The 57,671-nt window shown below is 44.4% G+C and carries 48 protein-coding genes and 1 pseudogene (2 of these 49 cut by a window edge); 25 read left to right on the top strand and 24 right to left on the bottom strand.

What is annotated here, in order from left to right; translation table 11 throughout:
• A protein-coding gene (locus DWZ47_RS10110) for a sensor histidine kinase (RefSeq protein WP_004318085.1) crosses the window boundary here: on the bottom strand, positions 1-304 show its 5' portion. The gene continues 1,028 nt to the left of window position 1, outside the view; the window shows 304 of its 1,332 coding nt (coding positions 1-304); the start codon lies at positions 302-304; its stop codon lies off the left edge, out of view.
• 23 nt (positions 305-327) lie between these two features.
• Positions 328-1,002, bottom strand: coding sequence for a response regulator transcription factor (locus tag DWZ47_RS10105; protein WP_004295726.1), 675 nt, complete (start codon positions 1,000-1,002; stop codon positions 328-330).
• Positions 1,003-1,120: 118 nt separating this feature from the next.
• Here DWZ47_RS10105 and DWZ47_RS10100 point away from each other — a divergent pair, with 118 nt between their 5' ends.
• Complete coding sequence (locus DWZ47_RS10100; RefSeq protein ID WP_004295727.1) at positions 1,121-3,130, top strand: glycoside hydrolase family 97 protein; 2,010 nt, start codon at positions 1,121-1,123, stop codon at positions 3,128-3,130.
• A 240-nt stretch (positions 3,131-3,370) separates the two neighbouring features.
• Here DWZ47_RS10100 and DWZ47_RS10095 read toward each other — a convergent pair whose 3' ends face one another.
• Both DWZ47_RS10095 and DWZ47_RS10090 read right to left on the bottom strand, forming a co-directional pair.
• On the bottom strand, positions 3,371-5,035 hold the full coding sequence (locus tag DWZ47_RS10095; protein ID WP_004295728.1) for a long-chain fatty acid--CoA ligase: 1,665 nt from the start codon (positions 5,033-5,035) through the stop codon (positions 3,371-3,373).
• Positions 5,036-5,316: 281 nt separating this feature from the next.
• Positions 5,317-6,783 carry a potassium/proton antiporter gene (locus DWZ47_RS10090; RefSeq protein WP_004295729.1) on the bottom strand — a complete coding sequence of 489 codons (1,467 nt, stop codon included), beginning with the start codon at positions 6,781-6,783 and terminating at the stop codon, positions 5,317-5,319.
• Between the two features lie 166 nt (positions 6,784-6,949).
• Between DWZ47_RS10090 and DWZ47_RS10085 the strand changes: the two genes are divergently transcribed.
• Positions 6,950-8,134, top strand: a complete 1,185-nt coding sequence (locus DWZ47_RS10085) for a uracil-xanthine permease family protein (RefSeq protein ID WP_008777334.1) — start codon at positions 6,950-6,952, stop codon at positions 8,132-8,134.
• Between the two features lie 192 nt (positions 8,135-8,326).
• Here the strand turns inward: DWZ47_RS10085 and hcp are convergent, their stop codons facing one another.
• The 6 genes from hcp to DWZ47_RS10055 all read right to left on the bottom strand — a co-directional run bounded on the left by hcp (position 8,327) and on the right by DWZ47_RS10055 (position 15,126).
• Positions 8,327-9,958, bottom strand: coding sequence for a hydroxylamine reductase (hcp, locus tag DWZ47_RS10080; protein ID WP_004295731.1), 1,632 nt, complete (start codon positions 9,956-9,958; stop codon positions 8,327-8,329).
• Positions 9,959-10,111: 153 nt separating this feature from the next.
• Entirely contained in the window at positions 10,112-10,780 is a 669-nt protein-coding gene (locus DWZ47_RS10075; RefSeq protein WP_004325775.1) for a Crp/Fnr family transcriptional regulator, read from the bottom strand.
• Between the two features lie 10 nt (positions 10,781-10,790).
• On the bottom strand, positions 10,791-12,104 hold the full coding sequence (locus DWZ47_RS10070; RefSeq protein ID WP_004318090.1) for a sensor histidine kinase: 1,314 nt from the start codon (positions 12,102-12,104) through the stop codon (positions 10,791-10,793).
• Positions 12,101-13,441 carry a sigma-54-dependent transcriptional regulator gene (locus DWZ47_RS10065; protein ID WP_008998441.1) on the bottom strand — a complete coding sequence of 447 codons (1,341 nt, stop codon included), beginning with the start codon at positions 13,439-13,441 and terminating at the stop codon, positions 12,101-12,103. Before DWZ47_RS10065 ends, DWZ47_RS10070 begins: the two co-directional genes overlap by 4 nt.
• Before the next feature lie 97 nt (positions 13,442-13,538).
• A complete protein-coding gene (locus DWZ47_RS10060; protein ID WP_004295735.1) occupies positions 13,539-14,342 on the bottom strand; it encodes a hypothetical protein in 804 nt (267 codons plus the stop codon).
• A complete protein-coding gene (locus tag DWZ47_RS10055; RefSeq protein WP_052587814.1) occupies positions 14,323-15,126 on the bottom strand; it encodes a metallophosphoesterase family protein in 804 nt (267 codons plus the stop codon). The genes DWZ47_RS10060 and DWZ47_RS10055 overlap by 20 nt, the downstream gene beginning before the upstream one ends.
• A gap of 268 nt (positions 15,127-15,394) precedes the next feature.
• Between DWZ47_RS10055 and DWZ47_RS10050 the strand changes: the two genes are divergently transcribed.
• Genes DWZ47_RS10050 through DWZ47_RS10040 form a run of 3 tightly spaced genes read left to right on the top strand, consistent with a single transcriptional unit; the run spans position 15,395 to position 20,739 of the window.
• Positions 15,395-17,704 (top strand): ABC transporter permease, encoded by a 2,310-nt coding sequence (locus tag DWZ47_RS10050; RefSeq protein ID WP_004318093.1) that lies wholly within the window; start codon positions 15,395-15,397, stop codon positions 17,702-17,704.
• A 23-nt stretch (positions 17,705-17,727) separates the two neighbouring features.
• Entirely contained in the window at positions 17,728-18,402 is a 675-nt protein-coding gene (locus DWZ47_RS10045) for an ABC transporter ATP-binding protein (RefSeq protein ID WP_004303508.1), read from the top strand.
• 18 nt (positions 18,403-18,420) lie between these two features.
• On the top strand, positions 18,421-20,739 hold the full coding sequence (locus tag DWZ47_RS10040; protein WP_004295739.1) for an ABC transporter permease: 2,319 nt from the start codon (positions 18,421-18,423) through the stop codon (positions 20,737-20,739).
• 39 nt (positions 20,740-20,778) lie between these two features.
• On the opposite strand, the gene DWZ47_RS10035 is transcribed toward DWZ47_RS10040, so the two are convergent.
• The gene (locus DWZ47_RS10035) at positions 20,779-22,143 is read right to left on the bottom strand and encodes an MATE family efflux transporter (RefSeq protein WP_004295740.1); all 1,365 of its coding nucleotides are present in this window, start codon (positions 22,141-22,143) and stop codon (positions 20,779-20,781) included.
• A 150-nt stretch (positions 22,144-22,293) separates the two neighbouring features.
• Between DWZ47_RS10035 and DWZ47_RS10030 the strand changes: the two genes are divergently transcribed.
• The 3 genes from DWZ47_RS10030 (at position 22,294) to DWZ47_RS10020 (ending at position 25,175) form a co-directional block, all read left to right on the top strand.
• The gene (locus DWZ47_RS10030; protein WP_004295741.1) at positions 22,294-22,941 is read left to right on the top strand and encodes an HAD family hydrolase; all 648 of its coding nucleotides are present in this window, start codon (positions 22,294-22,296) and stop codon (positions 22,939-22,941) included.
• 245 nt (positions 22,942-23,186) lie between these two features.
• Complete coding sequence (gene panB, locus DWZ47_RS10025; protein WP_004295743.1) at positions 23,187-24,008, top strand: 3-methyl-2-oxobutanoate hydroxymethyltransferase; 822 nt, start codon at positions 23,187-23,189, stop codon at positions 24,006-24,008.
• Between the two features lie 9 nt (positions 24,009-24,017).
• A complete protein-coding gene (locus DWZ47_RS10020; RefSeq protein WP_004308817.1) occupies positions 24,018-25,175 on the top strand; it encodes an MFS transporter in 1,158 nt (385 codons plus the stop codon).
• 14 nt (positions 25,176-25,189) lie between these two features.
• On the opposite strand, the gene DWZ47_RS10015 is transcribed toward DWZ47_RS10020, so the two are convergent.
• Positions 25,190-27,409: a RelA/SpoT family protein gene (locus tag DWZ47_RS10015; protein ID WP_004308819.1), complete on the bottom strand. Its 2,220-nt coding sequence runs from the start codon at positions 27,407-27,409 to the stop codon at positions 25,190-25,192.
• 106 nt (positions 27,410-27,515) lie between these two features.
• Between DWZ47_RS10015 and DWZ47_RS10010 the strand changes: the two genes are divergently transcribed.
• From DWZ47_RS10010 to DWZ47_RS09990, 5 genes are all read left to right on the top strand, one after another.
• Positions 27,516-29,033 carry a DUF4301 family protein gene (locus DWZ47_RS10010; RefSeq protein ID WP_004295746.1) on the top strand — a complete coding sequence of 506 codons (1,518 nt, stop codon included), beginning with the start codon at positions 27,516-27,518 and terminating at the stop codon, positions 29,031-29,033.
• Positions 29,034-29,134: 101 nt separating this feature from the next.
• On the top strand, positions 29,135-29,758 hold the full coding sequence (locus DWZ47_RS10005) for a chloramphenicol acetyltransferase (protein WP_004303471.1): 624 nt from the start codon (positions 29,135-29,137) through the stop codon (positions 29,756-29,758).
• A gap of 33 nt (positions 29,759-29,791) precedes the next feature.
• Positions 29,792-31,186, top strand: a complete 1,395-nt coding sequence (locus DWZ47_RS10000) for an acyloxyacyl hydrolase (protein WP_117512992.1) — start codon at positions 29,792-29,794, stop codon at positions 31,184-31,186.
• 24 nt (positions 31,187-31,210) lie between these two features.
• Positions 31,211-31,774, top strand: coding sequence for a Crp/Fnr family transcriptional regulator (locus tag DWZ47_RS09995; protein WP_004308858.1), 564 nt, complete (start codon positions 31,211-31,213; stop codon positions 31,772-31,774).
• Between the two features lie 97 nt (positions 31,775-31,871).
• The gene (locus tag DWZ47_RS09990) at positions 31,872-33,023 is read left to right on the top strand and encodes an acyltransferase family protein (RefSeq protein ID WP_004303469.1); all 1,152 of its coding nucleotides are present in this window, start codon (positions 31,872-31,874) and stop codon (positions 33,021-33,023) included.
• Between the two features lie 152 nt (positions 33,024-33,175).
• Here DWZ47_RS09990 and DWZ47_RS09985 read toward each other — a convergent pair whose 3' ends face one another.
• Positions 33,176-33,646, bottom strand: a complete 471-nt coding sequence (locus tag DWZ47_RS09985; protein ID WP_004295751.1) for a GNAT family N-acetyltransferase — start codon at positions 33,644-33,646, stop codon at positions 33,176-33,178.
• A gap of 21 nt (positions 33,647-33,667) precedes the next feature.
• Positions 33,668-34,834 carry a formate-dependent phosphoribosylglycinamide formyltransferase gene (gene purT / locus DWZ47_RS09980; RefSeq protein ID WP_117513012.1) on the bottom strand — a complete coding sequence of 389 codons (1,167 nt, stop codon included), beginning with the start codon at positions 34,832-34,834 and terminating at the stop codon, positions 33,668-33,670.
• Between the two features lie 678 nt (positions 34,835-35,512).
• Here purT and atpD point away from each other — a divergent pair.
• The 10 genes from atpD to DWZ47_RS09930 all read left to right on the top strand — a co-directional run bounded on the left by atpD (position 35,513) and on the right by DWZ47_RS09930 (position 46,389).
• A complete protein-coding gene (gene atpD / locus DWZ47_RS09975) occupies positions 35,513-37,033 on the top strand; it encodes a F0F1 ATP synthase subunit beta (RefSeq protein WP_004295754.1) in 1,521 nt (506 codons plus the stop codon).
• 12 nt (positions 37,034-37,045) lie between these two features.
• Positions 37,046-37,291 (top strand): ATP synthase F1 subunit epsilon, encoded by a 246-nt coding sequence (gene atpC / locus DWZ47_RS09970; RefSeq protein ID WP_004303467.1) that lies wholly within the window; start codon positions 37,046-37,048, stop codon positions 37,289-37,291.
• Positions 37,292-37,374: 83 nt separating this feature from the next.
• Positions 37,375-37,809 carry a hypothetical protein gene (locus DWZ47_RS09965; RefSeq protein ID WP_004303466.1) on the top strand — a complete coding sequence of 145 codons (435 nt, stop codon included), beginning with the start codon at positions 37,375-37,377 and terminating at the stop codon, positions 37,807-37,809.
• Complete coding sequence (gene atpB / locus DWZ47_RS09960) at positions 37,793-38,935, top strand: F0F1 ATP synthase subunit A (RefSeq protein ID WP_004303465.1); 1,143 nt, start codon at positions 37,793-37,795, stop codon at positions 38,933-38,935. Before DWZ47_RS09965 ends, atpB begins: the two co-directional genes overlap by 17 nt.
• Positions 38,936-39,043: 108 nt before the next feature.
• Positions 39,044-39,301, top strand: coding sequence for an ATP synthase F0 subunit C (gene atpE / locus DWZ47_RS09955; protein ID WP_004308863.1), 258 nt, complete (start codon positions 39,044-39,046; stop codon positions 39,299-39,301).
• Positions 39,302-39,357: 56 nt separating this feature from the next.
• A complete protein-coding gene (atpF, locus tag DWZ47_RS09950; RefSeq protein ID WP_004295759.1) occupies positions 39,358-39,861 on the top strand; it encodes a F0F1 ATP synthase subunit B in 504 nt (167 codons plus the stop codon).
• A gap of 5 nt (positions 39,862-39,866) precedes the next feature.
• Positions 39,867-40,427, top strand: a complete 561-nt coding sequence (locus tag DWZ47_RS09945; RefSeq protein ID WP_004295760.1) for a F0F1 ATP synthase subunit delta — start codon at positions 39,867-39,869, stop codon at positions 40,425-40,427.
• A complete protein-coding gene (atpA, locus tag DWZ47_RS09940; protein ID WP_004308864.1) occupies positions 40,427-42,010 on the top strand; it encodes a F0F1 ATP synthase subunit alpha in 1,584 nt (527 codons plus the stop codon). The genes DWZ47_RS09945 and atpA overlap by 1 nt, the downstream gene beginning before the upstream one ends.
• Before the next feature lie 123 nt (positions 42,011-42,133).
• The gene (locus tag DWZ47_RS09935; RefSeq protein WP_004308865.1) at positions 42,134-43,030 is read left to right on the top strand and encodes a F0F1 ATP synthase subunit gamma; all 897 of its coding nucleotides are present in this window, start codon (positions 42,134-42,136) and stop codon (positions 43,028-43,030) included.
• A 761-nt stretch (positions 43,031-43,791) separates the two neighbouring features.
• The gene (locus DWZ47_RS09930; RefSeq protein WP_117513010.1) at positions 43,792-46,389 is read left to right on the top strand and encodes a helix-turn-helix domain-containing protein; all 2,598 of its coding nucleotides are present in this window, start codon (positions 43,792-43,794) and stop codon (positions 46,387-46,389) included.
• A 28-nt stretch (positions 46,390-46,417) separates the two neighbouring features.
• Here DWZ47_RS09930 and DWZ47_RS09925 read toward each other — a convergent pair whose 3' ends face one another.
• The 3 genes from DWZ47_RS09925 to DWZ47_RS09915 all read right to left on the bottom strand — a co-directional run bounded on the left by DWZ47_RS09925 (position 46,418) and on the right by DWZ47_RS09915 (position 48,627).
• Positions 46,418-47,038, bottom strand: coding sequence for a lysine exporter LysO family protein (locus DWZ47_RS09925; RefSeq protein WP_004295766.1), 621 nt, complete (start codon positions 47,036-47,038; stop codon positions 46,418-46,420).
• A complete protein-coding gene (locus tag DWZ47_RS09920; RefSeq protein ID WP_004303461.1) occupies positions 47,035-47,313 on the bottom strand; it encodes a LysO family transporter in 279 nt (92 codons plus the stop codon). Before DWZ47_RS09920 ends, DWZ47_RS09925 begins: the two co-directional genes overlap by 4 nt.
• Before the next feature lie 402 nt (positions 47,314-47,715).
• Entirely contained in the window at positions 47,716-48,627 is a 912-nt protein-coding gene (locus tag DWZ47_RS09915; RefSeq protein WP_032843541.1) for an SDR family oxidoreductase, read from the bottom strand.
• Between the two features lie 138 nt (positions 48,628-48,765).
• Here DWZ47_RS09915 and DWZ47_RS09910 point away from each other — a divergent pair, with 138 nt between their 5' ends.
• Positions 48,766-49,935, top strand: a complete 1,170-nt coding sequence (locus tag DWZ47_RS09910; RefSeq protein WP_117512990.1) for an RtcB family protein — start codon at positions 48,766-48,768, stop codon at positions 49,933-49,935.
• Between the two features lie 272 nt (positions 49,936-50,207).
• Here DWZ47_RS09910 and DWZ47_RS09905 read toward each other — a convergent pair whose 3' ends face one another.
• The 3 genes from DWZ47_RS09905 to DWZ47_RS09890 all read right to left on the bottom strand — a co-directional run bounded on the left by DWZ47_RS09905 (position 50,208) and on the right by DWZ47_RS09890 (position 53,709).
• Complete coding sequence (locus DWZ47_RS09905; protein WP_004295772.1) at positions 50,208-51,491, bottom strand: clostripain-related cysteine peptidase; 1,284 nt, start codon at positions 51,489-51,491, stop codon at positions 50,208-50,210.
• A 385-nt stretch (positions 51,492-51,876) separates the two neighbouring features.
• On the bottom strand, positions 51,877-52,776 hold the full coding sequence (locus tag DWZ47_RS09895; RefSeq protein WP_117512989.1) for a helix-turn-helix domain-containing protein: 900 nt from the start codon (positions 52,774-52,776) through the stop codon (positions 51,877-51,879).
• A gap of 30 nt (positions 52,777-52,806) precedes the next feature.
• Complete coding sequence (locus DWZ47_RS09890) at positions 52,807-53,709, bottom strand: helix-turn-helix domain-containing protein (RefSeq protein ID WP_117512987.1); 903 nt, start codon at positions 53,707-53,709, stop codon at positions 52,807-52,809.
• Between the two features lie 204 nt (positions 53,710-53,913).
• Here DWZ47_RS09890 and DWZ47_RS09885 point away from each other — a divergent pair, with 204 nt between their 5' ends.
• Positions 53,914-54,921, top strand: coding sequence for an SDR family oxidoreductase (locus DWZ47_RS09885; protein ID WP_004295777.1), 1,008 nt, complete (start codon positions 53,914-53,916; stop codon positions 54,919-54,921).
• A 139-nt stretch (positions 54,922-55,060) separates the two neighbouring features.
• On the opposite strand, the gene DWZ47_RS09880 is transcribed toward DWZ47_RS09885, so the two are convergent.
• From DWZ47_RS09880 to DWZ47_RS09865, 4 genes and pseudogenes are all read right to left on the bottom strand, one after another.
• Complete coding sequence (locus DWZ47_RS09880; RefSeq protein WP_117512985.1) at positions 55,061-55,609, bottom strand: occludin; 549 nt, start codon at positions 55,607-55,609, stop codon at positions 55,061-55,063.
• A gap of 81 nt (positions 55,610-55,690) precedes the next feature.
• Positions 55,691-56,329: a hypothetical protein gene (locus DWZ47_RS09875; RefSeq protein WP_233525031.1), complete on the bottom strand. Its 639-nt coding sequence runs from the start codon at positions 56,327-56,329 to the stop codon at positions 55,691-55,693.
• A 159-nt stretch (positions 56,330-56,488) separates the two neighbouring features.
• Positions 56,489-57,184, bottom strand: a complete 696-nt coding sequence (locus DWZ47_RS09870; protein WP_117512983.1) for a response regulator transcription factor — start codon at positions 57,182-57,184, stop codon at positions 56,489-56,491.
• Positions 57,185-57,196: 12 nt separating this feature from the next.
• Positions 57,197-57,671: pseudogene (locus DWZ47_RS09865) on the bottom strand (sensor histidine kinase); it runs 1,045 nt beyond the window's last position.

Raw genomic sequence — 57,671 nt, 5'->3', positions numbered from 1 at the left:
GTTGCGTGAGGTATTTATTCAGTGTATCACGTACTTCGGAAAGACTGTCCATATTTAAAAGAATCTCATGGGCTTCAGGCAGGAGTTCGTCATATTTGCGCTGGATAATCTGGTAGCTCTGTTCGTCTACTTCATCTTTTTCCCAATGCTTCTGTGCGGTCAGGTAGGCTTTTTCACGCAGGTAAGAAGCATAGAGCTTATTGATGTACTGCGTACTGAAAATATAAAATACAGCAATGATAATGACAGTAGTCAACACACTGATTAACGTATAGAAAAGAGCTATTTTGGAACCTATTTTCATAGCCGGGATTAGTGTTGGTGAGTTTAAGTATTCATGATATATCCTAATCCTACGACTGTATGGATCAGCTTTTTATCAAAGTCACGATCAATCTTTACCCGGAGATAGTTTACGTAAACATCTACGATATTGGTATTGGTATCAAAATTCTTGTCCCATACATCTTTGAGCAGAGTGATACGTGAGAGGGCAACCCCTTGATGAGTCATGAAATATTCGAGCAGGCGGTATTCTTTAACAGTAAGGTCGATGTCTATGTCACCCCTTTTGGCTTTTCGGGTATTGCAGTCCAATATCAGGTTATCGCAAGTCAATAGATTGGAAGGGACTTCTTTGTTGCGTCTCAACAGGGCTTTGATGCGTGCTTCCAGTTCCTGGAAACTAAAAGGTTTGACGAGATAATCATCTGCTCCCGCATCCAGTCCTTTGACGATGTCTTCGGTTGTTCCTAAAGCTGTCAGCATGATTACCGGGATTTGATACCCGAACATTTGGCGATAAAGTCGGCAAAGCTCCAAACCATTTATTTTAGGCATGATAATGTCCAGTATTAAAAGGTCGAAAGGTTCGTCCTGAAGGATTTTCCAACCCGTATTCCCGTCATGGCAGACGGTTACCGAATGCCCGAATTCTTTTAATCCCCGTTCGATGAAAGAGGCGATATTAATTTCATCTTCAACCAATAGTATCTTTGCCATAATTCAGATTGTTTATGTGCAAAGATACTTTTTTCCTGGCATCCGGAGAAAGAAATCCGCCCTACATTTAAGTGTTTCTTCTTTTTGAGTTGTACTATATACAAACAATAGATATGCTATGAAAATAAATTATGTCATTGGAGCTTTTCTGTGTGTGCTGGGATGTTACGGGTGTAGCAGTCCGAAAACAGAAGTGAAATCGCCGGACGGTCATATCAAAATGGCTTTAACAGTAGACGACAACGGCAAACCGCTGTATAACGTTTTAGTAGGTGACTCATTGTTGATTGAAAATTCGACATTGGGATTTACGGAGAAAAACGGTATCGATCTGGGCGGAGGATTTCAGATAAAAAACACGACTTTCGACAGTAAAGATGAAACATGGACGCAACCATGGGGTGAAAATAAAACCAATAGAAATCATTATAATGAGATGGCGGTAAATTTGGTCAATAAAGATCAGGTGGAGTTAACTCTCCGTTTCCGTGTGTTTGATGATGGGGTAGGGTTCCGTTATGAATATAATGTGCCCGCAGCGGATTCCCTATTGATTACGGATGAACTGACAACTTTCCGTTTTCGCCAAGACGGTACATCATGGTCCATTCCTGCCAGTGCCGAAACTTATGAATTGCTTTATGCGCAACGTCCCATTTCCGAGGTGGAGACAGCCAATACTCCTTTCACTTTTAAAACTGCCGATGGTGTCTACGGAAGTATTCATGAAGCGGCATTGTACGATTTCTCGGAAATGACTTTGAAGCAGGCAGGAAACTATACGTTGAAAGCTGAACTTGCTCCATGGCCTGATGGTGTGAAAGTGCGTAAAGGTAATCATTTCACTACTTCCTGGCGTACTATTCAGATTGTTCCGGATGCCGTTAGTCTGATTAATTCGGCTATGATTTTAAATCTGAATGAACCAAGTAAAATAGAAACGACCGATTGGATTCGTCCGATGAAATATGTAGGTGTATGGTGGGGGATGCATCTCGGCGTAGAAACCTGGAAGATGGATGAACGTCATGGAGCCACTACTGTCAATGCCAAGAAATACATTGATTTTGCCGCTGCCAATCAGATTGAAGGCGTTTTGTTTGAAGGTTGGAATGAAGGCTGGGAAAGCTGGGGTGGTATGCAAAACTTTGACTTTACGAAACCGTATGCTGACTTTGACATTGATGAAGTGGTTCGTTATGCAAAGGAAAAAGGAGTTGAAGTTATCGGCCATCACGAGACCGGAGGGAATATTCCCAACTATGAGCGCCAGATGGATCATGCTATGCAATGGTACACAGACCACGGTATCCATGTCCTTAAGACAGGATATGCGGGAGCTTTCCCGAATGGTTATCTTCATCACAGCCAATATGGGGTCAACCACTATCAGAAAGTGGTGGAAACAGCTGCCCGTCACAAAATGACGCTGGATGCGCACGAACCTATTAAAGATACCGGTATCCGTCGTACATGGCCTAATATGATGACACGTGAAGGAGTGAGAGGGATGGAATGGAATGCATGGAGCGAAGGAAATCCTCCGTCTCATCATGTCATGTTGCCGTTCACCCGTATGCTGTCCGGTCCGCTGGATTATACACCGGGTACGTTTGATATTTTGTTTCTGAACACCAAAGATTCTCCCCGTCGCCAGAAATGGAACGATCAGGATAAAGGAAACAGCCGTGTGAATACAACATTGGCGAAACAGCTTGCTAACTGGGTGATTTTGTATTCTCCCTTGCAGATGGCATCTGATATGATTGAAAATTATGAAGGCCATCCGGCTTTCCAGTTCTTCCGCGATTTCGATCCGGATTGTGACGAATCGAAAGCATTGGCAGGAGAACCGGGGGAATTTGTAGCCATCGTGCGTAAAGCAAAAGGCAACTATTTCTTGGGAGCGGCAACGAACGAGAAACCCCGTACACTGGAAATAAAACTGGATTTCCTGGAACCGGGCAAACAGTATAAAGCTGTCATCTATGCGGATGGAGAGAATGCGGATTGGAAATCAAATCCTACGGATTACCGGATAACGGAACAAACGGTTACTTCTGAAAATACGTTGAACATACGAATGGCTGCCGGAGGCGGACAGGCTATTTCATTTATGGCACTTTAAAAAGATCGATTGATTATAAAGTTAGACTGTTAATAATGGAAATAGGATTCGTTTTTAGGTAGGAAGATAGAAAAATAGGTAGTATAAATAAAGTTAGTTAGAGGTTAGAAAAAACGGTGGACAGTGTTGAGGCTGTTCACCGTTTTTATTATTAAGCATGTTCTCATTATCAGTTTATATAATCCGTGCCTAATACTATGAGAATTATTGCAAGGATACTCATTGTGTTATCCGGGATAATTATCCCTTCGCTTCCTGATACATAAAGCGCTTGATTGACTTTTTCGCAGTCTTTTCAAATTCTTCAAAATGGATTTTAATCTTGCTTATTTGAGAATAGTTAGGAAGCTGTTGATTCAATTCGATACGGTTTTGCTCCATTACTTTCTGAATATCCGTCTGCTGCAATCCATGAGCGAAAGCATCGTCGAAATCCGGGTAGATCAGGGCTACCAGTTTTTCGTGCTGTAAGACGATCAGTGACTCCGAAACATACGGCATGTTGTTCAGCTTGCTTTCAATTTCTTCGGGATAGATATTCTGTCCGCTAGAGGTGAGAAGCAGGTTCTTACTACGTCCGCGGACTGTCACATAACCCTCTTCATCCAACGTACCGAGGTCACCGGTATGCAGCCAACCGTTAGCATCAATAATTTGCGCCGTAGCTTCCGGATTTTTATAATATCCCAGCATCATATTCATTCCTCTGCATACGATTTCTCCGGCATGTGTTTTCGGGTCCGGTGAGTCAATACGGACTTCCATTCGGCTGGTTGCCTTTCCGCAGGAAGCAAGTTTCAGTGTTTCCCAACGGCTGGAACAAATAATCGGACCACATTCCGTCATACCGTAAGCGATGGTGTAGGGGAACCCTATCTTTTTAAGGAAAGCCTCTACTTCCGCATTGAAAGGAGCACCTCCGATAATAATCTCGTCAAAGTTTCCACCGAAGATTTCCATGGCAGCCTGTCGTGCCAGCGATTTGATTTTATCGTTCACAATAGGCACTTTCAGCAATAACTTGCCGATTTTGCTGTCTACTTTAGGAAGAATATCTTTCTTGATAATCTTTTCCACAATCAACGGTACACAAGAAATCACTTTGGGTTTGATTTCGGAGAAAGATTGGGAAATGATTTTTGGAGACGGCATACGCGTCAGGAAATAGATGTGTGCACCTGCAGAGAATCCGTAAAGGAAATCATATACCATACCGAACACGTGTCCCATAGGCAACATGGAAACGATATGATCTCCCGGTTTAACGGGAAGCATTTCGAAGCAATAAGCCACGTTTGACCAAAGACTGCGATAGGGGAGCATCACTCCTTTAGAGTAACCCGTGGTACCGGAAGTATAGTTGATGATAGCCAGTTCTTCCGGACGATCTTTCCGGTAACAAATATGTTCCGGTCGAAAGTTCTTGGGATACTGTTGACCGTAAATAGCGTTCCGGTGTTCAAAAGCGTAAGTGAGTTTTTCGTTCCGGGACACTAATGCCGAGAAATCAGCCAGCGAAGCGATGCCCTCTAACAAAGGCATGGCATCTTCATTCAGGTTCTCCCATGCCTGGTCGCCGACGAAAAGTAATTTGGCTTCGGAATGGTTGACGATATTATGAATATTATCTGCCTTGAATTCATGCAAAATGGGAACAATAACAGCTCCGTAAGTGATAGTCGCCAGGAAAGTAACTGCCCAGTGAGCACTGTTACGTCCGCAAACGGCTATTTTATCTCCCGGCTGGATGCCGGCACTCTCCAAGACGATGTGAAATTTAGCGATTTTACGCGCTACATCCTTATATTGGAGGGTAATTCCTTTATAGTCAGTTAAGGCATCTTTGTCCCAGTTTTTGATGATGCTTTGCTCAATATAATCAATGAACTGATGTTCTTGTTCCATTCGATTTTTGCACATTTAGTTTAAAACTGCGCAAAATTAATACTTCGTAGATGTAAACCGAATTTTAAATTCAAGTTTTACGGTTAATTAACGGAGGGGGAGCGAACAATTTTATCAGCCGGATAAAGGTCATTCGTGTTTCTTCCTTAGAACTAGTTCATTGGCCTATATAAAACATTTCGTCTCCACGCATGAAGATGAAACGAATGTCTTGCCAAGGCAAGAGGTTCCATGCGTGGAGACGAATCAGTTATAGTGTACTGAATAACTCTTTTCAGATGTTATTCTGAATCAGTATCTTCTTCTTTGGATTTTTCGGAAATAAGTAATAGTTTATCTCCTTCGTGCAGTTTCAGTGTTCCGTTGGGAATCAGGAACTCATCTCCGCGCTTCACGATCATTACCAGCGTGCCTTTCGGAAGATTCATATCTTTCAATGTGTCTGCTTCTTCCAGCATACTTTTGGTGATAGTCATGTCACTAAGATCAGAGTCTATTTCTTCCGGAAGTTCCACTCCGAAGTCGTTACCGGTTTTTTCCAGCGGTTTGGAAAGATTCAAAATCCGGGCGACGAAAGAAATGGTTGTTCCCTGTACGACCAATGAGACAATGGTAATAAAGAATACAATGTTGAAAATGAGGTTCGAACCTTCTACGCCCGCCACTACCGGATAGGTAGCAAAGATGATAGGAACTGCACCGCGTAATCCTACCCAAGATACGAAAATACGTGATTTCATCGTGATTTTCCGGAATGGAAGCAGACAAAGGAACACGCTTAACGGGCGCCCGATAATAATCATGAAAACACCAATCAACAATGCCACGGCAGCTACTTCGAGCATTTCGTGCGGGTTGACAAGCAATCCCAGGCAAAGGAACATGATGATTTGCGACAACCAGGTCAGTCCGTCCATAAAGGTGTAGATATCCTTACGGTGCATGATTTTATTGTTTCCCACCATGATACCGGCGATATATACGGCAAGGTATCCGTTACCTTTCAGTAAGTCGGTGATGGAGAAAGTGAAAAACACAAATGCCAGTAATAAGATGGGATACAAGGCTTGATTATCAATATTGAGCTTATTTAACATCCGGATAGCTAGCTTTCCAAGTACATATCCGGCAGCCGCGCCGACGATAAACTGGATGACGAAAGAGCCTACGATAGCTCCGACTCCCATACCTGACGATTGAATAAACTGTATCAGGACAATGGTAAGCATATAGGCCATCGGGTCATTACTTCCGCTCTCCAGTTCCAGCATGGGACGAAGGTTGTGTTTCAAGTTCATCTTCTGTGAACGGAGAATGGCGAACACCGAAGCCGAATCCGTAGATGACATGGTGGAGGCCAAAAGCAGGGAAGTAGTGATAGGTAAATAAATATTTGACCAGCTCATACCTGATATCCACCAGATAAAGAGTCCGGTGAAAAGAGCTGTAAGTAGTACTCCGACAGTGGAAAGCACGATACCGGGACCTAGAATAGGTTTGATTTCTCTGAATTTCGTATCCATACCTCCCGAGAAAAGGATAATACTAAGGGCCACCATACCGATAAATTGGGCGTCTTTCGCGTCGTGGAACTGCAGGCCGAGGCCGTCACTTCCAAACAACATTCCTACTACGAGGAACAATAATAAGGTAGGTACTCCAAAGCGGTATCCGGTTTTTCCAACAACGATGCTGACGAAAAGTAAGATAGAACCGATAAGTAGGGTGTTTTCTGCTGTAAATATCATAGGCAATATATTATAAAGTTATAAAATTGTCGTATTAATTCTCACCGTGCGAAGTTACACATTATTAACAACAAATAAAAACTCTTTTTGGATGTATTTTTGTGAAAAAAGGGAGTTAAATTGTCTAAAAAGACTAATTTTGCAAAGAATAATCTACATTATACTTATGGATTCAAATAATCTTACACCTTTGAGGAAAGGGGTGGTGGGGGTACAATTCTTGTTTGTAGCTTTCGGTGCTACGGTACTCGTACCGTTATTGGTAGGGCTTGACCCTTCTACAGCTCTGTTTACAGCAGGTATTGGTACGCTTATCTTTCATGCGGTTACGCGTGGAAAGGTTCCTGTCTTTCTGGGGAGTAGTTTCGCATTTATTGCGCCTATCATTAAAGCGACAGAACTTTATGGGTTGCCCGGCACCTTATCCGGCATGGTTGGAGTAGCATTAGTTTACTTTGTGATGAGTGCGCTTGTCAAATGGCAGGGAGTGAGGGTGATTGAGCGGCTGTTTCCTCCTGTTGTCATAGGACCTGTCATCATTCTGATAGGTTTGTCACTGGCGGGAACAGGAGTGAATATGGCAAAAGAGAACTGGGTACTGGCACTGCTTTCGTTGGTTACCGCAGTCGTTGTTTCAATGAAAGCCAAAGGGCTTTTGAAACTGATTCCTATCTTCTGTGGAATTGTAGTAGGGTATCTGGCTGCATGGCTTTTCTACGATTTGGATTTGTCCGGTGTCAGGGATGCTGCCTGGATTGGATTGCCGCAGTTTGTCTTTCCTAAATTCTCATGGGAACCTGTGTTGTTTATGATTCCGGTAGCCATTGCTCCGGTGATAGAACATATTGGTGATATTTATGTCGTTAATACGGTCACCGGAAAAGATTTCGTGAAAGATCCGGGGTTGCACCGCACCTTATTGGGTGATGGTCTGGCCTGTTTCTGTGCCGGATTGCTGGGTGGGCCTCCTGTGACTACCTATTCGGAAGTGACAGGAGCCATGTCACTGACAAAGATTACTAATCCGCAAGTGATCCGAATAGCTGCCATTTCCGCTATCTTATTCTCCGTTATCGGTAAAATCAGTGCATTATTAAGATCCATTCCAAGTGCGGTACTGGGCGGCATCATGTTATTGCTTTTCGGAACGATTGCTTGTGCGGGTATTGGTAATCTTGTGAATAATTGCATTGATTTGAGCCGTACCAGAAATATAATCATTGTATCTTTGACACTGACTGTCGGCATTGGTGGCGCTGCTTTTAATTGGGGCGATTTTTCATTGTCCGGCATTGGACTGGCAGCTTTGGTGGGAGTAGTTCTCAATTTAATATTACCCAGAGAGGATTGAAATTCTATTCAAAAAAAACATCCACTATGCGGGAGTAAATGCAGGACTCCTGATTAAGCAGGAGTCCTCCTAATATAGAAAAAAAGATAGTGACGGTATGGTTGTTGTATACCGTCACTATCCTTATCAAATACCGTCACTATTTTGTAGAAGAGAATCTGCTTGTAAAATACCCTTCTGTTTCCTTATCATTTATGATAGAAACTTCACAATATCTTCATCCACTGTACTGATACCTCCGATCCCGAATTGTTCGATCAATACGTTCCTGACATTCGGTGAAAGGAAAGCGGGAAGTGTAGGACCCAAATGAATGTGTTTCACTCCCAAAGCCAGTAATGCCAATAAAACAATGACCGCCTTTTGTTCGTACCAAGCGATGTTGTATACGATAGGCAACTGATTCACATCATCCAATCCGAAGATTTCTTTCAGTTTTAAAGCGATGACGGCCAATGAGTAACTGTCGTTACATTGTCCTGCATCCAACACTCTCGGAATGCCGTTGATATCACCTAAAGCCAGTTTATTATATCTGTACTTGGCACAACCGGCAGTAAGAATCACGGTGTCACCAGGTAATTTTTGAGCAAATTCCGTATAGTATTCACGGCTCTTCATACGTCCGTCGCATCCTGCCATTACAAAGAATTTACGGATAGCTCCGCTTTTCACGGCGTCCACCACTTTATCTGCCAGGGCTGTCACCTGTGCATGAGCGAATCCTCCGATAATCGTTCCGTTTTCAATGGCTACCGGTGGCTGACATTGTTTAGCATGAGCAATCAGTGCAGAAAAATCTTTCGGTTTTCCGTCTTTACGTTCGGGGATGTAATGTGCCCCGTCCAAGCCGCAGGCTCCTGTGATGTAAATACGATCCTTGTAGCTGGCATTTGCACGTGGCGGAACGATACAGTTACTTGTGAACAAGATAGGACCGTTGAAACTTTCAAATTCCTCTTTCTGCTTCCACCAGGCGTTTCCGTAGTTTCCTGCCAGATGCTTGTACTTCTTTAGTTGAGGATAATAATGTGCAGGCAACATTTCGCTGTGAGTATATACATCTACTCCTGTACCCTCTGTTTGTTCCAATAACTCTTCCAGGTCTTTCAAGTCATGTCCGCTGATTAATATACCCGGATTATTGCGTACACCGAGACTCACTTGTGAGATTTCCGGATTTCCGTAGCTGCTGGTATTCGCTTTATCCAGCTGTGCCATTGCCGATACTCCATACTTTCCTGTTTCCAAAGTCAGCTGAACCAGTTCTTCCACTGTAATATCATTGCGGGTCAGTTCAGACAAGGCATGTTGCATGAAAGCAAATATTTCCGGTGACTCGTAGCCCAGGTTATGCGCATGCTCTACGTAGGCAGCCATTCCTTTCAGGCCATAGTGTACAAGTTCTTTCAGTGAGCGGATATCCTCGTTGGGAGTGCGAAGCACACCGACCGTTTTTGATTTCTCTTCAAACTCATCTTCGTTTCCATCCCAAAGACATTCGTCAGGAGCATTTTCGATCTTTATCTTGTTGCCAAGTTCTTTTTTCAGTTTCAGTCCTTCTTTGATTTTTTCAGTGATAGCCACTTTATCAAAATTGGCGTTGGTGATGGTAATGAACAAAGCATCATAGATAAATTTGTCTGCTTGTTCGGAAGGATGTCCATCTTTACGCAGATGTTCGTTGTAGACAGCAATTCCACGTACTACGAAGAGTAGTAAGTCTTGCAGGTTAGCCACTTCAGACGTTTTACCGCACACACCTTTCAAGGTACAACCGGTACCCATTGCGGTTTCTTGACATTGATAACAGAACATACTCATAACTTTTACGTTTTTAATTAGTCCAATATTTTATTTATTGAACGCAAAAGTAGAGGAAAAGTTTCAGGTGATTCTGTAACCAATGTTACAACAATGAATATTTTTTATCTAAAACACTCATTATTCGATTCATAAATCTTTAAACTGCTCCTATTATTGAATAAGCCGTACCAGTTGTTCTTTCTGTAAAATAGTGATATGCTTGCGATCGGCTATCAATAATCCATCTTCCTGCATGTGCGCCAGTTCACGGGCGAGGGAAGGACGGGATACTCCGAAATAATCACTCAATTCCTGTTGTGAACGGTCGAGGGTGATATGCGTCTGTTGTTGCTGTTTGTATAATCGGAGCAAGTACGAAGCAAGTTTCTGACGAATCGTTTTAAACGACATAAAGAAAAGCTTATCCGATAAAGTCCGTGCATAATTGGCAGAAAGATTCATATAGTTTTCCAAAAACTGCTCGTTCTTACGGAATAAACTCAATACACTTGATTTAGGAAGTTCGATAACCTCTGTCGGTTCGTTGGCAGTCACTTCCACCGGATAGCGGTTCTCCTCACCGAACAGAAACAGAGGGGCAATCGCTCTTGGAGCAGCGATGTCTTCCACTTTGATAAGACGTCCCGAATAATCAATCATCTCTCCACGCACGCTTCCTTTGGTCAGGATGACGAGGCGATTGCACACAGCTCCTTGTTGAGCCAGGATTTCCCCTTTCTTATAAGAACGTGTATGGAAACTGATCTCTTCCAGATCGGCAAAAAGTCTTTCCGGAGTGATCCCCCGGAATAAGGGATTGTTGACGAGTGCAGGTATCATATATCAATAGTTATTTGAATTTTAAAATAAACGTTGTTTCTTTCTCTCGAAGCAAAGTGAGACTCCCGCCCGAAAGACGCATGATCTGCCGTGAAATACTAAGTCCGATTCCGCTACCATTTTCTTTGGTGGTGAAGAAAGGAATAAAGATATGCTCTGCTATTTCCGACGGGATTTCAGGACCGTTGTTTTTGATCTCGATCCATATTTCTTCCATATCATTGCAATAAGCCCGAAGCTCGATTCTACCATCCGGCTGGCTGCCGATTGCCTGGATGGCATTCTTCAGAAGATTGATAACTACCTGGGCGATGAGGTTTTCATCCGCATACAGAATTAAGTCCGCAGGAGAAATCTCCGTGTGGAAACAAATAGTGTCACACGGATTCTGATGGCGGGCAAGTTCAATCATCCTTTCTATGAATGCTTTCACATAGAACAATGACGGTTCCGGTGCAGGTATGCGTGTAAACTGCCGGTAAGATTCTACAAAAGAGAGCAAGCCTTTTCCTGTGGTGCTGATGGTCTGCAACCCGTGACTGATTTCTTCATCTTTACCCTCGGACATGGAAAGAAGAGTGTCACAAAGAGAAGTGATAGGCGTGACCGAATTCATGATTTCATGCGTCAGAACCCGTGTCAGGCGAATCCATGAATCTATTTCCTTTTCATCAAGTTCGGTATTGATATCATTCAGAGCCAGAATACGCAGATGCTCTTTGCGCACATTGATTTCCGATACACGTATGGATAGATTAACGGTTCCCCGTTCGTTGTGAAATATCACTTGCAGTTTGTCTCCGGGACGGCAGTTCTCTATTTTCTCCATGAGCGTAGTGTCTACTTTACTCAACTGATGGATATGCGTGAATATATTCAGCCCCAAAAGACGGAGTGCCTCCTTGTTCTTCTGATAAACAGCCCCATTGTCATTGAGTACCAGCAATCCTGTACTGACAAAATCCAGAATCAGCTCGTAATATTTCTCTTGTTGTGCGGTTTCCGCTTTTACATTATATAAGATATGTCCCACCCGGTTGAGTGCCCGGTTGATCTTTTGGCTTTCGGGAGTACCGTTTTCTTCGGGAAAATGAAAAGTGTTATCATTATTTTCAAGCGCGTTAATCATGAAAAGCACCTGCTTGGTGTGAAGCTGGTACAGGCGGATTTGCCAGATGATACTAAGTACCAGCAGACAAAGACTGATGCCCAACCAACCGTATGATTGATGAATACCGAACCAGACAGTCGATATACAGAAAAGTACAGTCAGCAAAACTCTGAACCAGTACCGAATCCCCAGTTGTTGGATCTGTGAGCTCATAATCCGAATTTTTTCATCTTGTTATAGAGCGTCTGCCGGGTTATTCCCAGTTGAGCGGCCACTGCCGATAGATTTCCCGCACAGGCATCGAGCGCTTTCCGTATCATCTGCACTTCCATTTCTTCCAGGGTGGAGATACTCTGTTCCTGAATGGCTATCCGTGGTACGGATAATTGGAATAATTCAGCAGGAATCAGCGGACTGTCATTGATGATAACCGCCTTTTCGATGACGTGCTCCAATTCGCGGATATTACCATACCAGGGATGCGCAGTCAATTTATCCTTTGCTTCGGGAGTGAACTTCATCAACGACTTGTCATATTGCTTGCAGAAGTGAACCATAAATCGTTCGGCCAATGGGATAATATCCTCTTTCCGTTCGCGCAGGGGAGGAATTTCCACATGAATGGTATTGATGCGGTAGAGCAAGTCTTCCCGGAATTCGCCTTTCGCTACCATCTCCTGCAGGTTCCGGTTCGTGGCACATATCAGTCGGATATCAATAGGAATTGGCGTGTTACTTCCCACTTTCACAATGCTTCGCCGTTGGATGGCGGTTAGTAGCTTTGCTTGCAGATGGTAGGGCAAGTTTCCTATTTCGTCGAGAAACAGCGTACTCTTTTCGGCAGCCTCGAACTTACCTGTCCGGTCGGTGTGTGCATCAGTGAACGACCCTTTTATATGTCCGAAAAGCTCACTCTCGAATAAAGATTCGGTGATGGTTCCCATATCCACAGCAATCATTTCTTTATATTTGCGGTTGGAAAGCGCATGGATTTCCCGTGCCAGCATCTCTTTTCCCGTTCCGTTTTCACCCGTTATCAAGAGGTTGGCATCGGTGACGGCAACCTTTTTAATCAAAGCCCGTAGTTGTTGCATAACCTTGCTTTCTCCCCAGTACATAGGCGAGTGAACAGGCTTTTCTTTACTTGCCGTTTTCCTATCGTTGTGCGTAGAGGTTGCTGCAGTTTGCAGCGTTTCCACCAGTTTCTGGTTGTCCCAGGGTTTGACGATAAAGTCCGTTGCTCCTTCTTTAATACCCCGGATAGCCAGTTCAATATCGGCATAAGCCGTAAAAAGTACGACCGGAAGATCCGGACGTACTTTTTTTATTTCATGTAACCAGAATAATCCCTCATTGCCGGTATTGATGCCCGATGTGAAATTCATGTCCAGCAATACCACTTCCGGCATTTCCTCCCGCAGGACGCTCGTCAGGGTGACAGGCGAGGAGAGTGCAACGACCTTTGAAAAATAACTTTTTAAAAGGATTTGTATGGCAGTCAGCACCCCTTTATTGTCGTCTACAATGATGATTGTTCCAGATTTACTCATTTTCGTTCAAGTTTGTAAAGCGCAAACTTACGAAAAAAGGATGTGATAATTCAAGAATCGTAATTCAAAATTGATTTTATCCCCCTTGTATCTCCAATCATAACCACTGGAACTTCAATCCGAATGATAAACTAAGGTAGTCACGTGGACGGAGATAACTATTGTTTACCGCACTAATCACATAAAGGTCACACGTACTTATTTCATAGAAAAAGGTTACAGACTTGGCCATAAATCTACGTTGCGGGTCAATGTCATAGGTCAGGCGTTGTCCCATAAAGACATGGAAACGCACTTTGCTTGAGAAACCATAATACCCTTTCGGATAACGTTCCGGTTCGTTCACCCAGAACTGATTTCCAAATACGGTATTCACATAAAGACCACAGGCAAGAGGCTCTGTCGAGAATCCTTTTCCAATATTAATGCTCCAGGGCATATAGTTCTGCTTGAGCGTCATGGTCACTTTTGCTTTCTTCGAAGAATATTTCGGAATGAATCCGAGCAATACATCCGTTTCCCACTGATTACGTTTTCCATAATCCCATCCTGTACCGAAAGAGAGCAATCCCATATTTCCGGCATATTGTATTTTGGAATGAGTCGGGATAATCCGTTCCCAGTTTCTGCGGAAACGGTGAACCCGATTATCGTAGCGGGTATGTTTGGTGTGCTTCGGTGTGGCAGGCAACACGGAGTCCGCTTTGATAATGGTGAATGAAGACTCCCCGTTACGAAAGGTGATAATTGAATCATCCTTGATGATAAAACGGAGCGAATCATCCTTGTAGTTGTTGATGATTGTATCCCTCTTGCAGGTAGCAGACATCAGACCGGGAAGCAGGAGAAGCACGGACAGTACTCCCGCGCGTAAGATATAATTAGTATTTAACCAGCTCATATTCGTATTTTTCCGGAGTTATTGTAAATACCAGATAAGTACGGTAATCCATACAATCACTGGTAACATAATGTATCCCATCATCAAAAATCACATCGTCCTGATGGTGATGGGTATGGGCGGCCGTGCAGAACTGTACTCCTGCATACTGTTTGACATAGTGTTGGAATACTTTTGCCACATTATCATTGAACACATCCGTATAGGGACGCGCGTGCATACAAATGACCGTTTTTTCAAACTCATCCCGCCTGTTCGTTATCTCATTTTCCATAAAGGTAAAGTCCGGTACAGGTTCGGAGTAATCATACTCCAAAGCGTTGGTATTCAGGCAGACAAACTTCACATCTCCTGCGATGAAAGAGAAGTTTGTGGGGCCGAATACAGCCTTGTAGGTTTCCGCTCCCGTTCCCAGACAGTCATGATTTCCGATCAGAGCCACATAAGGCACATGAAGTCCGTTCATGATATCCCTTTGCCAAAGAAATTCCTTAGTCAGTCCGAAGTCACTCATATCCCCTCCGTGGATAACGAAGTCAATATCATTTCGTTGATTGATTGCTTTTACAAAATCTTCCGTTTCGTCATACCATCGTTGTGAGTCGCCCATTGTCACGAACCGTATCGTAGTTTTACCCTGGCAATTTGCTTCTATTCTTTCCATATTGTGGGCGTTGACCTCTGTTTCTCCGCTGATGCGGACGTCATACGGATGATAGTCTATCATACCGCATCCCGAAAGGAACAGGCACGAAAACAGTGCATATAAATTCTTCCTCTTCATCATTACTTTAATAGTTTAGAAAACTAGATGCAAAGATAAAGTTTTCTATCGGGATGGACAATCTCCCCATGGATAATAGAGACTGTTGGAACAATTTAAAGGAGAAATGGAATAGTCTCCCGGTTGTCTAAAAATTAGACGGTACTGTCTAATTTTTAGACAATATTCAGAAAGGTTGAAATGATAAACACTTGATAATGAATTGTTATTCTTTTTTGGCATGCTTTCTGCATTCTTGAAAATAGAAAAAACAGAAATAAAATATAATATGAAACAAATCTATTATGTGATCCGTACTTTATTGCGGGGGCATGGTTCCAACGTTATCAAAATCCTCTCTTTGGCGTTGGGGCTGACGATGAGCATCCTGTTGTTTGCCCGCGTGGCTTTCGAACAGAGCTTTGACAAATGCTTCAAAGATTATGATAACCTGTATCAGATCTTCTCCGTCTTTTCCGCCAATGGCCAAACCTTTGAGCCGCAGGAAATGAACTGCGGACCGGTGGCGGGTGCCATACAGGAGAACTTTCCTAAAGAAGTGGAAGCAGCCACCAGCTATTGTGTCTGGATGAGTGCCCCTCTTTATTATGGAAGTGTCCGTTTTGAAGCTAACAAAGTGACAGCCGATTCACTATTCTTTCAAACTATGGGTATCGATGTTTTGAGCGGTGTTCCGGAAAAAGAACTGATGCAGAAAGATGTTGTCTTTCTTAGTGACCGGTTGGCGCGTAAGATGTTCGACCAAGAAAACCCGATAGGCAAAGTAATCTCCTATAATAAAGAAATAGAACTGACAGTGAAAGGCACGTACGCCGACATACCCGAAAATGCTACCGTCAGACCGGATGCAGTGATTTCTCTGCCTACCGTATGGAGCCGTGGATGGGGAAACTACTCCTGGAGGGGAGGCGACAGCTGGATCGCATTTATCCGTTTTCGTCCCGGAGCAGACAAATCCGTGGTGAATGCACGGTTGAATGACCTGATAAAGAAATATCGTCCTGCGGAAGACCAGAAAGTGGTAGGTTATACCGCTTTTGTAAAGCCGATCCGTGATGTATACAGGGAAGAACCGGACGTGAAGCGGATGCGGAACATCATGTCTATCTTGGGAATAATCATCCTTTTTATCGCTACCTTGAACTACGTACTGATCTCCATCTCTTCACTCTCATACCGTGCCAAAGCCATCGGCGTACATAAGTGTAGCGGTGCAGGCAGCGGCAAAATCCTGGGAATGTTCCTATTGGAAACAGCTATCATTATTCTCTTCGCCTTGCTATTGATGGGATTAATCTTACTGAACTTCCGCGACTTTATAGAAGACACAACCGCCGTTGAACTCGGAGCCCTGTTCTCTTTAGACCGTCTTTGGGTACCCCTGCTGACGGTAGCTATCCTGTTCCTCATAGGAGGAGCACTGCCCGGACGCATCTTTGCCAGAATCCCCGTTTCACAAGTCTTCCGCCGCTACACAGAAGGAAAAAAAGGATGGAAACGCCCGCTATTATTCGTGCAGTTTGCCGGCGTAGCTTTCATCTGCGGATTGATGTATGTGGTGATGCTGCAATACTACTATGTCTTGAACAAAGACCTGGGATACAATCCGAAGCGCGTTGTCGTAGCCAATACTGATTTCGGCAATAAAGAAAACCAGGACTATGCCCTGACTTTCTTCCGTGGCCTGCCTTATGTAGAGTCCGTGTCCAGTGCCGATTCCCATCCCGTCTATAGTTATAGTGGAACGATGATTCAGGATGAAAGTGGACAATCACTTTTCTCCTCCCGTTTTTGCGAAATGATGGAAGACTATCCAAAGATGATGGGTATGGTGATGAAGGAGGGGCGTATGCCACGGAATGAAAACGAAGTAGCCATCAATGAAACATACGGCGAATGGATGCATTGGGGAACAGAGCTATTGAACCGTACTGTCTATAATTCAGGCTACGTATGTAAAGTAGTGGGAGTGATTAAAGACTTCCGGATCGGTAATTTCACCAACCCGCAAGCACCCTTCATCCTGATGAGTACCAAGAATTTCGGAAACTGTGTTCATGTCCGGCTGAAAGAACCTTTTGCAGAGAATCTTCAGAAACTGAATAAAGTATCGGCAGACGCTTTCCCCGATAAAACGGTCGATTTCCGTTCGATGGAGCAGATGATAAAAGAGAGTTATAACTCCATCCGCGTCTTCAGCAATGCTACCATACTGGCGGCGGTTACCATGTTCTTTGTGATGATGATGGGATTGATAGGCTACACAACCGATGAAGTCCGCCGCCGTTCCAAAGAGATTGCCATACGTAAAGTCAATGGTGCCGAAGCCTCCGGCATTCTGGAAATGTTGGTGAAAGATGTGCTCTATGTAGCCGTTGCAGCCGTTGTGATCGGTGTAGCGGCATCATGGTACGTCAATGATATGTGGATGGATATGTTTGCCGAGCACGTGCCTGTCAGTTGGGCGGCGTATGTACTGATAGCGATTGTAAATCTTCTCGTTATCGTAGCCTGCGTACTTTGGAAATCGTGGCGGATTGCCAATGAAAATCCGGTGAATAGCCTTAAAAGTGAATAATTAAAAACATAAATAAAAAGAGTATGATTGAAATAAACAACATCAGTAAAGTATTCCGTACTTCCGAAGTAGAGACAGTTGCCTTGAATCACGTAAACCTTGAAGTAAAAGAGGGAGAGTTTGTAGCCATTATGGGCCCCTCCGGTTGTGGTAAATCCACTTTGTTGAATATTCTGGGTTTGCTCGATAACCCCACCGAAGGTTCCTACCGCTTGATGGGTGAAGAAGTGGGCGGATTGAAAGAGAAAGAACGTACCCATGTGCGTAAGGGCAAACTCGGATTCGTATTCCAGAGCTTTAACCTGATCGACGAGCTGAATGTTTACGAGAATGTAGAACTTCCTCTGACATACCTGGGCTTTAAAGCATCCGAACGCCGCCGCATGGTAGAAGACATTCTGAAACGGATGAACATCAGCCATCGTGCCAAACACTTTCCGCAACAACTTTCCGGTGGTCAGCAACAACGTGTCGCCATTGCCCGTGCCGTAGTGACCAACCCGAAACTGATTCTCGCCGATGAGCCGACCGGTAACCTCGACTCAAAGAATGGGGCAGAAGTGATGAACCTGTTGACCGAACTGAATAAAGAAGGAACAACCATCATCATGGTGACACACTCACAACACGACGCATCCTTTGCCCATCGTACAGTTCATTTGTTCGACGGCAGCGTGGTAGCCAGTGTGATAGCATAAACCAGATCAGAAGCAAGTATGAGACAAATCTATTATAGCATACGTACATTACTGCATGAGCGTACTTTGAATATCGTAAGAGTGCTCTCCCTTTCTTTAGGACTAACAGTTGGCATCTTGCTTTTCTCGCAAATAGCTTTTGAGATGAGCTATGAGAAATGTTACCCGGAAGCGGAGAATCTGATAATGGCGAGAATAGCGGCACAGAATATGACGACCGGCGAAGTGCAGGGTGATGACGGAATGAATTATGACTATACCGTCTGTGATCCGGTAGCTTTTACCTTGGCGCAGGATATGCCTGAAGAAATAGAATCAGCCACCTGTGTACTTCCTTCCCAGTTTTATCATATTTATAAGGAAGACAAACTGCTGTCAAAAGCAAATTACATGATGGTCGACACCTGTTTCTTTGAAACGATGGGTATACCCGTACTAAAAGGGAACGCGAAAGATCTCATCATCTCGAATAGCATATTTGTATCAGAACATTTTGCCCGTGAAACATTCGGTAGCGCAGACCCTATTGGGAAAACCCTTTCGGCCGACAAGCAGTTGGAGCTCACAATTCGCGGCGTCTATAAAGACATACCCGAAAATTCGATGCTCTCCCGTGACTTTGTGATTACCATCCACCGCGATGGTCGCTATGCGAGTGGTAACGGTTGGAATGGGAATGATATCTTTTATGCCTTTGCACGCTTGCGTCATGCGTCGGATATAGACAAGGTGAACAGCAAAATTCAACAAGTAATGGCAAAATACAGCCCCTTGCAATGGGATGACTGGAAGTTGGAATACAGCGTTGTTCCTCTTTCGAAACGCCATCTGGATTCTGCCGATACCCAGAAACGTTTGATGATATTCGGCTTCCTCGGCTTTTCAGTGTTTTTTGTAGCCATCATGAATTATATGTTGATTTCAATAGCCACTATCAGTCGTCGTGCAAAAAGCGTAGGAGTGCATAAATGCAGTGGAGCCAGTTCCGGAAACATCTTTGGCATGTTTCTGGCAGAAACCGGAGTATTGGTTCTACTATCCGTCCTGTTTAGCTTCCTGTTGATAATCAACATGGGCGAATTGATCGAAGACCTGTTGGGAACCAGCCTTGCCTCACTGTTTGCCTGGGACATCATTTGGATACCCTTGCTCACTGTAGTAGTCCTTTTCCTCCTGGCAGGAGGCATACCGGGAAAACTGTTCTCACGTATTCCCGTCACGCAGGTATTCCGGCACTATACGGATGGAAAAAGAGGATGGAAACGTTCATTACTATTTGTCCAGTTCACGGGTACCTCCTTTGTACTCGGATTATTGCTGGTTACCCTGTTACAATATTCTCACCTGATGAATGGAGATATGGGAATCAAGATTCCGGGACTGGTAGAAGCCGAAACCTGGATGTCCGGCGAAACAGTAGAACATGTAAAAGACGAGTTGCTCCGCCAACCGATGGTGGACGGGGTATCGGCATCCACACACAGCGTACTGGGAGAATATTGGACACGTGGATTGATTGGTAACGACGGCAAACGCATTGCCACCCTTAATTTCAATATGTGCGACTATGATTATCCGAATGTGATGGGAATCAGAATAACAGAAGGCACTACCATCAAGAAAAAAGGCGATCTATTGGTAAATAAAGAACTCGTTCGTTTGATGAAATGGACCGATGGTGCCGTAGGAAAATCAGTGAGTGGGGTAGAAGGTACCATCGTGGGAGTGTTTGATGATATTCGTAATAGAAGTTTCTATTCCAGTCAGTCTCCTATCGTATTGATTGCCGATAAAGAATCGGCCAATCACACCATCAATGTTCGTCTAAAAGAACCCTATGACGAGAACCTGAAACGCTTGAACGAATGTGTGGCAAAAACATTCCCGAATGTAGCCCTGAACTTCAATTCAGTAGACAGCATGATTCGCGAAGGCTATAAGAGCGTATACCGTTTCCGTAACGCAGTCTGGATTTCGTCCTGCTTCATCCTGCTTATTGTCATCACGGGATTGATTGGCTATGTGAATGGAGAAACTCAACGCCGCAGCAAGGAAATAGCCATACGCAAAGTGAATGGGGCAGAGGCCTCCGGCATCCTGAAACTATTGATATACGACATTCTGAATATCTCCGTAATCTCTGTGCTGATAGGTACTGCCGCTTCCTATTTTACAGGCCAAATATGGTTGGAACAGTTTAGCGAACGAATTGATATGGATCTGTTACTTTTTATAGGAATAGCCCTGCTGGTACTATTGGTTATCGTGGCTTGCGTGGTAGTGAAAGCCTGGCACGTTGCCAATGAAAACCCCGTAAAGAGCATCAAAGCAGAATAAAGAATAAAAACCAACAGGCGGAGTAAAGCAGTTAATGCTTTATTCCGCTACCGTTTCCGGATGTTGTTTAGACACTTTCTTAATGTAAATCATCAGACTGACAACCGCCGTAATAAACGCCAATGCATCCGATACCGGCATACTAATCCAGATACCTTCCAATCCCCACCAGTTGGGAAAGAGCAGCAAGCAAGGCAAAAGATAAAGCAACTGTCGCGTCAGCGAAAGGAAAATACTTATTTTAGCCTTCCCGATACTTTGGAAGAAGTTACCAATCACAATCTGCGCCCCTACAAACGGGAACATCAATACAGCCAGCCGGATACCGTCTACGGCCAAATCAATCAATTCATCGCTATCCGTGAAAAGAGCCGATACGGCATGAGGGAAGAACTCGCAGATAATAAACCCGCTACTGGTAATCACGACCCCGGAGATAATCCCCAGTCGCAATGTCTGTTTCACACGGTCTATCTTCTGTGCTCCGAAGTTATACCCCACAATAGGCTGCATACCCATCGTCAGACCTAACACAATCATCACATAAAGCGTCAGCAAACGGTTAATAATCCCATAAGCACCAATCGCCATATCGCCCCCGTAATTTTGCAGACTGTTATTGATGATAATCACAATGGCACACGCACACACATTCATCAGGAAAGGAGACATACCGATGGCGAAGATACTCTCCACAATCCTCCGTTTCATCTTCCAGATATTCCCCTCAAAATGCACCGTACTGTCTTTCTTGACAAAATGGCTCACCACCCACACCATACCGATCAACTGTGAAATCACCGTTGCCGTAGCAGCTCCCCTCATTCCCCATTCAAAGTGGAAAATAAAGATAGGAGCGAGGATAATGTTCGCTACCACCGTCACCATCGAAGTCAACATCGCCTTTTTCGGGTATCCGGTAGCACGCATCACGTTGTTCAACCCAATCATCGTATAAGTGATAGGAGTACCCAATAAGATCACCTGCATAAAGCTCCGCGCATAAGGAAGCGTCTCGCTACTGGCCCCGAAGAAAACCAATATATCATCCAGGAAGATGAAAGACAAAATACCAAAGAAGAACGAATTAGTGATACAGAGCATCAACGTGTGTGACAAGATTTCCGTAGCCCCCTTCATGTCCTTTTGCCCCAGACGGATAGACGCCAGCGTAGAACCGCCCGCCGATACCAATGTACAGAAAGCCACCACCAGATTCATCAGCGGAAAGCTGATGGCTAGTCCGGCAATCGCCATTGGGCCTACACCATGTCCGATGAAGATACTATCAATAATATTATAGATAGAAGTAATCGTCATTCCGATAATTGCAGGAATGGAATATTGTAACAGCAATTTGCCGATACTTTCTTTGCCTAAGATATGTGGGTCGTTCTTGCTCATGCGCTAGTAGATTTTGTTGGATAAAAACGTATGTTACGTTTTTTTTAGCTTTGCAAAGGTACGAATTATTTGCCTGATTCGATGATTATTCGGAACTTTGCAACGACGGATACACAAGGTTTAACGTTTAGGTAAAAAGAAAGTTTATATATGAATACAACGAAAACGATTGCGGCACTCTTCGATTTTGATGGTGTCATTATGGATACAGAAACGCAGTACACAGTCTTCTGGGACGAGCAGGGACGGAAATATCTGAATGAAGAAGATTTCGGCCGCCGTATTAAGGGACAGACATTATTGCAAATCTATGAAAAGTATTTCTCGGACCAACCCGAAGCCCAGCTTGAAATAAGCGCCGAACTCTACGTTTACGAGCAAAAGATGTCCTACGAATACATCCCCGGAGTAGAAGCCTTTATAGCCGATCTTCGCCGTAACGGTGCAAAGATAGCCGTAGTCACCAGCTCCAACGAAGAGAAGATGGCTAACGTCTACAATGCCCACCCCGAATTTAAAGGAATGGTAGACCGCATCCTGACCGGAGAGATGTTTGCCCGTTCCAAACCGGCTCCCGACTGCTTCCTGCTCGGGATGGAAATCTTTGAAGCCACCCCCGAAAACACCTACGTCTTTGAAGATTCTTTCCACGGCCTGCAAGCCGGAATGACTTCCGGGGCAACAGTGATCGGACTTGCCACCACCAATACACGTGAAGCCATCACTGGCAAAGCACATTATATAATAGACGACTTCACCGGCATGACCTACGACAAGCTCCTGATCCTGCATCGTTAAGAGAAAGAATAAATCCGAAACGCATTATTGCACTTGATAAATCGCTTCCTTATATTGTTAAGGAGCTTTTATTATACCTCACAGAATCCTTCCAACCGCCTCCCCAGCTATCCAAGCGAGGTGTTTGAAAGGATTTTTTGCATTTCCTTCTCTGTTATGAATTAAATGTTATAACTTTGCCGCGATTTTTGAAGGCGCTTGACGTCGTTTTAATTTTTAATCATTAATTTTTAATTTAAAAAGACATGGCTGGTTATATATCAGATGACTCAAGAAAGGTGACTACTCATCGCCTGGTTGAAATGAAACAGAGAGGTGAAAAAATATCTATGCTGACTGCTTATGATTACACAATGGCACAGATTGTAGACGGTGCGGGAATGGACGTAATCCTGGTAGGCGACTCCGCTTCCAATGTAATGGCAGGTAATGTGACAACACTTCCTATCACACTCGACCAAATGATCTATCATGCCAAATCCGTGGTACGCGGCGTGAAACGTGCGATGGTAGTGGTTGATATGCCTTTCGGATCCTATCAGGGCAACGAGATGGAAGGACTTGCTTCTGCCATCCGTATCATGAAAGAAAGCCACGCTGACGCTTTGAAGCTCGAAGGTGGTGAAGAAATCATAGACACGGTGAGACGCATCGTATGTGCTGGCATTCCGGTAATGGGACATCTGGGACTCATGCCTCAATCCATCAATAAATACGGCACCTATACCGTGCGTGCCAAAGACGACGCCGAAGCCGAAAAACTGATTCGCGACGCCCATCTATTAGAAGAAGCAGGCTGTTTTGCCATTGTACTCGAAAAGATTCCCGCAACCCTTGCCGAACGCGTAGCATCCGAACTGACCATACCTATTATCGGTATCGGTGCCGGTGGCCACGTAGACGGTCAAGTATTGGTGATTCAGGACATGCTTGGCATGAACAACGGATTCCGTCCGCGTTTCTTGCGTCGTTATGCTGACTTGTACACGGTGATGACCGATGCCATCAGCCGTTACGTTTCTGACGTGAAGAATTGCTACTTCCCCAACGAGAAGGAACAATATTAAATATAGTATATGGCAGTTAAATTGTGGACAGTTCATTTTATGCGGATATGTGTAGCTAATTTGCTGTTGTTTATATCCTTGTATGTGTTATTTCCGGTGCTTTCCGTAGAGATGGCCGACCGTCTCGGAGTGCCGGCTGCACAGACAGGAGTAATCTTTCTCTTTTTCACCTTGGGGATGTTCCTCATCGGTCCTTTCCATGCCTATCTGGTAGATGCATACAAGCGTAAGTACGTCTGTATGTTTGCTGCTGCCCTGATGGTAGTGGCGACCATCGGATACGCCTTTGTTACCAACCTCACAGAACTGATTCTGTTGGGCACCGTGCAAGGGCTTGCCTTTGGCATAGGCACAACAGCCGGCATCACATTGGCCATCGACATCACCAACTCCACACTGCGCAGTGCGGGAAACGTCAGTTTCTCCTGGATGGCACGTATGGGAATGATCGCAGGCATTATCCTCGGAGTATGGCTTTATCAAAGCCAATCCTTCCAAACCCTGCTCACTGTATCTGTCATAACCGGAGCTGTCGGAATCCTCATGTTATCAGGAGTCTACGTACCTTTCCGTGCGCCGATTGTCACCAAACTCTATTCCTTCGACCGCTTCCTATTGCTTCGTGGATGGGTTCCTGCCATCAATCTGATCCTGATAACCTTCATTCCGGGACTGCTGGTTCCCATGGTACACCCTTTCCTAAACGATTTCGTACTCGGAAACACAGGAATCCCCGTACCGTTCTTTGTAGGAACAGCCCTCGGATACATCGTTTCCCTGTTCTTTGCACGTCTGTTTTTCCTGAAAGAGAAAACACTGCGACTGGTCATTATAGGACTCGGATTGGAAATCGTAGCCATGTCCCTACTGAATACAGACATCTCCATAGGCATTTCCTCCGTACTCTTAGGACTGGGCTTAGGCTTTATCCTGCCGGAATTTCTGGTGATGTTCGTAAAGCTATCCCACCATTGCCAACGCGGAACAGCCAACACCACCCATCTGCTGGCAACCGAAATCGGCATTTCCCTGGGAATCGCTACCGCCTGCTACATGGAATTGGATACAGATAAGATGCTACATACCGGACAGATAGTAGCATCCATTGCTTTACTCTTCTTTGCATTGATTACCTATCCTTATTATATAAAGAAGAAAGTAAGATAGGAGAGTAGCCGGAATTAATTCCGGCTAACTTGTTTTACTCCCTTTATAGTACGTAATTTCTTGATAAGAGCCTCCAAACGTCCCGTATCACCCACCATGACCGTCAGTGTTCCGGAGAACAAACCGTCGTTCGAGTCAATACCGATGGAGCGCAGCGTGATACCATTCTCTTTGGATATAATAGAAGTGATATTAGTCACGATACCAATATCATCATGCCCTACAACCCGCAGCGTGATAGGATATTGCGTACCTACCGATTTCCCCGCCCAACGAGCCTTCACAATACGATAACCGAAACGTTCGCGCATCTGATTGGCATTCGGACAGTCCGCCCGGTGTATCTTGATACCACCGCTTACCGTAACGAAACCAAACACATCATCCCCGTAAATCGGATTACAACATTTAGCCAACTTGAATTCCAACCCTTTCAGATTCTGATCGATTACCAGAACATCTTCCTTAGACGTCGTTTCCTCTTGTTGCGCAGCCTGCAAGTTATACCCTTCGGCACTGCGATACACAATTTCATCGTGCGTATCACTGTCCCGCTTCTGTTGCTCCACATACTTATCCAGAATCTCGTTAACGTCCAGTCCACCGTCGGCAATCCGCTGATAAAACTCCGTCACATTCTTGAAGCCCAAACGCTTGATGAGGCGCATCATGGTCGCTTCATCATATTCCAACTTACGATTCTTGAATTTCCGTTCCAGCGTCTCCTTGGCAAAAGCGTGCTGGCGTGCCACCATCTCTTTGAGAGCCTGCCTTATCTTGGTGCGCGCTTTGGAAGTCGTCACGATGTTCAGCCAGTCCTGCTTCGGCGTCTGGGTGTTTGAAGTCATGATCTCCACTTGGTCGCCGCTGTTCAGTTTCTGTTTGAGCTGCACATTCTTGCCGTTCACTTTCGCGCCGATACACTTGCATCCCAACTTACTATGGATATGGAAAGCAAAATCCAATACCGTAGCCCCTTTGGCGAGCTTGAACAAATCCCCCTTGGGCGTGAAGACAAACACTTCATCCTCGTAGAGATCCATCTTAAACTGATCCATCACTTTCAGTGAATCGTTGTCTGCATTCTCCAACGCCTCCCGCACAGAAGTCAACCACTCGTCCAGACCCGTTTCACCCTTGATACCTTTATATCTCCAGTGAGCAGCCAATCCGCGTTCCGCGATCTCGTCCATGCGGCGGGTACGTATCTGCACTTCCACCCATTTCCCTTCCGGGCCCATCACAGTGATGTGCAACGACTCGTAACCATTGCTTTTCGGGATAGAGAGCCAGTCGCGCAGACGCTTCGGGTTCGGCTGGTACATATCCGTAACAATCGAATAAACCTGCCAGCATTCCTGCTTCTCCTTAGCCGGGTCCGGCTCCGAATCGAGGATGATACGGATGGCGAACAAGTCATAAATCCCCTCAAAAGACGTTTTCTGCTTCTGAATCTTGTTCCATATCGAATGAATCGACTTGGTACGCCCCTTGATGTCGAACTTCAATCCTGCTTCCGACACCTTCCTCTGGATCGGTTCGATAAAAGCAGCGATATACTTGTCGCGGGACGCCTTCGTCTCGTTCAGCTTATCCTTGATAAAATAGTACGTTTCCTTCTGCGTATATTTGAGAGACAAATCTTCCAGTTCCGATTTCAGCTTGTACAATCCCAGCTTATGTGCCAGCGGAGCATACAGGTAAGCAGCCTCGTTCGCCACTTTGAGCCGGTCCTCCTCGTTGCCCGTGTCCTTGATTTGGCGCATCACATTCACACGATCCGCAATCATAATCAGGATTACACGCATATCCTCCGCAAAAGAAAGCAGCAGATTACGGAAGTTTTCCGACTCGATAGCCGGACTCTTCGCATACAGCTCGTTCGTTTTCACCAATCCCTTGATGATACTTGCTACGTCATCCCCATATTCGGCGTTCACCTCGTCGATAGACAATACATGCCCCTTCACGATTTCGTGCAACATGATACCGATCAGGCACGAACCTTTCATACCGATTTCCTCGGCAACGATCACTGCCGTTTGTAAATCTCTGATGACGGGATTCATCCCGAAGTTATTGCGTTGCAGACCGTTACACTGGGCCGCTTTGATAAGATGTCTCTTTAACTTTAGGCAATCCTTCCAGGAAATGCTATCTCCTGCAGATTGCAACAAATGCCGGTAGAGTGAAAAAAGCTCCTTTTTTTCCTCTGATGTAAAAAAGTCGTCCATATTCAATCTTGTTAATTCGATGTAAAATTAGTTTTTTTCCCGGTTATTCGGCAAGAAGTAAATAACATTTTGTATTTTTGGGCATCAATTAATAAAATTAGATATTATGATAACGACACAGGACAAAGAGTTGCTTGCCAAGAAAGGCATCACGGAAGAGCAAATTGTAGAACAATTAGCATGCTTCCAGACGGGTTTCCCCTTTTTGAAGCTGGATGCGGCAGCCTCCATCGAAAAGGGAATATTAGCTCCCGATGCAGAAGAACAGAAGGCTTATCTGGCCGCCTGGGATGCATATACCAACACAGATAAGACTGTTGTGAAGTTCGTGCCCGCCTCCGGTGCAGCGAGTCGTATGTTCAAGAACCTGTTCGAGTTCCTGTCTGCCGACTATGACCGGCCGACTACCAAGTTCGAACAGACATTCTTCGACGGAATCAAGAATTTTGCTTTCTATGATGATCTGAATGTAGCCTGCCAGCGTATCGACGGAAAAGATATTCCCGGACTGATCGAAGACGGCAACTATAAAGCAGTAGTATCCGCCCTGCTCGAAACAGCCGGACTGAATTACGGCGCACTACCGAAAGGTCTGCTCAAATTCCATAAGTATCCTGAAGGTTCACGCACGCCGATGGAAGAACATCTCGCCGAAGGAGCCTTGTATGCTGCCGGAAAGAGCGGTAAAGTAAACGTGCACTTCACGGTATCTACCGAACACCGTGAACTCTTCAAGAAGCTGGTAGCCGAAAAGGTAGACGAATTTTCCAAACGCTATGGAGTAGACTATTACATCACCTTCTCCGAACAAAAGCCGAGTACCGACACGATTGCCGCCGACATGGACAACCAACCTTTCCGTGACAACGGCAAACTGCTGTTCCGTCCCGGTGGCCACGGCGCACTGATCGAGAACCTGAACGACCTCGATGCAGACATTATCTTCATCAAGAACATCGACAACGTAGTGCCCGACAGACTGAAAGCCGACACCGTTACTTATAAGAAACTGATTGCCGGAGTGCTCGTGACTTTGCAAGAACAAGTATTCGAATACCTTACCCTGCTCGACAGCGGTAAATACACCCACGACCAGATGATGGAAATGCTTCAATTCCTGCAAAAGAAACTCTTCTGCAAGAATCCGGAGACGAAAGACCTCGAAGATTCCGTACTCGCCATCTACCTGAAAAACAAGTTCAACCGCCCGATGCGCGTCTGCGGAATGGTGAAGAACGTAGGCGAACCCGGTGGCGGCCCGTTCCTTGCTTACAACAGCGACGGAACCATCTCCCTGCAAATCCTCGAAAGCTCACAGATCGACATGGACGATCCGGAAAAGAAAGAAATGTTCGAGAAAGGCACACACTTCAATCCGGTAGACCTCGTATGCGCCGTGCGCGATTATAAAGGACATAAGTTCGACCTGGTGAAGTATGTAGATAAAGCAACAGGCTTCATCTCCTACAAATCGAAGAACGGCAAAGACCTGAAAGCTCTCGAACTTCCCGGCTTGTGGAACGGAGCGATGAGCGACTGGAATACCGTCTTTGTAGAAGTGCCACTTTCCACTTTTAACCCGGTAAAAACAGTGAACGACTTGTTGCGTGAGCAACATCAGTAAAGAGTCTGAATTTAGAAACGCAGATTACCGCAAAGGAAATAGGCTAAATCTGCGATAATTTGCGTTAATCTGCGTTTCTCAAATAAAAAAGAGTGTTTAGAATGAATCAGATAGAGAAGATCATCGATATTGCTACTTGGAACAGAAGAGAACATTACGAACATTTCAGTGCTTTTGACGATCCGTTTTTCGGAGTGACCGTTCAGGTAGACTGTACGCGCGCGTATCAGGAAGCCAAAACCAAAGGCATATCCTTTTCCCTGTTAGTCCTCCATCGGATAACGACTGCCGCTGCTGCGGTAGAAGAATTCCGTTATCGCATCGAAGGCGATAAGGTGGTGTGCTATGACAGCCTTCTGCCCGAAGCCACCGTAGGCCGTGACGACCATACCTTTTCTTTTGCCGCCTTTGAATATGATCCGGACGAACTTGTCTTTATCCGCCGGGCAAAAGCCGAAATGGAACGTTTGCAAGCCACTACGGGACTCAACAAAGGAGGCACTTTCCATCCCAATGCCATTCATTATTCGGCAGTGCCGTGGCTCTCATTCACCGACATGAAGCACCCCACCAATATGCGTTCGGGCGACAGCGTTCCCAAAATCTCCACCGGAAAGTACTTCCGTGACGGAGAAAGACTGATGATGCCCGTTTCCGTAACCTGCCATCATGGGTTGATGGACGGCTATCATGTGGCACAGTTTATTGAGAAGCTCCATTTGTAACTTCCGTTCTGAAAAGACAAACCAGACTATCATATGAGAGTACAGATACCCAGATGGGAAATCGCCGTAATCTGTTCCGCTTTGCTTTTCCCCGGCACTTCGCTTAGTGCGCAGGAGGTAGGGCAGGAAGAGAAAGAGGTGAAGGAAATGCGGCAAGACGTAGAACAGCTCCAGCAGGACGTCCGCCAACTTCGTGAAGAAGTGCGGAGATTGCAGGAAGAAATTCATGGCTTCCGGCACAACAGCTTCCCGCAATGCGGAGCCGACACCGTAGCTCCCTACGTTCCCCACCATTTCATTCATCGGTTGGGGATAGAGGCGCGGCCGCAATACGTGTTCCCCACCAATCCTTTCCTGCAAGGCGAGAACGAACGGTGGAAACCCATCCTGAGTTCATTTGCCGCTCATCTGAAATACTCTTTCAAGTTTCGTCCCAACACCTGTGCCGACCGCATCTATGGCGGAGCTTATCAAGGTTTCGGCTTGGCTTTCACCACCTTTGGCGACAAAAAGCAACTGGGTGATCCGATGACGTTCTATGTCTTTCAAGGTGCACGCATTGCCCGTTTCAATCCCCGCCTTTCGCTCAATTACGAGTGGAATTTCGGTATTTCTGCCGGATGGAAACCTTATGACAACGATTACAACTCCTACAACGGAGCCGTAGGCTCACGGGTGAATGCCTACCTCAATGCGGGTATCTACCTTAACTGGTCGCTTTCTCGTTATTTCGACTTTATCATCGGCGGAGACTTCACGCATTTCTCCAACGGCAACACCAAGTTTCCCAATGCAGGTGTCAACACCACCGGAGCGAAAATCGGACTGGTGTACAACTTCAACCGGGAAGAAGCCGACCTCACTAAATCATTGGTTCATCCCTACGTTCCCCGTTTTCCGCGACACGTCAGTTATGACCTTGTGTTGTTCGGCTCGTGGCGTCGCAAAGGCGTCTATGTAGGCGAGAAGCAGATTGCATCACCGGGCAGCTATCCCGTAGCGGGATTCAACTTTGCTCCGATGTACAATCTCAACTATAAGCTGCGCTTTGGAGTTTCGCTGGATGGTGTCTATGACGGTAGTGCCAATGTGTACACCGAAGATGCGCTGGTGGAGTACGATGCAGGCAGTGGTTCCTCCCGTCGTAAATTTCTCGTGCCGGGCATTCAGAATCAGCTTGCGCTCGGACTTTCCGGACGGGCAGAATACGTGATGCCGTTTTTTACCATCGGTGTCGGCTTGGGAACGAATGTGCTGGGGCGTGGCGATTTGCGCGGACTGTATCAGGTCTTTGCGTTGAAGATCAACGTCACCCGGAGTTCATTCCTTCACATCGGCTACAATCTTCAGGATTTCCAGACCCCTAATTATCTGATGCTCGGTCTTGGTTTCCGTTTTAATAATAAATATCCTAAAGTACGTCATTAACCTCCAATACGCCATTACCCCCAAATGGAACATATCATTCGTAAAATCAGGCAAATCTATCCGGTTTCCGACGAAGCACTTCAAGCGCTTCAGGCGAATATGGAATTAAGGTATTATCCCAAAGATACCCGTATCGTTCAAGCAGGCGTCACAGACCGCCTGGTATATTTCATTGAAGAGGGCATCGCCCGTTCCGTATTCCACCACAACGGAGAGGACACCACTACGTGGTTCAGTCAGGAGGGCGACGTCACGTTCGGCATGGATTCGCTCTACTATCAGCAACCATCGGTAGAAAGCGTTGAAACGCTTTCCGATTGCAAAATCTACGTCATCCACATCGACAAGCTGAATGCCCTCTACGAAACATATATCGACATAGCCAACTGGGGAAGAATCCTGCATCAGAATGTGAATAAGGAGCTTAGCCACATGTTTGTGGAGCGCCTCCAACTTTCGCCTAAAGAACGCTACGAACAGTTCAACCGTCGCTATCCCGGATTGATAAACCGAGTGAAGCTGAAATATGTGGCTGCTTTTCTGGGCATTTCCATCTATACCCTTAGTCGGGTACGTGCTAAAAAATAGCGATTAGCAGGGCTTTTTTGCTTTAGAGCAAAGAAACTTCGTAGCGCAAACCGTATCTTTGCCTTCTGAAAATACTAACTTACTAATAGAAAAACAAATGTCGAACATTTCTGCTTCAGCTTTTTCAGACACCAAGGCGCATTATGATCTTCTTGACGGACTTCGCGGTGTGGCGGCTCTTATGGTGATATGGTATCACGTATTCGAGGGCTTCGCTTTTGCCAGTAATAGTGCTATTGAAACTCTGAATCACGGATATTTAGCCGTGGATTTCTTTTTTATCCTTTCGGGTTTTGTGATCGGTTATGCTTACGACGACCGTTGGGGTAAAAGTCTCACCATGAAAGATTTCTTTAAACGCCGATTGATACGTCTTCATCCGATGGTCATTATGGGTGCCGTTCTCGGTGCTATCACGTTCTGTATTCAGGGGAGTGTGCAATGGGACGGGACGCACGTAGCTATCTCCATGATAATGTTGTCTCTGCTTTGTACGATCTTCTTCATTCCCGCCATGCCGGGTGTTGGGTACGAAGTTCGTGGCAACGGTGAGATGTTTCCGTTGAATGGTCCTTGCTGGTCATTGTTTTTTGAGTATATCGGCAATATCCTGTATGCGTTGTTCATTCGCCGCTTGTCCAACAAGGCACTGACGGTGTTTGTGGTGTTGCTGGGCGTAGCGTTGGCGGCGTTTGCTGTTTTTAATGTCTCCACTTATGGAAACATAGGAGTGGGCTGGACGCTGGATGGGGTTAACTTTTTGGGCGGTTCCTTGCGTATGCTTTTCCCTTTTTCGTTGGGTATGCTTATGTCGCGCAATTTCAAGCCTATGAAGGTGAAAGGTGCATTTTGGATATGTACTATTGCGCTGATTGCCCTGTTCTCTGTTCCTTATCTGGAAGGGTTGGAGCCGCTTTGCATGAATGGTGTTTATGAAGCGTTTTGCGTGATTGTGGCTTTCCCTATCATTCTGTGGATAGGAGCGTCGGGTACCACCACGGACAAGCAATCGACAAAGATATGTAAGTTTTTGGGAGATATATCTTATCCGGTTTATGTGATACATTATCCGTTGATGTATCTGTTCTATGCATGGCTGATTGAGAATCAACTCTACACGTTAGGTGAAACCTGGCACGTAGCTTTGTGTGTCTTTATTTTGAGTATTATTCTTGCTTATCTGTGTTTGAAGCTGTATGATGAACCAATACGTAAATATTTGGCTAAACGTTTCTTGAGTAAGAAATGACGTTTTCATTTCATGAAGTTAAAAAGAAAAACTCCAGCTATGGTGACGGATAAAGTTACATTAGCTGGAGTTTTTCTTATATAAAATAAGACTTTCTTTATCTGCAAATGAGCTTTCTTCTATGTTTTCATCTTAGAAATGATTAGATGTGATTAACAGAGCTGCTTGCTCATCTTATAATTGGTGAGACACATTTGATTAGCTTTCCGCTTTTGCTCTTCATCGACCTGAAAACCTTGTTTTTCAAAAAATGGTTTTGCCGTGATGCTAACTTCCGATGTTAATCTTTTCGCACCTCTTTCTCGTGCATATGCTTCGAGATGCTTATACAAAGATGTTGCGACACCTTGATGCTGAAAGTCCTTGTGAACGAACAGCGTGTGCATATATCCGTCATCGTTTACAGAGCCAAAGCCTACAATCACGCCTTCTTCGTTTTCTGCAACCACATAATGTTGTTCTTCGAAAAGCTCATTCCAGTGTGACGTATCGTCTCCGCACGAAGCCCAATCTGCTACTTCTTCGGCTGTATAATCTTTTCGGTTCACAGTCAGAACTGTATGCTGATATAGCTCTTGCAGTGCTGGAATATCAGACAGGTTTACTTGGCGGATTTTATTCATCTTATCTCTGAATTTCTTGTATTAATGAACTTCTACTTTCTCTGCAATTCTCTTAGCCTTGTCGCGCAACGCATCCAAATCAGAATCAAGCGGAGCATAACAAAGTACCACACCCATACGGCGGTTGACACGTGTAAACGGTTTGCCGAAAATGCGGAGATAAGTATCTTCTTCTTTGGTCACTTCTTCTAGTCCGCGATATTGAGGACGTTCCTGGCTGGCAATCGGGGAAAGGATCACAGCGCTTGCGCCTATCCGTTCTTGTTTGATGCCGGGAATGGGCAGGCCGAGTACGGCACGCAGATGCAATTCAAATTCATTCAGGTTTTGTGTGCCCGCCAGTGTCACCATACCTGTGTCATGCGGACGAGGAGAGAGTTCGGAGAAATAGACTCCATTATCATGGCTTAGGAAGAACTCAACTCCCCAAAGTCCTGCACCTGTGAGGGCACGGGTTACTTTCTCCGCCATCTCTTCCGCTTCTTTCAAATGGGCGGGATCAATGTGTGCAGGCTGGAAACTTTCGCGGTAGTCGCCACCTTTCTGCACGTGTCCGATAGGAGGGCAGAAGAGGGTAGGGCCGTTCTTTTGGGTAACGGTGAGCAGGGTGATTTCGCTGTCGAACTTGATAAATTCTTCAATGATAAGTTCGCGAATATCGCCACGACTGCCGCTGCATCCGTATTCCCAGGCATGTTCGAGTTCGTCGGCACTCTTCACGAGCGATTGTCCTTTGCCGGAAGAAGACATCAATGGTTTAACGACACAAGGGAAACCGATTTTATCGGCAGCTTCTTTCAGTTCTTCCAGAGTTTTGGCATAGAAGTATTTGGCTGTTTTCAGTCCGAGTTCTTGGGCGGCAAGGTCGCGAATGGCTTTGCGGTTCATCGTGAAGTTCACGGCACGAGCGCTGGGAACTACCTGGATACCTTCTTTCTCGAAGTCGTATAAGCGTTCTGTACGGATGGCTTCAATCTCCGGAACGATGATGTCCGGGCGGTATTTCTTCACCACGCGTTCCAGCTCTTCACCGTTCAGCATGTCGAATACTTCAAATTCATCGGCCACTTGCATAGCCGGTGCTCCTGCATAGGAGTCGCAAGCAATGATGTGCTGGCCTTTACGTTGAGCTGAAATTACAAATTCTTTTCCTAGTTCGCCAGAACCGAGTAACAGTATTTTCTTCATCATTTTGAGTGTTTTATATTAGTGGTGCAAAATTACAGCAAAAAAATGAGATAATAATTGTATGTGGCGTTATTATATTGCTCTTTTATGCAAATTGGGAACTTTATAAAGATGGATGTGAATCTTAATGCAAAAATGCGGAATATATAAGGAATAGAATAGATAGGAGAAAAACAGGAAATATGGCTTTAAACTTTCTTAAGGAAAACATGAAAATACGGACTTTTCTGTGTTCGAGCACAAAACTAGTTGTTTTTGCCACTATTTCTTGTTTTTGCTAATCCATTGATTTTTAACAAAGAGATAGGAAACTCGATGGGTTAATTTAGTTTATTGATAGATTATTGCCCCCAAACTTGTTTTGCTATTGATTTGTAGCAGAAATTTGCCTGAATTGGTCAATCTGTAGTCATTGTAGGTCTAATAAGTGTTATCGAACGACAAATTATGAAAAAGGAAGCACAACGACACGGAATTGTTTCTACATTTGCGCAGTTGTTTCTTTAACTATTTCTAAGGACAGAAGTTTATGGGATATAGAAAATAGTTGAACAAAAACTGAACTCAACTGTTTATTATAATAATGAAATAGGTAAAACGCGAAAAATGTGCATTCCTTTCATATTATAAAGTCAAAAAGGAGAGAAAAGAATAATATAAATAAATTAGAGATTGCTTATGTCACAGATTATCGGACATATCTCGCAGGTGATCGGCCCTGTGGTCGATGTGTACTTTGAGGGTACGGATGCAGAATTGGTGCTGCCAAGCATCCACGACGCACTGGAGATAAAGAGGCCAAACGGCAAAATACTGGTTGTAGAAGTTCAGCAACATATCGGCGAAAATACGGTGCGTACCGTAGCGATGGACAGTACTGACGGACTTCAGAGAGGCATGAAAGTGTATCCCACCGGAGGCCCGATCACGATGCCGATTGGCGAACAGATTAAAGGACGACTGATGAACGTAGTCGGTGATTCGATCGACGGTATGAAAGGACTCGACCGCAAAGGTGCATATTCCATTCATCGCGACCCCCCTAAGTTTGAGGATTTGACTACTGTGCAAGAGGTGCTCTTCACAGGTATCAAAGTGATCGACCTGCTCGAACCGTATGCCAAAGGTGGTAAAATCGGTTTGTTCGGCGGTGCCGGTGTAGGAAAGACTGTATTGATTCAGGAACTTATCAATAATATCGCCAAGAAACATAATGGATTCTCTGTATTTGCCGGAGTAGGTGAACGTACCCGTGAAGGTAACGACTTGCTGCGCGAAATGATTGAATCCGGTGTAATCCGTTACGGCGAAGCATTCAAAGAAGGAATGGAGAAAGGTCACTGGGATCTTTCGAAAGTGGATTATAACGAACTGGAGAAATCGCAAGTGTCTCTGATTTTCGGTCAGATGAACGAGCCTCCGGGCGCACGTGCCTCTGTGGCATTGTCCGGACTGACGGTGGCGGAATCTTTCCGCGACGCAGGAAAAGAAGGTGAGAAACGCGATATTCTGTTCTTTATTGATAATATCTTCCGTTTCACGCAAGCAGGTTCGGAAGTGTCCGCCCTTTTGGGACGTATGCCCTCCGCTGTTGGTTACCAGCCCACGTTGGCTACGGAAATGGGTGCGATGCAGGAACGTATCACGTCTACCCGCAAAGGTTCTATCACCTCCGTACAGGCGGTGTATGTGCCTGCCGATGACTTGACCGACCCGGCTCCTGCAACAACTTTCAGCCACTTGGACGCAACTACCGTGCTCGACCGTAAGATTACGGAGCTGGGTATTTATCCGGCGGTAGACCCGTTGGCTTCTACGTCACGTATCCTCGACCCGCACATTGTTGGCCAGGAACACTACGACGTAGCGCAGCAAGTGAAACAAATTCTGCAACGTAACAAGGAATTACAAGATATTATCTCCATCCTCGGTATGGAAGAACTCTCGGAAGAAGACAAGATGGTAGTGAACCGCGCCCGCCGTGTGCAGCGTTTCCTTTCACAACCGTTTGCCGTGGCTGAACAGTTTACAGGCGTTCCGGGTGTGATGGTGGGTATTGAAGACACCATCAAGGGATTCAAGATGATTCTGGAAGGAGAAGTGGATTATCTTCCCGAACAGGCTTTCTTGAATGTCGGAACCATTGAGGAGGCAATAGAGAAAGGTAAGAAATTGCTGGAACAGGCAGCAAAAAAATAAAAAGATAGCATGATGAAAGAACTGCATTTGAGTATAGTATCGCCCGAAAAGAGCATATTCGACGGAAATGTGAAGATTGTCACATTGCCGGGAATGATCGGTTCGTTTTCTATTCTCCCCGGGCATGCGCCCATTGTTTCGTCGTTGAAAGCGGGAACGTTGAGTTACACGACGATGGACGGAGAAGAGCACACGATGGATATTCAGGGCGGTTTTGTCGAAATGAGTGACGGTACGGTTTCTGCCTGTGTTTCCTGACGGAAACTCCTCACCGGCACAAAGACTAAGCATTAAAAAATTGAAAAAAACGAGGTTATAATCTTACAGAAAAACACAGTAACATGGTGAATATTAGTAAAACTAAACGGAATTTTATTTGGTGGCATACCTTATTTGCGGTAATTAGCGGGGCACTCGGAGCTGTCATTCTACACTTCGCTTTGCCGGGGCATTATTTCGGAGGGTATCCGTTTATTCCGATCTATTTTTACTTCTTCGGGCTGTTTAGCATTTATGCTTTCGACGCTTGCCGTCGGCATGCTCCACAGAGAATGTTACTGTTGTATCTGGCAACGAAGATGATAAAAATGATTCTTTCGCTGATTCTGGTATTGATTTATTGTCTTGCCGTTCGCGAAGAAGCCAGAGCCTTTCTGCTGACGTTTATCTTGTTCTATTTGATATATCTGGTATTCGAAACCTGGTTCTTCTTCTCTTTTGAGTTGAATCAGAAACGGAAAAAGAAAAATAAGAAGAAAAATGAAACAGTTGCATAACATAGTAGCTCCGTTGATTCTGTTCTGCCTCATGGCGGCAGTCAGCTTGCCGGTTCTTGCACAGGAACAGGAGGGGGAAGCGGTGTCACAACAGACGCAGGACGAGATTACTCCGAAAGAGGAACAGGAGAACACGGTGGATGTGAAAGAAATTGTGTTCGGTCATATCGGCGACTCCTACGAATGGCATATTACGACGTGGGGTAACACGCACATTACTATACCATTACCTATTATTGTTTATAGTAGCACTACAGGTTGGCACACGTTCCTTTCTTCCCGTCTCGAAGAGAATGGAGGGACTTATGAAGGACTTTCCATCGCTCCCGAAGGAAGTAAGTACGAGGGCAAACTGGTAGAGTATAATGCGGCAGGCGAACAGGTCCGCCCGTGGGATATTTCCATCACGAAAGTGACATTTGCTTTGCTGTTCAACAGCGTGTTGTTGCTCATCATCGTATTGAGCGTGTCACACTGGTACAGAAAACGTCCGCAAGGAGCGAAAGCGCCGGGAGGATTTATCGGATTCATGGAGATGTTCATCATGATGGTGAACGACGATATTATCAAGAGTTGTGTAGGACCCAACTACCGGAAGTTTGCACCGTATCTGCTGACAGCGTTCTTTTTCATCTTTATCAATAACATGATGGGATTGATTCCGTTCTTCCCCGGAGGTGCGAACGTGACGGGAAATATCGCTATCACTATGGTGCTTGCAGTCTGCACGTTCCTGGCAGTGAATATCTTCGGTTCGAAACATTACTGGAAGGATATTTTCTGGCCTGATGTACCTTGGTGGCTGAAAGTGCCTATACCGATGATGCCATTCATCGAGTTCTTCGGAATCTTTACGAAACCGTTTGCTTTGATGATTCGTCTTTTTGCCAATATGCTGGCGGGACACATGGCGATGCTGGTGCTTACCTGCCTGATCTTTATCTCGGCAAGCATGGGGCCTGCACTGAACGGCACGCTGACGGTGGCTTCTGTATTGTTCAACATCTTTATGAATGCGCTTGAGTTGTTGGTTGCTTTCATCCAGGCTTACGTATTTACGATGTTGTCGGCAGTGTTTATCGGTCTGGCACAGGAAGGTGCCAAAGTGAAAGCTGAAGAAAATTGAAATGAAACGCGGTGAAAACGTTGATAAAAAGAATACGGAATAAACGCGCGGAATGAATGATTAAATAATAAACAAGAGAAAATATAAACCATTTTAAAACTGAAAATTATGTTACTATCAGTATTGTTACAAGCCACTGCAGCAGCAGTAGGAGTTAGTAAATTAGGTGCAGCTATCGGTGCAGGTCTTGCAGTAATCGGAGCTGGTTTGGGTATTGGTAAGATTGGTAGTTCGGCAATGGAGGCAATCGCACGCCAGCCGGAAGCATCAGGGGACATCCGTATGAACATGATTATCGCCGCCGCCTTGATTGAAGGTGTGGCTCTGTTGGCGGTAGTAGTTTGTCTGTTGGTGTTCTTCCTCTAAAAGGGAGAACCCACCCCAGCTTTTAATTTATAGTCTTTAATTTCTAATTAAAAGATATGTCATTACTATTACCTGATAGTGGCCTGCTGTTCTGGATGTTTCTCTCATTCGGGATTGTGTTCGTGATATTGGCGAAATACGGCTTCCCCGTCATCATCAAGATGGTGGAGGGTCGTAAGACCTATATCGACCAGTCTTTGGAGGTGGCGAGAGAGGCTAATGCCCAGTTGTCTAAACTGAAAGAGGAAGGCGACGCATTGGTGGCTGCCGCCAACAAAGAACAAGGACGCATCTTGAGGGAAGCAATGGAAGAACGTGACAAGATTGTTCACGAGGCCCGTAAACAAGCCGAAATTGCCGCACAAAAAGAACTGGATGCGGTGAAACAACAAATCCAGATAGAGAAAGACGAAGCCATCCGCGACATCCGTCGCCAGGTAGCCGTGCTTTCTGTGGACATCGCCGAGAAAGTGCTCCGCAAGAGTCTTGAGGACAAGGAAGCACAGATGGGCATGATCGACCGTATGCTGGATGAAGTACTAACCCCGAATAAGAACTAAGGAAGATGGAAGTCGGAATACTCTCAATGCGTTATGCAAAAGCCATCATTGAATATGCACAGGAAAAAGGTCTGGAGGACAGGTTATATCAGGAGTTCCTGACGCTGTCGCACAGTTTTTGTGAACAGCCCGGTTTGCGCGAAGCACTTGATAATCCGGTCATCACAACGAAGGAAAAGTTGGCGTTAGTCTGCACGGCTGCCGACGGTGACGGAAAATCGACCAGAGAGTTTGTCCGTTTTATCACTTTGGTACTGCGAAACAGGCGTGAAGGCTATCTGCAATTTATCAGCCTGATGTATCTGGATCTCTACCGGAAGCTGAAGCATATCGGAGTGGGTAAGCTCATTACAGCCGTTCCCGTCAACAAGGAAACGGAAAACCGGATTCGTTCCGCAGCAGAGCATATCTTGCACGCCCAGATGGAACTCGAAACGGTGATAGATCCTTCGATCGAAGGCGGATTTATCTTTGATGTCAACGACTACCGACTGGATGCAAGCGTTGCCACGCAGTTGAAGCGAGTGAAACAACAATTTATTGATAAGAATAGGAGAATTGTATAATGTCTGAAAATATAAAAGTAAGCGAAGTATCTGATATATTGCGCAAGCAGCTCGAAGGAATCAACGCCAATGTGCAACTTGACGAAATCGGTACGGTGCTCCAGGTGAGCGACGGCGTAGTGCGTATCTATGGATTGCGAAATGCCGAAGCCAATGAATTGCTGGAGTTTGACAATGGTATCAAAGCAATCGTGATGAACCTCGAAGAGGACAACGTGGGTGCTGTGCTGTTGGGTCCGACGGACAAGATCAAAGAGGGATTCGTCGTGAAGCGTACCAAACGTATCGCCTCCATCCGTGTAGGAGAGGACATGCTGGGACGTGTGATCGACCCGCTGGGCGAACCGCTCGACGGCAAGGGGCTGGTTGGTGGCGAACTGTATGATATGCCATTGGAACGGAAAGCTCCGGGGGTAATCTACCGTCAGCCTGTGAACCAACCGTTGCAGACGGGATTGAAGGCGGTAGACGCCATGATTCCTATCGGTCGCGGACAGCGTGAGTTGATTATCGGCGACCGCCAGACGGGAAAGACTGCCATCGCTATTGATACGATTATCAACCAGCGCAGTAACTTCCTGGCAGGTGATCCTGTATATTGTATTTATGTGGCTATCGGTCAGAAGGGTTCTACCGTTGCTTCTATCGTTAATACGCTTCGTGAGTACGGAGCACTGGACTACACGATTGTGGTGGCTGCTACGGCTGGTGATCCGGCTGCATTGCAGTATTACGCTCCTTTTGCGGGTGCTGCCATTGGCGAGTATTTCCGTGATACCGGTCGTCATGCGTTGGTGGTTTATGATGACCTTTCCAAGCAGGCGGTAGCTTATCGTGAGGTTTCTCTGATTCTTCGCCGTCCATCAGGTCGTGAGGCTTATCCGGGTGATATCTTCTATCTGCACTCCCGTCTGTTGGAACGTGCTGCCAAGATTATCAGTCAGGAGGAAGTGGCTCGCGAAATGAACGATCTTCCGGAAAGTCTGAAGGGAATTGTCAAAGGCGGTGGTTCGCTCACGGCATTGCCTATCATCGAAACGCAGGCTGGTGACGTATCGGCTTATATCCCGACGAACGTGATTTCTATCACCGACGGACAGATATTCCTTGAAACTGACTTGTTCAACCAGGGTACGCGTCCGGCTATCAACGTCGGTATCTCTGTATCCCGTGTAGGTGGTAACGCGCAGATTAAGGCTATGAAGAAAGTGGCGGGAACATTGAAGATCGACCAGGCACAGTATCGTGAACTGGAAGCGTTCTCCAAGTTCAGTAGCGACATGGACCCGATTACCGCATTGACGATTGACAAGGGACGTAAGAACGGCCAGCTGTTGATTCAGCCTCAATACAGCCCGATGCCCGTAGAACAGCAGATTGCTATTCTCTACTGTGGTACACACGGACTGCTCCACGATGTTCCTCTGGATAAGGTGCAGGACTTTGAACGTAGCTTCATCGAATCGCTGCAACTGAATCATCAGGAGGATGTATTGGATGTATTGAAAACGGGTGTGATTGATGATAATGTGATTAAGGCTATCGAAGAGACTGCCGCCATGGTCACTAAACAATTTATCTAATCGGTCATTGATTTATCTGATTGGCCTTTAAAATAAATCTGAATGGTTTTTGATTTATCTAATTGGCTTTTTTATAAATCAGATCGCCCTTTAATTTTTAATTATTAATTTTTAATTATCACTATGGCTTCACTGAAAGAAGTAAAAACCAGAATAAATTCGGTCAAGAGTACCCGAAAAATCACTTCAGCAATGAAGATGGTGGCTTCTGCCAAATTACACAAGGCACAAGGGGCCATTGAGAATATGCTGCCTTATCAAAAGAAGTTGAACAAGATTCTGACTAACTTCCTAAGCGCGGACCTGCCTATCGAATCTCCTTATGTGCAGGAGCGTGAAGTGAAGCGTGTAGCAATCGTTGTTTTTTCTTCGAACACTTCTCTTTGTGGTGCTTTCAACGCCAATGTCATCAAAATGATGATGCAGACTATCGGGGAATTCCGTACTTTAGGACAGGATAATATCTTGATATTCCCGGTAGGCAAGAAGGTGGATGAAGCGGCCAAACGGATGGGTTTCAAACCGCAGGAGGTTTCTCCAACGCTCTCCGACAAACCAACGTATCAGGAGGCTGCCGAACTGGCTCACCGACTGATGGATCTGTATGTAGCAGGCGAAGTGGACCGGGTGGAAATAATCTATCATCACTTCAAATCAATGGGGGTACAGATTCTTCTTCGTGAGACGTATCTCCCCATTAATCTGACGAACGTCGTAAGTGAAGAGGACAGAGAGAATAAAGAGGAGGTACAGGAGAACGAGATTGCCAATGATTATATCATCGAACCGAACGCAGAGGAATTAATCGCGAGCTTAATCCCCACTGTATTGAGCCAGAAGATTTTTACTGCCGCTGTTGACTCCAATGCTTCGGAACATGCTGCACGTACGTTGGCTATGCAAGTGGCTACGGACAACGCAAACGAGCTGATCCAGGATTTGACGAAGCAGTACAATAAGAGTCGTCAGCAGGCGATTACAAACGAATTGCTGGATATTGTAGGGGGATCCATGAAGTAATTAATCATCTTTCTTTTGTCTTGAAACAAAAGAAAGAAGCAAAGAAAAATTCAAGGCTGACTTTTTTCTCCTACTCGCTTCCTTCACTTCGCTAAAGGGCAGAAACTCGCTACGCTCAAACAGTTTGCCCTTCTTAACGCTCCGTTACGGGCGCTCGCCTGACGGAGAGAAAAGTAGGCCGGGGAACCTGGCGGGGTGGGTGTTGCTGCTTGAATGTTGTAGGGTAGGTTTGTGGGGAAGCTGTTCTGGATGGGGTTGCGGGGGAGCCGTGCGATATGTCTGATATTGCTTTGGTGAGTCGCTGTTATATCGTTTATAGTTTTATTATATATTGTTCTGCTTTGCTATATTGAGTCGTATAACGTCTGCGGCTTTTATATAGCAAAGCTTTTTTATAAGGGGTATAAACCTTTCATAAGTCTCTTTATACTACATAGGCTACATCGGTTATCATTCTATTAGCCTTTTATTCTATGTCCTCTTTTTATATGGTGAGTTTTTTAATAATAAAGCTTCCCACATTGTAAGGCTTCCACCCGCAGGTCTTCCGGCCTCGTTTTTCCGGCGTCAAGCGCAGGTGGTTTCTCCGGCGTTAAAAAGGGCAGACTGTTTGAGCGTAGCGAGTTTCTGCCCTTTAGCCGGAGGAAGCACCGGAGTAACCGGAAAAACGCAGCCTTGATTCTTTCTTTTTGGTTCTTTTTCTTTCGTATCAAGACGAAAGAAAAAGAATATTCAGTAACTTTACCGAAAATTGGAAAAGCATGGAAAATAATCAGGAACTGCAGCTTGCTTGGCAGTTCATTGAAAATACAGGCACACATTTATTTCTTACCGGAAAAGCTGGAACCGGGAAAACGACATTTCTTAGACGATTGAAAGAACATACGCCCAAACGCATGGTCATATTGGCTCCGACAGGGATTGCAGCTATCAATGCGGGAGGCGTAACGATTCATTCTTTCTTTCAGTTGTCTTTTGCTCCTTTTGTGCCCGAAACAACCTTTAATTCTTCCCAGACACATTATCGTTATAGTAAAGAAAAGCGGAATATCATCCGTAGTATGGATTTGCTGGTTATTGATGAGATCAGTATGGTGCGTGCTGATTTGTTGGATGCGGTGGATGCAACTCTGCGGAGGTATCGCGATAGGGAGAAACCTTTTGGTGGGGTGCAACTGTTGATGATTGGAGATTTGCAACAGCTGGCGCCTGTCGTGAAAGACAATGAGTGGGAGTTGTTGAGAAAGTATTATGAGACTCCTTATTTCTTTGCAAGTCATGCATTGAAAGAAACGGCATATATGACGATTGAACTCAAGAAAGTATATCGTCAGAGTGATACGTTCTTCCTTTCTTTATTAAATAAAATTCGGGAGAATAAGGCGGATGATGAAGTGTTGAATGAACTGAACCGTCGTTATCAGCCCGGCTTTCAGCCGCAGAAAGAAGAGGGATATATTCGTCTGACGACACATAATAATCAGGCACAGAGGGTTAATGATTGCGAACTGGCATCGTTGCCCGGCAAGGCGTATCATTTTAGTGCCGAGATAGAGGGGGATTTTCCTGAATATTCGTATCCTGCGGATAAACTTCTGACAATTAAGGAGGGAGCACAGATAATGTTCCTGAAGAATGATCCATCGTCCGAGAAACGGTATTATAACGGTATGATTGGTGAGGTGGTAGCGGTTAATGAAACGGGTATTGTGGTGCGTGGTAAAGGGGATAGATCCGAATTTCAGTTGTTGTCGGAAGAGTGGGGGAATTATAAGTATGTGTTGAATGAGGAGACGAAGGAGATCACTGAAGTGATAGAGGGGACGTTCCGCCAGTATCCTATTCGTTTGGCGTGGGCTATTACGATACATAAGAGTCAGGGTTTGACATTTGAGCGTGCTATTATTGATGCGCGGAATTCCTTTGCACATGGACAAACTTACGTGGCTTTGAGTCGTTGCAAGACGCTGGAGGGTATGGTGTTGGAGTCTCCTTTGCGCAGGGAAGCCATAATAAGTGATGCTACGGTGGATAATTTCACCAAAGCGGTGGAGCAGAATAAGCCGGGTAGCCAGCAGTTGAATGATATGCAAAGGGCGTATTTCTTTGATTTGTTGAGTGATTTGTTTAATTTCTATTCGATCGATCAGGCTTATAAACGGTTGCTTCGTCTTATGGATGAGGATTTGTACAAGCTCTTTCCGAAGCAGTTGGCTGAATATAAGGCGTTGGCTCCCCATGTTAAAGAGAAGATTGTGGAGGTGTCTCAACGTTTCCGCAATCAGTATACCCGGTTGATACATGAGAGTGAGGATTATGCGGCGAATGAGGAGTTGCAGGAGCGGATTCGTTCCGGTGCCGGATATTTTCATAAGGAGTTGGAACCGGTTCGGGCTTTGTATGATAAGACTAATATGCCTCTTGATAATAAAGAGTTGAGAAAGCTGTTGGCAGAGCGTATGCAGGCGCTGGATGATGCGTTGTGGATTAAAGAGTCTTTGTTGGAAGCTGTGTCTACAAGAGGGAAGTTTGCTATCACGGATTATTTGAAGTTGAAGGCTAAAGTAATGTTGAGCCTTGAAGATGATTCTACGTCCTCCGGTTCTTCGAAGGCTTTGAAAGAGAAGAAAGAACGCAAGGAACGGAAAGAGCGTACACGCAGTGCTGAAAAGGTAAAGGTGGAAGTTCCTACGGATATTCTGCATCCGGAGCTTTATCGTGCCCTGTCTGAATGGAGAACAGCTAAAACAAGGGAGATGAATGTTCCTGCTTATGTGATTATGCAACAAAAGGCATTGATGGGGATTGTGAATCTGCTACCGGATAGTCCAAGAGCTTTGGAGGCAATACCTTATTTTGGAGCGAAAGGAGTAGAGAAATACGGGCTTGAGATTCTGGGTATTATCCGCAAGTATGTGGCGGAGAATCAATTGGAAAGACCGGAGATGACGGATCTGTTAATCTCCTCCGGTAATAGTGATGATACTGCAAGGCAACGAAAGACGAAGCTGCAGAAAGAGGCAGAGAAACAGGAGAAAGAGGCGGAGAAGGAGAAAAAGAAGGAGGCGAAGAAAGATACGAAGTTGGTTAGCTATGAAATGTTCCGTCAGGGAATGAATATAGATGAAATAGCCAAGGCTCGTGATTTGGTATCCGGAACCATTGCCGGACATCTGGAGCATTATGTCCGTTCGGGAAAGATCAAAGTGGAGCAGGTGGTGAAAGCTGAAAATATAGCGAAGATTCGCAAGTATTTGGATGAACATGAATACATGGGAATATTCGCTATAAAGGTAGCATTAGGAGACGATGTCTCCTATGCTGATATCAAGTTTGTATTGGCTGTTTCCGGGCATTAATAAATAAGGTTATTATTCCTGGACAGGGTTAAAGATTACAGAAGAAAGAAACGAAAACGGGAACGCTGATGTCAATCAGAATGCCGTGCAGGATGGCGATGGGAATCATCTCTTTTCCAGAATATCTGGTGATGGAAGGCAGCAGTACATCCATCGAGTTGACTCCTGCTGCTGAAATAGGAGCGAGTTTCCCGAAGTACTTCTTGATGATCGGAGTACCAAGAAGTGCCATCATCTCACGGAAAATATTAGTCAGTAGGGCAATAGTTCCCAGTTCCGTAGCCAGTTGCAGTCCTATGGAGGGTTCTTTGAATTGGGTGATAAGGATGGAAGAGAGTGAATAGTAGGCAAATCCACTTCCCACTGCCATACAGTCGAACACGCTCCATTGACGCAATAGCAAACTTGCCAGGGCGGAGAATAACAGCGTACCGATAATTGTTCCCAATGGAATCAGCAACATTTTAGGGTGCAAATGTGAAACAATGGCTTTCAGGTTCTTATTGGAACCGATGCTGATTCCTACTTGTAACATTAATGCATAAAGTATGTACATGGAAACTGTGTGCGTATCGAACTCGAACTTATTGAAAGCTCCCATGATACAGCCTACACAAAAGAATACTATAACGATCAGACTTCCTTTCATTGTTCGCCTCCTTTCCTGAAAAATAATTGTAGTACCAAACGGGCAGCAATCAGGCTTCCCAATACACCGGACACAGCAAGAACAATGGCTTGCCATCCGAACTTACCAAGATTGTTCACAATCAGGCTATTAGAACCGATAGATACACCGAGAATAAAGAGCAACAGGAATATTGTAAGAGAAATTGTCTTTTCTGTCTTCTGTAGAATACTCCAGTTACGCAATACATAGCCGATGCCGATTCCTAAAAACATGGTAGATATAATAGAGAACATAATTGTATATATTTGGGGTTAGGTTAAACTGATGATTGACAACACACAAAAGAATTTTCAAAGAAGATATTACATCTGCTTGAAAATCAGAAAGGAATACTGCTATGGCTAACAAAACAAGTCAGCAGGTAGTTCCTGTAAAGAAATAGTTGGGAAATTTAGATGAATCCACTGAACCAATGCACATGCACGCAACAAGACTTACAGAAAATAGGTATTCCTGCAAGAAAAAGAGTAGCGTTATGTAATTGTAATGTTTGATTCATCATTGGTCTTTTTTGAATTTGGTGCAAAGATAGTTATTTATTGCATATTTTCAAAATAAATATGCAATAAATAAAGAGAAAGGAATATCCGGAACGAGATAGATGGTTGTAAAAAGTTGGTTATGTGCTCTTTCCCTTATAATTTATCCCAGTTCGCAAGAATTTCTTTTAACTTTTGGGGCCTGTATCCGAGCATTGTCCGGGCTTTATCAATACTCATACCACTGAAGCGGGGACGGGGAGTGCTTTCATTCATTTCTTCTGTGGTGGTAGGATGGATAAGAGAACGGTCGAGTTTCATATAATCTGCTACCTGGTAGGCAATCTCTGCAATGGTCATACATTCATCGCCACAGATGTGGAAGATGCCATTCGCCGTATGTTCTATTAAACGTAGCACTCCATCCGAAACGTCTCCAACATAGGTTGGTGTCCGCCATTGATCGGATACGACACGTATTTCTTGTCCGGCTTTCAGACGGTTCATTACTAGCTGTACAATATTACCGTGTTGTCCCGGCAGTGCCTTGCCATAAACGATTTCTACACGGACAATGGCATAACTGCTGCAAGTTTCTGCCACTCTCTCTTCTCCTTTCCATTTGGTATATCCGTAGTAGTTGACCGGGGCAGGGAGGTCTTTTTCTGTATATAACAGCCCGGCAGTTTCGTTTATCTTTCCATCAAAAACAAAGTCCGTAGATAAATGAATGAACCGGCTTTTGTATTCTTCGCATAAATCGGCCAGTTGGCCTACTGCGGTAACATTGGTAAGATAGGCTTCTTCATGATGCGTTTCGCAATAGTCCGGCACGGACAGAGCGGAGCAATTAATGACTACATCGGGTTGAACCTCTTTGAAGAGATGACTAACGTCCGCTTCATTCCGTATATCTGTTTCGATGAAACGATAATCCTCCGCGTTATTGGGAAGAATATCCGGATGCAGGGAGCAGCCCGTCAGCTTGTATTGTTTACAAGCAGATAAATCATTTAAAATCTGGCGTCCGGTGAATCCGTTGGCGCCGATAATTAATATCTTCTTCATTAGGTTCTATATATAGATGTTATAGATTATTTCTACAAAAATAAAAAATAATATCAACTACGCAAATAGATTTCGTACTTCCCTTCTTACTTTGCTCCCGATAACGAGATTTATATGAATTGATAAAAGAAAAGATGTATGGAAAAAGTAATTATGGGAACACGTTTACCCGCTAAACTTTGGTTGGATGAAGTAGAGGACTCTTGTATGTCGCAGATCATGGATTTGACTTCACTGCCTTTTGCATTTAAACATATTGTCATCATGCCTGATGCGCATGCGGGAAAAGGAATGCCTATTGGCGGTGTGTTGGCTACCAATAGCGTGATTGTTCCCAATGCTGTGGGAGTGGATATCGGTTGTGGTATGTGTGCGATTAAGACAAATCTAAAAGCGGAAGATTTTAGTTATACGGATTTGACTTCCATTATGTCGAAGATTCGTGCGGTTGTTCCTTTGGGATTCGATCATCAGAATAAAAAGCAGGATCAGGAATTGCTTCCGCAAGGATTCGACTTTGAAGAGATGCCTGTTTTGAAGAATCAGTACGAGGCTTGTTTGAAGCAGATAGGAACTCTGGGAGGTGGAAATCACTTTATTGAGATTCAAAAAGATACCGCAACGTCTGATGTTTGGGTGATGATTCACTCCGGAAGCCGTAACATTGGTTTGAAGGTTGCCAATCACTATAATAAGATTGCGCAATATTGGAATGAGAAATGGTATTCTGAAATGGTATCGGGACTAGCTTACCTGCCAATGGAGACACAGATGGCAAAGGATTATTTCCGTGAAATGAATTATTGTGTGGCCTTTGCCTTTGCCAACCGTCAGTTGATGATGACTCGTATTTGTGAAGCCATCCAGGCAGTGAAACCTGAAACGGACTTTGATCCTATGATTAATATTGCCCACAACTATGCAGCTTGGGAGAATCACTTCGATCAGGATGTGATTGTACACCGAAAAGGTGCTACGCGTGCCTATGAGGGCGAGATCGGTATTATCCCCGGATCTATGGGTACCAAGTCTTATATTGTTGAGGGACTGGGTAATCCGGAGAGTTTCAAAAGCTGTTCGCATGGTGCAGGTCGATTAATGGGAAGAAAGGATGCCTGTCGCCGTTTGTCACTGGATGAAGAGAAGGAGAGAATGGATCAGCAAGGTATCATTCACGGACTTCGTTCGCAGAACGAACTGGATGAAGCACCGGGAGCTTATAAAGATATTGCGCAAGTGATAGCGAATGAGCGGGACTTGGTGAAACCGTTGGTGGAGCTGGCTCCAATGGCGGTGATTAAGGGATAATGTCATGCCATGTTTAAAGGAGTATCTAGCGTATGGACATAAAAAAAGGAGCAACGCCTTGCTCCAACCTTTGTTAACCTTAAATCTAATACTATGAAAAACACAATGCAAAGATACAGACTATTGCGAAATTAGCAAATAATCCAAGAAAAAAAGTATGTTTTATAACATTGATTAAGAATTGGTTTTCTCAATTCAATTTTTATTAAGAGATTTGACAGACCACATGTAAAGAATCAACTCTCTACCACCGTATGCTTCTTAGAGTAGATTTAATGAGTGGCAATATACCACGCTGTTTCGTTCTTTTTTGAAGCACCCGGATTAGTGCTTGGGTCGGAAATCGTGATTCCGGAGAAAGTATTGATATCAATTCTTTCTCCATAGTAGGAGGAAGAGATTGCTGTAAAATACTGTTTGGTATTCCTTTTAAAGGGTACAGTGCGTTTCAGCTGCTCGTTGAATTGTTCTAATAGATCCGGATCGGAACATAGTTTGGAAACGTAATCACCGTAATCAAAGAATATGGTAGGCGTATATCCGTCTAATCTTTGTAATTCGCCCGTTAATTCTTCGTTAAACGTATAACGCTGATTTATTTCTTTCATAATAGCCGCCAGGTTGTCTAATTCCGAGCAATCAGTAACACCGATTGTTCCGCAGGGAGTCACATAATTTGAATAAAAAGAATAGAAACCGTCACAGACCTTTTCGTAATCTATATTTCCGATTAAGTACTGGCCTATTTTGTCGTATGGCATCCCATAGGCCATTATTTCACTTGTAGAAGCTATCAAGTGGCTTGTTACGTTTTTAAGGTCATAGGCAACCTCTACCGTAGACATATAGCAGTCATCGAAAAGTATATATTCCATCTTTAGGCCCGCGTTCGAAATACCTCCGGCAAGCGTAGTAATATCAGTTTGATATTTCGTTTGTGTTCCTCCAAAAAAACGTGTCATCGGTGCATGTTCATACTCCCAGTGCTTTTTACTAATCTGCAAGCTGCTGCGTGAAACTGCTCTCGATACAGGTATCCATCCCATTCCGTGGCATCCGATAATCATTGCATATCGTTTGGCGGGAGCATAGGTTTGTACATCGTTCAAAATAGAAGTGATGCCCTCTGCAGTTGTATAGGTAGGATCCGGATAATCGTAGTTTTTTAAAGTCTTCTGTACACCTTTGCCATTCTCATAGACAAGTTCGGAGAGAGTGGCTTTGGTGGCCGATGTACATATAAATACGATCACCCGTTCATTCTTCAATATATTGTTTCCGATGATACTTTTCAAATCGGCAATGTTCTGATAGAAAAAAGAAGTGAGATTGTTCGACCAGGGTAGATACATGAACACCGTCTGTTCATTATTCGAACGAACAACAGGATCAGTCGGATCGGGATCTGTCGGATCAGTAGTTGAGTCATCCGTTTGCCTTGTAGTTGGAGAGGTAGAAACAGGATCCTCTTTCTCACATGAAATCATGCCAAAAGAAAGAAATAATACAAAGAGGATTGATTTCATCAGACGATAATATGGTTGCATTGTTTCCATTATTCTACAAGGATTAAATAATCTTTTTATATGTAACGTAAAAAGAGAACCTTTTGATCTGTCTTATCGAGACATAATTGACATCTCTCTTTTTGCAAAGTTATTGAAAAATAGCGTAATTCCTATATTATCATGAATAAGAAAAAGGAGAGAGCTTACGTATAGACATAAAAAAAGGAGCAACGCCTTGCTCCAACCTTTGTTAACCTTAAATCTAATACTATGAAAAACACATTGCAAAGATACGGACTATTGCGAAATTAGCAAATATTCCAAGAAAAAAAGTATGTTTCATAACATAGATTAAGAATTTGATATCCCAATTCAAATTTTATTAAGACTTTTTGATTGCTTTATCTTCCTCTAATCCCTTTGACATATACTTTCAATTAGGTATCCTGAAATCATTCGGAGAACAACCTGTGATTTTCTTAAATAACCGGCTGAAATACTGTGGATTCTGAAAACCCAGCTCTTGCGTTATCTGATTGATTGTTTTATCAGTATTCACCAACCAATCTTTGGCAATCTCGAAGCGTTTGAACTCGATATACTCTTTAAATGATTTCCCCGTTTCATACTTCAGTAAGTCGTTGAAATATTCAGGAGACAAATGAAGCAGGTTCGTACAATACTTATGTGAAAGTATATCGACAGTCGGTACCTGTTTCGTTTCAAAATGGTTATTTATGATTTTATCGAATTGTTTGATAATCGTTTTATTCGCTTCATTACGTGTAATGAATTGGCGTTCGTAGAAACGGATACAGTAATCCAGCAATAGTTCTATATACTTGGAAACTATCTTCTTGCTATGTCGGTCAATGCAACGTTCGAGTTCCTGGTTTATTTTATCCATAAACTCCAGAATGATTTGCTTCTCGCGCAAAGATATATGTAATGCTTCTTCAGGCAGATAAGAGAAGAAAGTATAGTTATGTATATTAAGTCCGAGCGGAGTGCCACAAATCAGATCGGGATGAAAAGCCAATATCCATCCTTTGGAAGGAAAATTCTTACTGTTTTCCTTCATATTGATAGACTCTCCGGGACTAAGGAAGAGCAAAGTACCATCCGAAAAATCATAATACTGGTGACCATACATATACGCTTCACATTTACACTCACTCAATAGAATCGTATAAAAGTCGAACTTGATGCCCGTATGAGCTGACAAGTCAGCCTTTGAGAGATCGATGACACTTACCAGCGGGTGTAGTGTCTTACTCCCCAGGCAACAATTGCATTGATGCACGGTTCCTATTTTGAGTACTTTATCTCCCATGATGTTGAGACTCCTGTATCTAAAATACGTCTAGTTTTTTTGTTTATATTCGTTCGGGGTGCAGCCGACATGCTTTTTAAATAACCGACTGAAGTGCTGTGGATATTGAAATCCCAGTTCATAAGCTACCTGGCTGACAGTTTGAACACCTTCCAGTATTCTTTCTTTGGCCAGTTCGATAATCCGGCACTGGATATATTCCTGTGCAGTTTTTCCGGTTTCCTTCTTTATCAGGTCCCCGAAATAATTAGGAGAGAGGCATGCCTTGTCTGCAAAGTATTTCACGGATGGCAGTCCTTCGGTCATTGCCACCTGATTTTGGAAATATTCGTCCAGTAATTGCTCGAATTTAACGACTATATCTTTATTCGCCTGATTGCGTGTAATGAACTGCCGTTCGTAGAAACGCATACAGTAATCCAGTAGCAGTTCGATATTCCGTACGATAAGTTGCTTGCTATGCTTGTCGATAGTATGCTCCAGTTCGAGCCGGATTTTATGTATGCAATCGGTTACGATTTCTCTTTCCTGATCTGAAAGATGCAATGCCTCATTTACCTCGTAAGAGAAAAAAGTATAGTTTTTGATATTCTGTCCTAATGAAGTTCCACGGATTAAATTGGGGTGGAATAAAACCCCAATCGACTTGGTACGGGGAGCCGTTCGGTTACGGTTGTCTATTCCGCTCACTTGTCCCGGTGCCATACAGACAACCGTTCCTTCCTGATAATCGTAATTCTTACGTCCGTATGTGAGATCCCCGCATTTGGCATCTTTCAGGAACAGACAATAGAATCCGATGTTCATACGGATATACTCAACCGACTTGGTAGCTTTTGAGAAGTCGATTACATTAACTAAAGGGTGCAATGTCTCCAGTCCAAACAACTGGTCATACTGATCGACGGTTTCAATTTTTGTTATTTCATCCATATGCTTTGTTATTAATCTGATACAAAGATAAAACATTTGGAGGTATCTTTTTTATTTCATACCTCAAATCAGTAATAAGGGTACAAGAATCAGTAATCTGTATACTACATAAACTTGCGGGCGGAAAAATAAATGGCAATGATTGCTGGAAGTAAGTCATGGAATTGATATATTTGCTCCGGAGAATATAAAAAAACAGGTTTTATGAAAGCATTATTCATTGGAGGAACGGGTACTATCAGTACAGATGTAGTTGCATTGGCGCAACAGAGAGGGTGGGAGATTACTCTCCTTAACCGCGGCTCAAAAAAAATGCCGGAAGGAATTCACAGTATCATTGCGGATATTAATGATGAAGAAGCTGTGGCAAAAGCCATCGCACTTGAACATTACGATGTGGTTGCGCAATTCATCGGTTATACGGCAGAAGACGTAAAGCGTGATATCCGCCTGTTTCAGAATAAAACGCGGCAATACATCTTTATCAGCAGTGCCTCTGCCTATCAAAAGCCATTAACCGATTATCGCATTACCGAAAGCACTCCTCTGGTCAATCCCTACTGGCAGTATTCCAGAAACAAGATAGAAGCGGAAGAGGTATTGATGTCAGCCTACCGGACAAGTGGTTTTCCGGTGACCATCGTTCGTCCCAGCCATACCTATAACGGAACCAAACCTCCCGTAGCCGTACATGGAGATAAGGGAAACTGGCAGATTCTCAAACGGATTCTTGACGGCAAACCTGTCATTATTCCCGGCGATGGCTCCTCTTTGTGGACACTGACTCACTCCAAAGATTTTGCCAAAGGCTATGTCGGACTGATGGCGAATCCACATGCCATTGGGAACGCTTTTCATATCACTACCGATGAAAGTATGACTTGGAATCAGATTTACCAGACAATCGCCGATGCGTTAGGCAAACCTCTGAACGCATTGCACGTAGCATCCGATTTCCTTGCCAAACATAGCGATCATTATGATTTCAGGGGGGAACTCTTAGGAGATAAAGCAGCTACGGTTGTTTTCGATAATTCGAAGATAAAGCGGCTCGTCCCGGATTTTATATGCCATATCTCTATGGCGGACGGATTGCGGCAAGCTGTACATTATATGCTTTCTCATCCGGAAACTCAAACACCCGACCCGGAATTTGATTCGTGGTGTGACCGTATAGCCAATGCAATCAGTGCGGCAGACAAAGCCTTCTGATTTTCCTGATTTTAATAAGTACCTGCCACTAATTAATTGCTATTTTTTAGGCACGGATTACACGGATTAACGCGGTTATTTTTCAGCAATGATAACCCTAAAGACCGTGACATACGTGTAATCCGTGCCTAATTATTATTTAATAAGGAACATTTCTTCCTTGCTGCACCTCAATTCGTATTCCGAAATTACCATTGGCAGATTTCAGTTCGAACGCTCCCCGGAAATTATTCCTTTCCCAAGGCATAGCGCTACGGTTAGGCACCCGCCAGCCATCCTTGTTGTAATCTCCGTAAGTATTGATTCTCATTCCGTTTTTCAGTTTGAAAGATCCCATCTGCATAAACTGTGGAGAAGAAGACAATCCCCAACCATATCCGTATCCAAAACCGGAAAACCCGGAGTAAGAAGACGAAGAAAAAGAGTCAGTGAATCCTTGAGAATAGGTAATATCCGTGTTTAAACGAAAGAGCTGATTATAATCTTTCGTCATATTAGGCATATCTAAATTAAACTTGGGAAGTTCGGGAGTTGCTACGTTCATTAACCCCATATCCAGCAGAAAACCACCAAACTCTTTGATATTGGTAGATGGAGCACGACGAATACTATCGGAAGGAATTTCCGACTGTGCGGATGCAAAACCGACCGATAATATCAGCGAAAGAAATAGAATCAGTTTTTTCATCTTCGTAAAGGTTGATTTACCACAAAGATAGATAATTTCCACCTGACTATCCGCTTCCGTTATGTTTTCTTAGAAAAAAACTTATCTTTTCAATTTAATCACCGGATAAACGACAGGAGCCGTCTCCCATTTCCTTTTCATCGGGTTGTATGAGCGTTCCATACCTCCATGGAGTTCGATATAATCGTTGAACTTGATTTCAAGCATCATGCCATAACCGCTTTGCGGATAGATAGGAGTGAGATATCCCTGCGAAGCATTTCGTTCGCCATTCACAGAATATTCGCCGAAAGCCCGTATACGCAGAAATTTATTAATCCGGTAAGCGGCCGAACCGCTAAAACCAAAATCATTTCTGGCACCATGTTGGAAAGAAGGCATTGTGTACTTGGCACTGAACAGCCCACCTGAAAGCTCCCATCGTTCATTAGGGGCATACGTATAAATGGCACCTACCTGAATATGCGTCCCCATGGTAGGATACGTATTATGCAAACTATACGTACTTAAATAGCTGTTAGCATTGATCCCGAAAATATCCGACCGATTATAGTCACGGCTGAAGGGATCGAAAGAAGTACCCAGTCTGGGAGTAGGCCAGGGAGTATCCATAAATTCGGGAGGAGATATATGAAGCGTCATGCTATCCGTTTGAATGGTTGGCTTCCTGTCGTTCGGCGTTATATTCATATCGGGTAAGATGAAGCCCTCCTTATCCATATTTAATGGCTGCTTTTGCTCCGGTGGCAGAAGAACCGCACGGCCGATGCTATCCTTTTTTTACTTCCACCTGTTGCGCAAATGCGGTACAGGTACAAAGTAAAAACATAAATCCTGTGAACTGTCTTTTATTCATGGCACTTTGCGGTGTTAAAGAGTTTAGTTGACAATCAGTTTATAACCGATTCCCCGTACATTGACAATACGTATCTGTTCATCTTGCGAGAGTTTATGCCGCAATTTGGTAATGAACACATGCAAGCTTCGGGAATTGAAAAAACTGTCGTCTCCCCAAAGTTCGAGCAAGACATCCTGCGTGTTGACCACCTGATTCCGGTTTTCGCAAAGCCGTTTCAAGATTTCCGATTCACGATGAGAGAGTTCCTGTCTCGTTCCTGCGTGTAATAAAGTTTGTGCAACAGGATCAAACAGATAACTTCCTATCTCAAAATGATTGGCAACCTTATTCTCAGTGAAGAGAAAAGCCTTTCCCATCAGTGCTTTGATTCGGATAATCAGCTCTTGTATACCGAAAGGTTTTTTCAGGTAATCATTCGCTCCGAGTTCAAACCCCTCCACCACATCATTGATGGCCGAACGGGCAGTCAGGAATAAGACAGGAGTCTGTTTATCCGTCTGGCGGATGCGACGTACCATTTCAAAGCCATCCATTTTCGGCATCATCACATCGGCTAAAAGTACATCCGGATGAAGTTCGAAGAAAAGGCTTAGTCCTTCCTCACCGTCATTCGCCGTATGAATGATAAAATCATTTTCTTCAAGTGTATCCTTGATAATCATGGCGAGCGTCTGTTCGTCTTCTACCAGTAATACGGTAATTTTGTTTTTACTCATGATTTTATGGGTTTATAAAGTAATGGTAAAAGTGCTTCCTTTGTCCGGTTCACTTTTTACGGTGATAGTTCCTCCATGTTTTTCGACCATACTCTTGACATAGAACAGTCCTAGTCCGTAACCTTTTATATTATGAAGATTACCCGTCGGGACCCGGTAGAATTTATCAAATATGTGCTTTTGTTTATCAAGTGGAATCCCGATTCCCCGGTCGGTAACGCTGACGGTTACTGTCCCCCCCCAGTCTGTCGGCAGGAAATAGACAATTCGGCTTCCTCTTTCGAGTATTTCACTGCATTATCTATCAGGTTACTGATGATGTTGCTGAAATGCGTACGGTCGGCTACAATGACAAGCGTTTCCGGTTGAATATCCAATTCGATATGTACAGGCTTGTCCGCTTTTAGCTGGTGCTGCTCCATGAGCGGAGTAATCAACTCCTTCAGGTTGATTTCCTCCGGATGCAAACGAAACGTTTTGCGACGCT

The organism is Bacteroides sp. AF32-8BH, from assembly GCF_003435205.1.
In the GTDB taxonomy this organism is placed as follows: Bacteria; Bacteroidota; Bacteroidia; order Bacteroidales; family Bacteroidaceae; genus Bacteroides; species Bacteroides ovatus.
This window is presented reverse-complemented; position numbering and strand designations above follow the sequence as displayed.

Coding starts and splice junctions, on each gene's coding strand:
- DWZ47_RS10045 (WP_004303508.1), top strand. CDS start 17,728: ATGATTGAAATAAACAACATCAGTAAAGTATTCCGTACTTCCGAAGTA.
- atpF (WP_004295759.1), top strand. CDS start 39,358: ATGTCATTACTATTACCTGATAGTGGCCTGCTGTTCTGGATGTTTCTC.
- DWZ47_RS09930 (WP_117513010.1), top strand. CDS start 43,792: ATGGAAAATAATCAGGAACTGCAGCTTGCTTGGCAGTTCATTGAAAAT.
- atpA (WP_004308864.1), top strand. CDS start 40,427: ATGTCTGAAAATATAAAAGTAAGCGAAGTATCTGATATATTGCGCAAG.
- DWZ47_RS10030 (WP_004295741.1), top strand. CDS start 22,294: ATGAATACAACGAAAACGATTGCGGCACTCTTCGATTTTGATGGTGTC.
- DWZ47_RS09935 (WP_004308865.1), top strand. CDS start 42,134: ATGGCTTCACTGAAAGAAGTAAAAACCAGAATAAATTCGGTCAAGAGT.
- DWZ47_RS10010 (WP_004295746.1), top strand. CDS start 27,516: ATGATAACGACACAGGACAAAGAGTTGCTTGCCAAGAAAGGCATCACG.
- DWZ47_RS10050 (WP_004318093.1), top strand. CDS start 15,395: ATGAAACAAATCTATTATGTGATCCGTACTTTATTGCGGGGGCATGGT.
- DWZ47_RS10035 (WP_004295740.1), bottom strand. CDS start 22,143: ATGAGCAAGAACGACCCACATATCTTAGGCAAAGAAAGTATCGGCAAA.
- DWZ47_RS10075 (WP_004325775.1), bottom strand. CDS start 10,780: ATGATACCTGCACTCGTCAACAATCCCTTATTCCGGGGGATCACTCCG.
- DWZ47_RS10040 (WP_004295739.1), top strand. CDS start 18,421: ATGAGACAAATCTATTATAGCATACGTACATTACTGCATGAGCGTACT.
- DWZ47_RS10095 (WP_004295728.1), bottom strand. CDS start 5,035: ATGGAACAAGAACATCAGTTCATTGATTATATTGAGCAAAGCATCATC.
- DWZ47_RS09905 (WP_004295772.1), bottom strand. CDS start 51,491: ATGGAAACAATGCAACCATATTATCGTCTGATGAAATCAATCCTCTTT.
- atpE (WP_004308863.1), top strand. CDS start 39,044: ATGTTACTATCAGTATTGTTACAAGCCACTGCAGCAGCAGTAGGAGTT.
- purT (WP_117513012.1), bottom strand. CDS start 34,834: ATGAAGAAAATACTGTTACTCGGTTCTGGCGAACTAGGAAAAGAATTT.
- DWZ47_RS10000 (WP_117512992.1), top strand. CDS start 29,792: ATGAGAGTACAGATACCCAGATGGGAAATCGCCGTAATCTGTTCCGCT.
- DWZ47_RS10065 (WP_008998441.1), bottom strand. CDS start 13,441: ATGAGTAAATCTGGAACAATCATCATTGTAGACGACAATAAAGGGGTG.
- DWZ47_RS09945 (WP_004295760.1), top strand. CDS start 39,867: ATGGAAGTCGGAATACTCTCAATGCGTTATGCAAAAGCCATCATTGAA.
- DWZ47_RS10020 (WP_004308817.1), top strand. CDS start 24,018: ATGGCAGTTAAATTGTGGACAGTTCATTTTATGCGGATATGTGTAGCT.
- DWZ47_RS10100 (WP_004295727.1), top strand. CDS start 1,121: ATGAAAATAAATTATGTCATTGGAGCTTTTCTGTGTGTGCTGGGATGT.
- atpB (WP_004303465.1), top strand. CDS start 37,793: ATGAAACAGTTGCATAACATAGTAGCTCCGTTGATTCTGTTCTGCCTC.
- DWZ47_RS09895 (WP_117512989.1), bottom strand. CDS start 52,776: ATGGGAGATAAAGTACTCAAAATAGGAACCGTGCATCAATGCAATTGT.
- DWZ47_RS09910 (WP_117512990.1), top strand. CDS start 48,766: ATGGAAAAAGTAATTATGGGAACACGTTTACCCGCTAAACTTTGGTTG.
- DWZ47_RS10015 (WP_004308819.1), bottom strand. CDS start 27,409: ATGGACGACTTTTTTACATCAGAGGAAAAAAAGGAGCTTTTTTCACTC.
- DWZ47_RS09990 (WP_004303469.1), top strand. CDS start 31,872: ATGTCGAACATTTCTGCTTCAGCTTTTTCAGACACCAAGGCGCATTAT.
- panB (WP_004295743.1), top strand. CDS start 23,187: ATGGCTGGTTATATATCAGATGACTCAAGAAAGGTGACTACTCATCGC.
- DWZ47_RS09890 (WP_117512987.1), bottom strand. CDS start 53,709: ATGGATGAAATAACAAAAATTGAAACCGTCGATCAGTATGACCAGTTG.
- DWZ47_RS09915 (WP_032843541.1), bottom strand. CDS start 48,627: ATGAAGAAGATATTAATTATCGGCGCCAACGGATTCACCGGACGCCAG.
- DWZ47_RS09880 (WP_117512985.1), bottom strand. CDS start 55,609: ATGAAAAAACTGATTCTATTTCTTTCGCTGATATTATCGGTCGGTTTT.
- DWZ47_RS10060 (WP_004295735.1), bottom strand. CDS start 14,342: ATGAGCTGGTTAAATACTAATTATATCTTACGCGCGGGAGTACTGTCC.
- DWZ47_RS10005 (WP_004303471.1), top strand. CDS start 29,135: ATGAATCAGATAGAGAAGATCATCGATATTGCTACTTGGAACAGAAGA.
- DWZ47_RS09995 (WP_004308858.1), top strand. CDS start 31,211: ATGGAACATATCATTCGTAAAATCAGGCAAATCTATCCGGTTTCCGAC.
- DWZ47_RS09870 (WP_117512983.1), bottom strand. CDS start 57,184: ATGAGTAAAAACAAAATTACCGTATTACTGGTAGAAGACGAACAGACG.
- DWZ47_RS09875 (WP_233525031.1), bottom strand. CDS start 56,329: ATGGATAAGGAGGGCTTCATCTTACCCGATATGAATATAACGCCGAAC.
- DWZ47_RS10105 (WP_004295726.1), bottom strand. CDS start 1,002: ATGGCAAAGATACTATTGGTTGAAGATGAAATTAATATCGCCTCTTTC.
- DWZ47_RS09985 (WP_004295751.1), bottom strand. CDS start 33,646: ATGAATAAAATCCGCCAAGTAAACCTGTCTGATATTCCAGCACTGCAA.
- DWZ47_RS10090 (WP_004295729.1), bottom strand. CDS start 6,783: ATGATATTTACAGCAGAAAACACCCTACTTATCGGTTCTATCTTACTT.
- DWZ47_RS10070 (WP_004318090.1), bottom strand. CDS start 12,104: ATGAGCTCACAGATCCAACAACTGGGGATTCGGTACTGGTTCAGAGTT.
- atpC (WP_004303467.1), top strand. CDS start 37,046: ATGAAAGAACTGCATTTGAGTATAGTATCGCCCGAAAAGAGCATATTC.
- hcp (WP_004295731.1), bottom strand. CDS start 9,958: ATGAGTATGTTCTGTTATCAATGTCAAGAAACCGCAATGGGTACCGGT.
- DWZ47_RS09920 (WP_004303461.1), bottom strand. CDS start 47,313: ATGTTCTCTATTATATCTACCATGTTTTTAGGAATCGGCATCGGCTAT.
- DWZ47_RS09925 (WP_004295766.1), bottom strand. CDS start 47,038: ATGAAAGGAAGTCTGATCGTTATAGTATTCTTTTGTGTAGGCTGTATC.
- atpD (WP_004295754.1), top strand. CDS start 35,513: ATGTCACAGATTATCGGACATATCTCGCAGGTGATCGGCCCTGTGGTC.
- DWZ47_RS10055 (WP_052587814.1), bottom strand. CDS start 15,126: ATGAAGAGGAAGAATTTATATGCACTGTTTTCGTGCCTGTTCCTTTCG.
- DWZ47_RS10085 (WP_008777334.1), top strand. CDS start 6,950: ATGGATTCAAATAATCTTACACCTTTGAGGAAAGGGGTGGTGGGGGTA.
- DWZ47_RS09885 (WP_004295777.1), top strand. CDS start 53,914: ATGAAAGCATTATTCATTGGAGGAACGGGTACTATCAGTACAGATGTA.
- DWZ47_RS09965 (WP_004303466.1), top strand. CDS start 37,375: ATGGTGAATATTAGTAAAACTAAACGGAATTTTATTTGGTGGCATACC.